Below are 57,671 nucleotides of genomic sequence, written 5' to 3' on the forward strand. Positions count from 1 at the left end.
CCCGGTGCAGGCCGGGCGCGGCTACAGCTTCAGCGTGCCGGTGGAGCGGATGCCCCGCGGTCCGCTGTACCTGCCCGCCCAGCGGGTGGCGCTCACACCGCTCGGCCCGCGGCTGCGGGTGGCCGGGATGATGGAGTTCCGCCGGCCCGGCGACCCGCTCGACCCGCGGCGCATCGCGGCGATCGTCGACGCCGTCCGCCCCTTCCTGTCCGGCGTCGACCTCGACGACCGGTGCAACGAGTGGGTGGGCTCCCGGCCCTGCACGCCCGACGGGCTGCCGCTGCTGGGCAGGACCGCCTCCCCGCGGGTGTTCGTCGCCGGCGGCCACGGCATGTGGGGCATCGCGCTCGGTCCGGTCAGCGGGCAGCTGGTGGCCCAGGCCGTGCTCAAGGGCGAGGCGCCGCCCGAGCTGGCCGCCTTCGACCCGTTGCGCTGATCAGCCCGGAGGTCCTCGTGCTGCGCACCCCCGCCCCCCGGACCGGGCCCGAGCCCGGTCAGCTCCTGTCGGTGAGCACCCTTCCCGTCCGCCGGCCCGGCCGCGCGGCCGTCGAGGTCGTCGGCGAGGTCGACGCGTACACGGCTCCGTTGCTGGAGGCCTGCCTGCGGTCCCGGGCGGGCGCCCCCGGGCTGCGGGAACTGGTCGTGCACCTGGACCGGGTGACGTTCCTCGGCGCCGCCGGCGTGCACGTGCTGGCCCGGGCCGACCGGCGCTGCCGCGTGCGCGGTGCCCGGCTGGTGCTCCGCACGGGCGGCCGGCGGGCGGTTGTCCGCCCGCTCCGGCTGACCGGGCTGGCCGACCTCGTCCCGGTCGACCCGGCCGACGCGGGCCCCGCCACCAGAGGCCGCCGCCGCGCTCGACCGCTCGGCCCGCCCCGCCCCGGAGGCGGCGCACGCGCCGCCGCCAGGAGGCCGACCGAGGGTGCCACCACATCCGGCTGAGGCCGGCCGCGGCGCTCCGGATGCGGCTCCGGCCGGCCGGGTGCGGCACCCTGTGCTTGCCGGTCGTCGGCAACGGACGCGAGGGGAAGCCGTGGCCCGCAGCGAGCAGCGCGCACCGGAGGACTGGGTGTCCACCGTCGGCGCCGCCGCGGCCTCGGCGTCGGGGGCCCCCGCGGAGCTGCTCGGCGAGTTCCTGCCCCTGCTGGCCGACGCCGCCGTCCACGGCCGCCGGGCCGAGTCGTGGGAGCTGGCCGCCGTCCGGGAACTGGGCAGGCGGGCGGCCGCTCAGGGCGTGGACGCCCGGCACGCGGTGGACCTCTACCTGTCGGCGGCGTGGCGGCTCTGGCGGCGGCTGCCGCTCGTCGAGCGCTCCAGCGACCCGGAGAAGGTCCGCCGCGCCGCCGAGGCGGTGCTGCGCGTCCTCGACGACGCCGTCGGCCTGCTCGTCGACGGCCACCAGGCCGAGCGGCGCGACCTGATCCGCCGCGAGGAGGCGTTGCGCGCCGAGTTCGTCGACGACCTGCTGCGCGGCGACGCCGACGTGGCGCGCATGGTGGAACGCGCCGAGCCGTTCGGCCTGGACCTGGGCAGGGCCCACTACGTCGCGCTGGTGGCCCCGCGCGACGCCGACGGCGACCTCGCCCGCACCGCGGCGGCGCTCGAGCGGGCCGTCGTCGACCGGTTCGGCGACCGCGAGGTGCTGGTCGCCACCAAGGACGCCCGCGTCGTCGTCCTGGTCCCCGGCGGCGGACGACGGGGTCCGGACGTCGGCGCGCAGCTGCACGAGGACCTGGGCCGGCTGGCCGTGGCCGGCCGCTGGCGGGTGGCCACCGGCCGCGCGTTCCCCGGTGCCCTCGGGGTGGCCCGCAGCTACGAGGAGGCCCGCGAGGCGCTCGCTGCGGGCGAGCGGCTGGGGCTCGACGCCGACGTCCTCAACGCCCGCGACCTGCTCGTGTACCGGGTGCTCGGGCGGGACCAGGCGATCGTCGACCTGGTCGGTGACGTGCTCGGGCCGCTGGAGCGCGTCCGCGGCGGGCCCGAGGTGTTCCTCGCGACCCTGCAGGCGTACTTCGACGCCGGCGAGGTGGCCACCGAGGCGGCGCGGCGGTTGCACGTCGCCGTCCGCACGGTGACCTACCGCCTGAGCCGGGTCGCCGAGCTCACCGGGTACCGCGTCGCCGACCCGCACGAGCGCTTCTCGCTGCACGCGGCCGTGCTGGGCGCCCGGCTGCTCGGCTGGCCCGAGGCCCCGCTGCCGGCGGAGCGCTGAACCGGTGGCGTCGTGGGCGCCCGGCCGCGGGCGCTAGCCTCGGGAGCCTCAGGAGGGCTCGCCTAGCGGCCGATGGCGGCGGTCTTGAAACCCCCCGTTGCCGGATGTGGACGCCCAGCTCAGGCGTCTGACCGGGCTTCGGAGAGGCTGTCCGTACGGAGGACGTACGGACTCGGACGATCCAGCGACTGCCGCGCGCTGGCGACCGCGGACATGTCGATCCGTGACCCAGGACGAGTTCGACCCGCTGGCGCCACCGCCGCTGCCGCCGATGCCCAGCGCCGCCCCCACCCAGCGCCGTCCCCGGCGAGTCCCGTTCGCCGCGACGCCGCAGCGGGCGCAGGCCGTCCCGGCCGCGCCGGTGCAGGACGCGTGGGCGGTGCTGACCGGGCTGCGCCCGCTGGCGGAGGTGGTCGCCGCGCTGGGGGCGTCCGCCGCGGCGCAGCAGTCGCTCGCCGAGTCGGTGACCACCTACCGCCTGGCGGACGGACCGGTCCTGGTCGATCCGGCCGAGGTGCTCGCCGCCCTGGCCACGCCGCCGGCGTCGCGGGCCGCCTGACCGGCACTCCTCGACGCCGGAGCACCGGCGTCGACGTGGCATCGACAAGCCGCCGGGGAGCGCACCGGTCGGGCAGCGAACCGGCCGCCGCCGGATGGCCATGTAGGGCGATCGGGGGACAGGAGAACCGGGTCTACGGGCGACGCGCCGACCGGCCGTGCCGACGGAGGCTGGTTGCCGACAGCGTCCCCACCCGCGAGAGGACCCCCTCGGTGCACTCCCACACTCCGGTCGGCGGACGCCGGCCTCACGGCTCCGGCCGCAACACCGGGCCGGGCGCCGGAGCCTCCGCGCGGGCGGGGGCGTGGGCGTGACCGCCGGGACGGTCCGGATCTCCATCGGCGAGGTGCGGGAAGTCGGGAAGCGCTGGCGCTTCGAGTGGACGCTGCTCAACCCGGACGGATCCAAGCGTGGCAAGACCGCCACCCACGCGGACAAGGACGTCGTGGACGTCTTCCGGGCGGCGCTGATCAAGGCCCGCGCCGCCGGGGTGACCTTCGACCAGACGACGGGTCTGCCGCCCGGCGTGGAACGGCCTGGGAACGGCCGTGCTAGCCGCAGCGAGCGCCCTGGCGGCTACGACCCCACGCGCCCCCTCCTGGTAGACATCGAGGCGCGGATCCACGCCCGGTGGGACAAGCCCAGCCGCCGCGGCACCGTCTCGGGGTCCACCACGAAGGACCGCCTGGACGGCGCCGTGGACAACGCGATGGCCCTGCTCCGCTGGAACGCGCTGGAGAAGGACCGCATCGTCCTCGACGCCGGGCAGCGTAAGGCGGCGCGGGCCTACCTACGCGAGCGGTTCACCCCGCCAGAGGTGCGCCGCCGGAAGGCCGAGCGGGAAGAGCAGGAGCGTGCGGCGCGCCGGGCCGCGGTCGCCGCGCCCACGGCGCAACAGCGCTACCAGTGGCGCCGGGCGGACGCGACACGCGCCGAGGGTCAGCGGAAGCTCGAGGCCCGCAACCGCCGGTGGGAGGAGTTCTTCGAGCGCTATGGCCTGCGCTGGTGGGAGATCGACGTCGCCGCGGTCGAGGGGGCACTGGAGGCGATCTCGCTGACCGTCGACGGCGACGACGCCGAGGAGATCACCGTCACCGGCCGGTTCGTCCTGCTCAACGAGCTGTTCGAGTGGGGCGTGAGAAACCGGCGGCTGAGCGCCAACCCGGTGCACGCGATGGACCGTGACGACCGCCCCAGCACGACCGTGGCCGTCACGCCGCTCGACCTGCGGAAGGTGCTGCCGATGGCGCTGCTGCTGCGGCTGCTCGCCACCGTGCAGGCCCTGGGCGAGCAGGGCAACGAGCTGGCCCTGCGGCTGGTCGCCTACTTCGGCCTGCTGGGCCTCGCCGGGCTCCGCCCGGCGGAGGCCCGGGCGGTGCGGGTCTCCTGGCTGTTCCTGCCCGACCACGGCTGGGGCCACCTGATCCTCGCCGGCCGGCTGGCCGCACCCGGCCAGCGCTTCACGTTCGACGGCGAGCGGGACGAGGAAGGGGCGCTGAAGTGGCAGCCGGCCGGCGTCACTCGCGCGGTCCCGCTGCCACCCCGGCTGGTGCTGCTGCTGCGCCGGCACATCTTCCTGTTCGGCCTCACCGGCGACGACCGGCTGTTCGTCGGCCCCAACGGCAAGGTCATCAACGCCGACAAGATCAGCGAGGTGTGGAGGGCGGCGAAGGCAGTCGCGCTCGCCGGCGATGACCGGTTCGCGGCCCTGAAGCCCTACGGCCTCCGGCACACCCGCGCCACCTACCTGCTCGCGGCCGGCCTGGACGAGGGCCAGGTCGCCGCCTGGCTCGGGCACTCGACCTGGGTGCTGAACAACGTCTACCGAGGCGTCCGGGATCTGCGCGGCATTGGCTACGCGGAGGAGCTGCGCGCCCACGTAGACGACATCGTGCCGCCGGAGTGGCGCAGCGGGACCGGCCGGCAGCCGGGCGGTGTCGATCCCGCCGCGCTGGCCGCGCACCTGGTCACGCTGATGGCCGGGTCGGGCGTCGGGGCTGGACTGCCGCAGTTGTCGGCCCCGCACGACCAGGCCACGCTGCTCCAGCGCCTGCTCGGACAGCTCGTCGGCGGCAGCCCCCACGTCATGCTGGAGACCTCCGACATCGGCCCGGTGCTCGGACCAGGCCCGCAGGAGGCGGAGACGCTGCAGCTTTCCGGGGCCGGTTCCACGAGAAGCTGACTGCTTCAGGACGGCTGCACCAGGCATGTGTCGTGGCCGCGTTCCTGTGCAGCGGCGACCTCGCCGGCTGAGCGGGCCGACGGGCTTGGCAGCCCGCTGTCGGACGCCTGCTTGGCGACCTCAGCGGTGGCTGCCCACGCGAAGCCGATGTAGCCGGTGACCGCCCGCACCGACCGGCGTCGCGCTGTCTTCGGTGGTCGACGGGTCGTGGACCGGCACGACTGGATGCAGCAGGCACGCGTCGGGGAGCCGCAGCGGCGGCGTCAGCTGCGCCGACGCTAGTCCCACCACAGACCAACGACGGCCGCGCCGGGCGGCAGGTCCCGTGTGAGGAGATCGGTGCCTTCCCCGGTCCACAGCGGCGGCTCGTCGGGCGACCAGCTCGGCCACGCCTCAGCGACGGCTGCAGACAGAGCTGCCGGGATGTCGGACGCGGCGGGCCACGCCTCAGCGACCCGCTTCGCCAGCTGCCGGGCGACGGCGCGGTCTACCTGTATCCCGTCGAAGCGGATCGCGGCGCGGCCGGGTGCCATCGCCCCCACGAGTCGGCCGCCGAGGACGGCCGCGCACTCAACGAGCCAGCGCATCGGCGGCTGGGTCAGGTTGAGGCGTGCCTCGGCCAAATGGGCCGGCAGGAGGGTGAGCGCGTTCGCAGCCACAGCCGGCGGCACGTCGATCAGTCGCCCGACCTGCTGCGGATCGGGGTCGGCGTAAGAGCGCAGCAGGACGTCGAGGGCGCCGGCCGGGTCACGCAACGCCAGCCGTCCCGGCCGGCCGCGGCCAGCCGGGACAGCGGCGGCACACGCCGGGGTCGTCGAGCCGGCGGGTGACGGTGGGGACGGACTTGCGCAGCCCGCGGGCGATCGCCACCGGGCCCCAGGCCCGGGAGACGTACCGGTCACGCATGAGTCGGGTCATGGCGTAGGGCGCGGGCGCATGCCAGGCCACCAGCCACCGGGCTGCGTCGGCGGCCACTCACCTGGCAGCAGCCACCACGGCTGCTCCCGGCGCAGCACCGCCTCCACACCGTTGTCGCCCCGCAGGCATCGCAGTGCGGCTCCCAGGGTGGACGCGACCTGCCGGGCCTCGGCGACTTCCTGGCGCAGCTCGAGAATCACCTGGGCCAGGGGCTCCGGGGCGGGGCCGGGTGCGCGGTGCGGACAGTCGTGTCCCTCGATGATGGGCAGCAGGCAGGGCTCCCCGGAGCCCAGCAGTACCGGGCACAGGGGCAGCATCGGTGGCGAATCCTGGGCCGCAGCAGTCTCCGCCGCCTGCTCATGCCGCTCGCGGCGGGTAGCCCGAAGGGCGGCGAAGATGCGCTCGCCCTCAGCCCGCTGGGCGGCGGTGAGCCCCGGGGTGAACTCAATGTCGTGCTCGTCGTGGTCGTTTTCGGTGTCTGACATGCGCTTACGCCTACCGCCAGGCGCCGACAGTTCGTCCCAGACGGCTGCTGGGCGGTAGACCGCCTGGACCTCGCGCTGTCCAGGATCACGGCGCCGAGCTGGGACCGACGCACCGGGGGCTGCTCGGCAGTCGCCGACAGGCGTCATCGTTGCGAGCGCTCCGTCGAGCCCACGACGAACCCATGCGGAGGACGGCGCTCGGGTTGAACCGGGGCGGCCACCTCGGTCGAACCGTGATCGAGTACGACAAGCGGGGCCCGGCCGCAGCAAGTCCGCCTCGTTGAACGGCAACCAGCACAACAAGCCGCCGCCGCGCTGTACACCCGGCCCGGAAGTCCTTCCGCCGTCCGGCGCCGGACGTGCCGACCCGGCGCTGAAACCGCAGGTCGGCACGGGAAGGCGACCGACGTCGAGTGACCGCCGGCCCCCGGCTCAGGCCCTCACGCCACCGCACCGGCACGACGTCCGGAGCGCCACCGACGCGCCCGCGGCCCCTCGGATCGGCCGGACGTGTCCGGGGCGTCACCTACCGTTCCCCGCGCCGGGACGCATCCGGGCATCAGTCGCCACGAAGCGGGGGAGCAGCGTGCTCGAGCAGGAGACCGATCCGCGCGTGACCACAGGCCTGGAGATGTTGCCGGCCGGGCTCCGTCAGCTGCACGGGCTGGGGAACGCCCTCGTCCGCAGCGCCGAGGACCTGGCGCCGAACCTGCGGATCGTCGTCACCGTCCCCATGCTGCGGCCCGCCGGCGTCGTGGCGGCACTCGGCGCGGTGAGCGCGGCCCTTCCGTGCACCAGCTGCCCGCACCGCGAGCTCGCCGTCGGCTCCCGGGTCGCCGGCTGGAGGTCCGGGTTCTTCACCGACGACCGGCTCGACGCGCTCTCCGACCACGAGTTCGCCTTCGGCGGCCTGCGGGTCCGCGGCAACCACGACACCGTCCACCGGCTCCCCGACGGCTTCCCCGAGCGGGCCACCACCCGGCTCGCCGACGGCATGCGCGCGCAGATCGCCGACGCGCACGGCTGGCCCGAGCCCCTCGTCGGTCAGCGCCTGTCCAGCAGCTGCGCGCACCCGGTGGTGCTCGCCGGGCAACCCACCGCCGTCCACGAGGACGTAGAGGCGCTGGCCGCCGCCGCTCCGGCACTGCGAACCCCCGGCAGGCTCCTCCCCGGCCACCGCCTGCAGGACTGGTTCCGCCACCCGGTTCTCGCCGTCGGGTCCCTGCCGTCGCCCGACCAGCAGCCCTGGGCGACCGCCGTGCACCCGCGCCTGACCGTCATCAACGGCACGGCCGGCTGGGCCACCAGCCACCGGCACCTGTGGCCGGCCACGCCCATGCTGATCCTGCTGTCCCGCCGCTCGCCGGCGGCGTGCGAAGCGGCCGCGTCGATCGCCACCTCCGCATGGCCGGAGCCCCCGGCGTTCCCGGACACCCTCGCGCCGTGGCTGGTCCCCGGCCACGGCCTAGAGATCACCTGCCGCGTCGAGCCGGCCGCCGACCCGGACGGGGAGGACCTGTGGTGAGCACCCCGGACATCTTCGCCGCGTGGCGCGCAGCCGACGCGCCCGCACCCACCGTGAGCCGGCTGCCGTGGCCCGCTCTGCAGCAGGTCACCACGGCCGCCGCCGCGCTCCGGCCGTTCGCGGACACGGCAACCATCGCCGCCGACGCCCTGGCCGGCGTCGCCGCAGCCCGGCGGGTGCTCACCACCACCCCGCTGCCATCGGAGCATGCGCTGGCCGGCCTGACCGAACTGAACGCCCGCATCGGCGCGTTCCGCGCCGCTCATCCCCAGCACGGCGTGGACCAGGCGCTGGCGCGGCTGCAGACCGCGCTCGAGGTCCTCACCGCCGACGCGTCACCGGTGGCCCAGTGGTGCACCGACGTGCTCAGCCAGTACGGGGCCCGGCCGGACGGGACCCCCGAGGCGGTGCTCGTCGTGCCGCGCCGGTCGTGGGTGCTGGCCGTCTACGGGTGGCTCCACGAGGAAGAGCTCACCTGCGTCGACGTCGCCGCCCCAGGTCAGCTGCGCGCCGTGCCCGCCACGTACCGCGCTGCCGTCCTCGCCGGGCACCCGGCGTACGCGCACAGCTCCGCGTTCCGCGCCCCCGAAATCGCCGCCCGCGACACCGGCTGGCTGCTCACCGCACCCCCGGCCGCGCAGGTCCACCTCGCGCTGCCCGCCGACGCCCCGCCAGTCGACCCGGCGTCGATGTGGCTGCTCCCGGCGCCAGCGCACCCGGAGCTACCGCTGCCCGACCCCGGACGGCAACGGGACCTGCCGGCCGTCCAGGACTGGGAGCAGACCGCGGCGCGCGCTGCCACCCGCCGGCCCGTGCCCCGCCCGGCAGTCGCCCCCGAAGAGGCCACCGGTGCACGCGAGGTGCACCTGGCCAGCGGACACGCCATCTTCTTCGCCGGTGACGCCGGCCCACGGCCCCAGCAGGTCGTCGTTGACGACACCGGAGCGGTGGCCCTGGCGGCGACGACCTCAGCCGCGCTGACCGCGGGCACCCTGCTCGCCGTCCGGGCCGTCGGGGCACTGCACGTGCTGGTCGTCGTCCGCGCAGACGAGTGGCTCCGCACCCGCCGCGGATGGAGCAGCGACCGCATCACCGAGGTCCGCGACTGCTCGCTGCGCCTGAAGCTGGAGCTGCTGCATGTCCTCGCGCTACGCGGGCACGAGGCGCTGCGCCGCGACCTGGCACGGTACGTGCCCGACCGGTACGCCCGGGTGCTCCTGCACAACCCGCTCACGGCGCAGTACATCGCGCCACAGCGCCGGGCTGGGTTCGACGCGCTGGTCAAGGTGACCGGGTGCACCGAGCTGGCCGGCCGGTTCGACGATCTGGCGACCGTCCGGGCAGCGCACCAGCAGGCAGGGGAGACGATCCGACAGGACCTGCGGGCAACGCTGCTCGCCGACCGCAGCTGGCTCGCCGACATCGACGAGGTCGGCTGGGCCGAGCTGAACGCCGGTGACCTGGGCACGCTGCTGCTGGCCATCGTCACCGCCTGCCTGGACGAGCCCGTGCCGGTTCCCAAGACCTGGCTGGGTGCGCTGATCGAGATGAATGGCCGGCGGGTCAACGCACCCCCGGCCCAGCAGGTGACGACATGACCGGGGACAGGACCGGACCGGGGACAGGACCGGGCCGGGGACAGGCCCGGCGGCACGAGCGGTGACACCAGCGGACAGAGCAACGACAAGCCGAGCGACGGGGATGAGTGCAGACGTGAGCGGAACCTCGATGCACGAACACAGCAGCCCCAGCCCTGACTGGACGGCCGAGCAGACCCGGGACGCGATGGTGCAGGCGCTGGCCCGCGACCTGCGCGGCCCACTGGCCGACCCGACCGGGGCCTACCCCGGTGCGCCTCCGGTCCTGCTGACCCCCGGCCAGCGGATCGACCGCCGCCGGGACATCGCCCAGCTGTTCGTCGCCGCCGACGGGGAGGAGGTGCTGACCGACACCCCGACGTCCCGCTACATCGTCGGAGCGCTCTACCCGACCCTCGACGCAGCCGAGGAGGCCGAACTCGACAGCGACCAGGCGCCCGACCGGCCGTCAGACCGCACTCCCGACGACACCGGGGGCATCGCCGGGGACGTCGCCGGGGAACCCGCCGGCGACCTGACCGGCAGCGACGCCTCCGAGCTGTCCGACACCGCTGCGCCGGAAACCGACACCGGCCGGGACACCGGCGGGGACGACGACGACCCGGACCTCACACCACCGGTCGACCGAGCCGGCCGCCCCTCGTCGTTCACCGTCTCCTTCGTCGTCACCGACGACACCGACGCCCTGCAGCTGCAGGTCACCGGAGGCCGGTACGAGCCGTTCGAGTTCACCTACCTCGGCGCTCCCCGCACCGGCTGGCACCGGGTTCCCATCCACGAGCAGCTGACCGTGCCGCTGCCCACCTCCGGCCACGCACGCCAGACCGTCACCACCGGCGGCCTCACGCTCGAGGTGGGCGTGCTCGCCCGCCCGGCCACCGACGGGCACCGGACCGTCAGCTGCTACCTGGTCAACCGCACCGCACCCGGCGCGGTGCTCACCCAGCGCGTCCTGTTCACCGCACAGCTGTCCGCCGCCATCCCGGCCGGCCACCTCGCCGACTACCCCGACAACGACGCCGACGGGCACCCGGAGGCCGCCAGCCTGCGGCTGCTGTACCGGGCGGCTCCCGTGCAGGCCGTCGGCCGCGGAGTCGACGCCGTCGCCCACCGCAGCGACCCCGCCACCGGCGGGATGGACGTCGTCCGCACCGAGACCCTCCCGGTCGCCGCCGTCACCGGCACCACCCCCGAGGTGACCGACCAGCAGGGCCGCTCGCTGCGCGTGGACATGGACGCCCTGGGCCGCTGGGAACCCGAGGCCGTCGACACCGTCGAGGCGATGATCAGCAGCTACCGGACCTGGATCGCGGACAAGGAGACCGAGGCGGGCACGCTGCCCCCGCAGCTGAAGGCCACCGCCGACCGCCATCTGGCCGTCTGCCGCGCCTTCGCCGCGGACGTGGAAGCCGGCTGGGCGCTCGCCGCCAGCGGACCGGTGCACCGCTGCCTGCGGTGGACCTCGCAGGCGATGGCCGCACAGCGCCGCAGCTACGCGGCGAAGCGGCGGAAGGTGACCGTCACCGCCGGCCAGGTCACCGTCGCCGGACACGAACCCCGCGGCGACGCGTGGTGGCGGCCGTTCCAGCTCGCGTTCCTGCTGGCCAACCTCGCCCCCATCGCCTCACCCCGGCACCGCCGGCGCGGGGTCGTCGACGTCATCTGGATGCCCACCGGCGGCGGCAAGACCGAGGCCTACCTCGCGCTGGCAGCGTTCACGATGCTCCACCGCCGCCTGTCCAACCCCGGCCCGGCCGGCGGCGGCACCGCCGTCCTCATGCGGTACACGCTGCGGCTGCTCACCGCCCAGCAACTGCAGCGCGCCGCGTCCCTGCTGTGCGCCCTGGACGTCCTCCGGCAGGACCACGCCGCCGACCTCGGCGCCGAGCCGTTCACCATCGGTGCGTGGCTGGGCCGGGCCGCCACCCCGAACCGCCGCAAGGACGCGCTGGCGCTGCTGTCGAAGATGGTCCGCGACACGAAAGGCCGCCGGCGCATCGAGCGACCCTTCCTGCTGTCCCGCTGCCCGGCCTGCGCGGCCGCGATGGGTGACGTGGACACCGAGGGCGCCCGAGTCCTGGGGTACGACAACCAGCCGCTGCAGCGGGGCCGCGCCCGGATGCGGGCCTCCTGCCCAAACCCCGCGTGCCGGTTCCACCTGTCGAACAACGCGCGCGGCCTGCCGGTCTACGAGATCGACGAGGACATCTACGAGAAGCCCCCCACGTTCCTCGTCGCGACCGTGGACAAGTTCGCCCAGCTGGCGTGGAACGAGCACGCTCGAGTCCTGTTCGGCCTGGACAAGCAGACCGGGCGCCGCGCCCGCCGCGCACCCGGGCTCATCATCCAAGACGAGCTGCACCTGATCAGCGGCCCGCTGGGCAGCCTAGTCGGGCTGTACGAGTCGGCCCTGGACCAGCTGTTCCGGCACGACGACGGTCAGAGCCCGCACGTGGTCGCCGCGACCGCGACCACCCGCGCGTACGCCCGGCAGGCCGAGACGCTGTACGCCTGCGCCGCCGACGACGTCCGCCTCGTGCCCCCACCAGGGCTGGCCGTCGACGACAGCTTCTTCGCCACCGCCGACACCGCCCCGCCCCGGGTGTTCGTCGGCGTGTGCGCCACCGGCGTCAGCCGCTTCCCGCACGCCCAGATGCGGGTGCTGGCCGCGCTGTCGCACGCCGCGGCCGCCCTCGAGCAGCACGGCGCCCCGATCGACCCGTACTGGACCAACGTCGCGTTCTTCGGCGCGCTGCGCGACCTCGGCCAGGCGAAGGCCCTCATCGCCACCGACCTGCGCGGATTCGCGATGCGCCTGGTCCGCGCCACCGGCATCCGGGCCGGGGCACCGCGCCCCGACGCCGAGCGGCGCGCCGTCCGCAGACTGACCGACATCGAGCTCACCAGCTCCTCGTCCAGTTCGGCCACCGAAGCGCTGGACCGGCTGGCGATCAGCTACGGCGAGGACGGCTGCGTCGACCTCGGCCTGGCCACCAGCGTCATCGAGGTCGGCGTCGACGTCGACCGGCTCGGCCTGCTCACCATCATCCGGCAGCCCAAGACGGCCGCGCAGTACATCCAGGTCGCCGGCCGGGTCGGACGCAACGCGCGCACCGGACCCGGCCTGGTCGTGACCGTGCTCAACCCGCTGACCGTCCGGGACATGAGCCACTACGAGAAGTTCACCTCCTCCCACGCCCGGCTCTACGCCGCGGTCGAGCCGGCCAGCGTCACCCCGTTCACCGACGCCGCCCTGGACCGGGGCCTGCGGGGCACCCTGGCCGCCGTGGTCCGCCAGGTCCGGGCCGCCGGCGTCGACCGAGTCGTCCACGGCGACCTCGACCTCGTCCGGGCCGCCGCGGCCGGCCTCGCCGCCCGCGCCCGCCGGCTGGCCGGGGACCGCGTCGGGGGCAACGTCGACGCGCTCGCGCGGACCGCCGTGCACGAGGCGCAGACCGCCGCCGACCAGCAGCTCGCCTGGGGCGTGGCCGGCCCGCAGCAGCCCGTGCAGTTCCTCCGGCCACCGGAGGACCCCGCCCCGCAGCGGACCGCCAGCTGGCCGGTCCCGACCAGCCTGCGCAGCGTCGACGCCGACGCCGTCCTGCGCATCGACACCGACTGGCTGCCGGCCAGCACCGGCGGCGCCACCGGCCCGTCGGACCCAAACGGACCGGAGGACACCTGGTGAGCCGCTTCCAGTACACCCCGCTGCGCCGGGCGCACGCGATCGCCCCGTTCGGCCCCGGCGCGCTGACCCTGACCCGCGACCGGGTGTCGGCCGTCGTCTGCGGGCCGGCCACCTGGCTGCGGTCGCTGCCCTCCCGGCCGGGGGCCACCTCGATCCTGGACGAGCTCACCATCACCGACCGGCACCTGCAGAAGGCCACCGGCGTCGACCGGTTCGTCATGCCGTGGGCCGCCGCCGACGAGCCGTCCAAGACCGCCGACTGGGTGATCCCCGCCGTGCGCTTCCCGCTCACCGAGGCGTGCTCGAACATCGACTGCCAGACGATGGTCCGCCGGATCCCCGGCGACGCCGGGGAAGGCCGCTGCGACGCCTGCGCCTCCGGCCGGCGCCGGCGCTGGCCGACGTTCCAGACCGCCGTCGTCCAGGCCTGCCCGGCCGGGCACCTCGACGACGTCGACTGGGGCGGCTGGCTGCACGCCCAGCCCGGCGACCCGTGCCCGGGGGAGGACCTGCAGTACCGGCCCGGGTCGACCGCCGACCGCCCCCAGCTGCACTGCCGTGGATGCGGGCGGCGGGAGACCTTCGAACCGGACACGGACTTCCCCTGCACCGGGGCGCGCCCGTGGCTGCCGCACGCCGGCCCCGAGGGCTGCCGGCTGCGGGCACGCCCGCTGGAGCGGACCAGCACCTCGGCGTACTACGCCTGGCAGCTGTCCAGCCTGACCATCCCGGTCGCCGGTGCGGACAACCCCGCCCTGCTGCACGCCCTCACCGACAACCCGACGCTGCGCACGCTGCGCGGCCTGCCCCGCAGCGTCGAGGTCACCAACAGCATGGTCGAGGTGATTCGGGCCGTCGGCATCGCCACCGACACCGCCGAGGTCCTCCGGCACCTCGACGCGCTCGACGCCGACCACGTCACCGACCCTTCCCGCGCTGAAGAGCTCACGGCGCTGCAGTCCGAGGACCATCCGCGGCGCCCGACCGGCGCCCTCCCCGACCTCGTCGTCGCGCCGCAGGACGTCGCGCAGTACCGCGGCAGCCGCCTGGGCCGCCAGCTGTCCGGCGTCAGCCTGGTCCCGCGGCTGCGGGAGACCCGCGTGCTGACCGGCTTCAGCCGGCTGGAACCGGCGGCCGCCGACGTCGACGCCGGCTACCTGCAGCTGTGGGGCAAGCAGCGACCGGAGACGTTCGCCCAGCCGGCCGAGGACGACTGGCTGCCCGGCTACCAGGTCTTCGGCGAGGGCATCCTGTGCGTCCTGGACAACAACGCCGTCGACCACTGGATCAGCCGGGTCGACCACGACCCGCGCCTCCTGGCCGCTGCGCGCGCCGCCGCCGGCCAGACCGAACGCCCGCAGCGGCCCCTGGCCTGGCTGCTGGCCCACACCCTCGCCCACCTGCTCATGCGGGCGGCCGCTCCGCACGCCGGGTACGCGCTCCCGTCCCTGCGTGAACGGATCTTCGCCACGGACCAGCGGACCGCGTTCCTCGTCTACACCGCCGCCGGCGACGTCCACGGCACTCTGGGCGGGCTCGTGGAGCTCGGCACACCCGACCGGCTCGGTGAGCTCCTCGAGACCGCCGCCGACGCGGCGCTGTGGTGCGCCACTGATCCGGTCTGCGGCGAGGACGACGGCGCGCCCCGCGGCCGAGGGTCGGAGCCGGGAGCCTGCCACCACTGCCTGCTGGTGCCGGAGACCTCCTGCGAGGCGTTCAACCACGGCCTCGACCGGGCCGCCGTCGTGGGGCACGGCGAGGTGCCTGGCTTCCTTGCTGGGACGATCCGGTTGACAGTGCCAGGGGAAGGGGAGCGGATCTGACGCTGCCGATGAGACATCCTTCTCGACCGAGTGCGCGCACGGCTGATGACCCGGCTGTGCTCGTCGACCGATGGGGACCACGTCGCCACTGGCAGAGTCCGCCCGACCCGTCCCGCCCTACTGACCGGAGGCGTCGTCCGGATCCAACTCGTCACCATCGTCATCCGGCGGCGCATCTCCGCCGAGCGCCGCGCGCAGCCGCTGGCCTGCGTCGATCAGCCAGGCGGTGAGGAGCTCCAGCGTCTCGTCCTCCAGCTTGCCCACCGGTAGCGGCACCGGCAGCACGGCCCAGTCGTCGGCCTCGATCAGGTCTCCGGGAAACGCGCGGCGGGCGACCGGTGCGCCGGCGTCGCTGAAGGACAGCCACAGCGGCGACCGGCCGTGCCGAGCCCACAGCTGAAGGCTGACCCGCAGAGTCACGACCACTCCTCCCAGGCGCATCCGCTTGCCGAACGCCAGGTGGCCGCCGCCGGTGATGGTCTGCCGGCGGCCGGTCGGTGTGGCGACACCGGAGCTCTGTAGACGCCGGTGGATGGCTTCGACCATCGTGGCCAGGCGGAGGATGCGGCGTGGCACGTCCTGATCGGTGCGTTGCTCGTCCGACCACGGGATGAAGCTGTGGTGGTCTACCTGCTGGACGAGATCGAGCAGCTGGCGGGCATCCTCAGCGACGGACTGATCGGCGGCGCCGGTGATGCGGCTGAGCAGCTCCTCCCAGCTGGTCACCGCGATCGTCATCCCGTCAGCTGTCTGCGCCCACCACCACGCAGCGGCGGTGCGGCGGTCAGTCAGCGAGTACAGCGCGGTGAGCTCGTCCATGAGGGTGGCCACTCGGCGTGGTGGAACCACGAACAGCAGAGCGCCGACATGCGGATCGTCGGGTGCATGCGAGGCGTGCTGGCGCCGCATCCGGTCGAGGTAGGCGCCACGGGCCTGGGCGGGGGTGAGCCCGGCCCAGAACTTGCCCTCGATGTGCAGCACCTCTCGGCGGTCGGCGCTCCCGACGATGTCGGGCCGCCCCTCCTCGCCGGCTTCCTGGGTGGTGTACCGCAGCGCGTCTGGCAGGTGGGGGGCGACGGTCCGAACCACGGCGCTCACGACGTCGGCAGCCTCTGCGTCAGTGAGGATCAGCCCAAGCGCCTCCGTGGCAGCCAGCTCGGTGTTGAGCTTGTCGATCTTCGCGGCGAGCCTGGAGAGCAGGGACATAGTCGCAGTCTGGGTGACGTGCTCGTCCGTCGCGTGCCGGACCCGGCGTGCCGTCGGGACGGGCGGGATCGCTCATCGTTCGTGGTATGCGCGGCAGCTCATTGACGGTGCGGACCCGATGTTCGCCGGGCTCCGAGCCCAGGTGTGCCGGTCAGGTCGATCCTTGCCGTGCCCGGCCGCCCGTGACGACTGGAGGCAGTTCGGCAGCGACGTCGACCGCTGCGGTAGGCCCCTCGCGCCGCGCTCGACGCCGCCGGTGCGGCACTTGACCGACGTCGAGCGTGCCCACTGCCGCCGTTGGCCGCAGCGTCCAGTCGTCGCGGTGTCCACGGCACACACTTCGACACCCTGGCGATGGACGAGCGGTGTCGGTGGCGCGTGCACGCACCTTCGGACGCGGAACTGGCCGGGGCACGTGGCGTGTGCCCCGGCCGCACCGCATGAGCCCTGGCTGAGCCCCAGGACGCTGACCGCTACCGAATCTGCGGTCGGCGAGGGGCGAACCGACTCGGCACGAACACCTCGCAGAGCGTGGTTCCGACGATGACGCGGCCGCGCTCGGTCCACCAGGCGCGCTTGCTGGCGGCCCCGACCTCGTCCCGCCGCCGCGGCAGGGACTGCGGACCGTCCCAGGGCAGGAAGAACTCCTCGGGATACGGCTGCGCCGAGCGCAGCGCGCGCCGGCAGGACGGGTTGGTGCACAGCAGGTAGCCGGCGACCTCGGGCACCCGCAGCGGCTGCGTGAGGGTCCGGTGGCCGCAGTGCTGGCAGCGTCGGATCCGCAGACGGGTCTCCAGCAGGCCACGCCCGTCGCGGATCCGGAACGACTCCAGGCGGGCGTACCAGGGCGCGGCAGACGGTGCCTTCCGCCCGTAGGGCCGGGGACCGGTATGGAGCAGCCGGCCGATCGTCGCGTCGTCCATCCCGAGGACCTGCTTGACCTCGTTCAGCGGAAGCCCGTCCTCGGCGCTGTCGCCGTAGCGGTGCACGAACTCCAGGATCTGGCGCTCCCGGGCCATGCCACCGGGGCACCAGGACTTGGTCCAGCTGAACTGGTCACGCCGGTACACCGCCTGGATCTCCCGCTCGAGCGCCGGTGGGAATCCGTCCGACAGCGGCAGGTCGTGCTGGAAGTACGGCTGCAGCGCGGCCCGGCGGACGTCGAGGATGGGGCAGTCGATCAGGGCGGAGGCCACGGCCGGTCCGGTGAGCGGCGTGAGCACATCGAGCATGCGCCGCTGGAAGCTGCGGCCGTCGAAGTCCTCGGCCTCCCACAGCGCCCGGCGCTCGTTCTCCGGCGCGGACTCCAGGAGCAGCATCCGCATGATCTCGGTATTGCGCTGCTGGAAGGCATCCTTGCGCCTGTCGGTCCCGGCGTTGCCGCCGGTGCCGCGGTTGGGGACGTAGGAACGCAGCGGCTGGGTCGCCACGACGCCGGCGTCGGTGACCACCGTGAGCACCATCTCCAGGACGGCGAGCGGCATCCCGGGCCGGGCGTCGAGGATGCGCGCCCGGCGCACGCATCCGCGGAGCATGCGCTGCACGGCCACGTCGGCGGTGCCGGGCAGGTCGTCGAACAGCTTGATGAGGGCGGCCAGCCGGGTGCCGTCCAGCGCGGTCGTCGGCCGGGGGCGGCGGGCGAGCGTGGCCAACGTCAGGTCCCGCTGCAGCTCCCGGGCCTCGTTGGCGGCCTGCTCTCCGAGGCGCCGGTAGGCCGCGGCGGTGTCTTCATCCGGAGCCGCGACGGCCTCGCGCCGCGCTCCCGCCACCCGGGTGAGGGCCGCGTCCAGCGCCGCGCTCAGCTCCCGGGCCCGCGTGCCGTCGTCGTCCGACGCTGCCGGACAGGGGAGGTCCACCGCGACTCCGTCCTCGAGCTGACGCAGGATGCTGGCGACGGCCTTGTGCAGCTTCGCCGCGGAGAAGCGACCGACCAGCTCGCCGTCGGTGCCGTGGAAGGTCCGTCGCCGGCCACCGGTGACGGCCGGGGGGATGCGGCGGCGCAGCTCGTAGCTGTCTTGGTCCTTCGCGACCAGCAGGTGCTCGAAGCCGTCCTGGGTGAACCGGACCATCCCGGCGAGCGGCTTGACCCCCTCGCGCCTCCCCGGCGGCGGTAGCTCCTCGTCGTCGCACAGCAGACGACTCGCGATCGCGGCCTCGATGAGCTTCCGGTCGTGCCAGCCGCCGGGTGGCAGCCCGAAGTCCAGCTCCTGCCGGATGAAGCCGTTGTCCGCCGCGTCGACGCGGTGAATCACGTAGCCGTGGAAGGCGTCCACGTTCGCCAACGGCATCTCGTGCTGGAACGTGTGACGACCATCGAGGTAGGTGGGCAGCACCTGGAACAGCGTCCGGATCAGCCGGACCGGGTCGCCGACCTCGTGCGCGCGCAGCGGGCCCAGCTGCTTGCGCAGGCCGGGGTGCCGGGTCGTCAGACCGAGCGCGCCCAGCTCCTGGGCGATCTCCAGCTCGGGGTAGTCGCCCGCGGCCATCTCGATGAACCGGCGGACCACCTGCCGGACCGCCGGATCGGGATCGGGGAACACCACGTTCCTGTCCGGGCTATCCCCGCCGCGCTTGGTGTAGCCGGGGGGCAGGGCGAGGGCCGACCGGGGATACCGGTTGTTCTTCAGCTCGAACACCACCCCGGTCATCAGTCGCGTGACCGTGGCCTTGTAGTCGTACTCCGCGGCGTTCGCCAGGGCCTGCCACTGGGCCCGCCCTCCGGGATCGTTGAGGTCCATCCCGTACGGCACCTCGGCGGTGTGCACCTTCGTGCGGGCCGCCTGCACCCGCGTCTCGACCTTGTTGAACAGCGGGACCAGCCGCGCGATCCGGCTCGCCGGCCCGGTGACCAACGCCGCGGGCCGGTGCAGTTCGATCCCCTCGCACAGGGACTCCACCCAGTTGTTGTCCCCGTCGAGGGCGAGCTGGGCGCCGGTGGTGAGCCCGTAGTGGAACACGTTGCCGTGCAGCACGAAGCGGACTCCGAAGAACCTGCGCGCGCTGTCCCCGGAGTAGAGCACCTGGGCGCCCAGACGCTGTCGGATCGCCTCGCCCTCGCCGTCCTCGTCACGCAGCAGCACCCTCGCGCCGATCTCCAGCGCCTCCTTCACACCGGGGACGTGGCCGTACGGATCGAGGGTCTGCTCGATCATCTTCTCCAGCAGCATGTGCCCGTACTCGGGCGACTCTCGCGCGGCGAAGTAGTACTCGTGCAGGTGGGACAGCGCGCCGGCGACGGGCTCGGCGTCGCCCCCGCCGCGGATGCGGGCCCGACGGCGGCCCTTCGTCTCCGCCAGGCGCCGCGCCCTCAACGCCTGGACGTCGAGACCGCTGCCCTCCGTCCTGTCGTCCTGGTGGTCGTTCTGCGGGGTCATGTTCGATCGCTCCTTCGAACTCGGTGGGTGCGGTGACGGTCCGGAGTCCGGGAGCGATGTCATGGAGGCTTGTCCGGGCTGGGTGCGGAGTTGGGGTCGACGTGCCTCCACTCCCCCCGGCGGGTACCGCGGAGGTGCGGCCAAACGGCATCCACGCGGCACCGAGTGGGGACCGGACGACGCCCGTGGTGGCGGGCGCTGGACGCCTTGCGCCGCCGGACCGTCGCCGCGATCAGCCCCGCGCGCCGGACGGATGCAGCCCAGGCCGAGATCTACGTGAGCTGCTGGCGCATCAGGGGAGACGCCGGACCGTCGGCCGCATGGCCGAGATCAGCGACCCGAGCCCCATCCGAGCCGAGGGCCATGCGGCCCCGCTTCTGCGCATCCGGGGACTGCTGCAACAGGCAACTGGGATGTCCCAGGAGCAGGCTGTGGCGTGCCTCGTTGACGGCGAACGCTGCCGGCTGCCCGTAGAACTCGACTACCGCTGCAACCACACCGACTGACTTCATCCCCCACCGCGGGGCGGACGGCGGTCGTGATCGTCGCGCGTTGGGGGCAACCGGCGCCCAGCTGATGCTGGCGGTCGCCGCCGATGGGCAGCCGCTGGGCCCGCGCCCGCTGACCGGCCCGACAGGGACGAGGAGCCCCGCGCAGGGTGCGCTGCGCGGGGCTCTCCTGCATCTGTGGTGGGGCCACTCCTACAGCTAGACCGACGCCGAGCGCCGGCTCGTAGTCCGCCGCTGGCCATGGCGTGGCCGTGCACGTACGCAACTACGCGGCCACGGTGTACCTCTCGAGGTGGTCGAGAAGTGCCAGGTGGGCGGACCAGCCGTCGACCACGGGCAGCCGCTCGCCGAGCCAGACCGGGTCGGTCGACGGGTGCGCCTCCAGCTGCTCACGCAGGCCGCCTCGGGTCACTACAACGCAGGCCTGGCGGTGGCGGCTGAGCAGGACGCAGAGCCGGCCGGCCTCGAGGTGGAAGGCGCTGGCGTCCCGCCGTCCGGACAGCGGGTGCCAGACGATCACGAGCTCGAACTGGCGGCCCTGGAGCTTGTTCGCCGTGTCGACCGTCACGCTGCCGGGCGGCAGACCGCGCTCCGCGCACATGCGGTCGACCACCGCGGCGACTTGGCCCTGCTGGCTGCGATGGGTGACGCCCACGGCGATGTCGCCGGGATCGAGGCGTCGTTCGCCGTGTTCGTCCCGGGCGATCGGGGGATGGTCGAGGACCTCGGCAACGAGGGCGGCGAGGCTGGCGACGACACCCGGATCGTCGACGGGCATGAGCAGGTCCGGCAGGGTCAGCAAGGCCCAACCTTCAGCGGCCGCCGTGCGCAGGGCAACCTGCTCGACGGTGTCGACGGAGCCGAGCGGAAACCGGAGGGCCCGGACGCCCGAGGCCACGCCGGCCTCGAAAGGCATGTCGTAGAACGAGCCGGAGATCACCGTCGCCGCCGAGGGCGGCAGCCGCCAGGACACCGGCAGGGCGATCACGGGAGCATCGGGCCGCGACATCAGCACGGTGCCGGCCGCGGTGTCGATCGGGGACATCGGCATCCCGCGGAGCACCGTGTCGTCGGCGTCGGTGAACGGCGACAGCTGCCCCGGATCGCCGACGAGCAGGAGGCGGTCGGTGCGCGCTCCCGTCGGCATGAGCAGGTCGGAGCGCATCTGGTAGGCCTCGTCGACGATGGCGAACGGCCGTCGGTCGCCGCTGTAGGCCCACTTGTGGGCGGTCGACACGATGACCGAGCAGCCCCGCAGCTGCTGCAGGTCGGTCGAGGCCCGGGTGCGGGCGTCGGCGCCGATGTCGGGCGGAACCGGGTACCCCTTCTTGTGCAGGCGACCGACGAGCATTCCCTCCCCGAGCCCGCGGTCCTGGTCCGCGAGGAAGCCGCGGACCATGTCGTCGGCCTGCTCGTTGGTCTGCACCAGTACGGGCACCTGGGTCTTCGCGGCCGTTCGTCGGCCGATCTCGCGCACCAGCGTCGACTTGCCCGCCCCGGGAGGACTGTTGACCACGGTCGCCTTTTCCCCGGCGTCGACGGCAGCCCAGATGGCCTCGGTGGCGGCGGCCGCGCGCTCGGCGGCGGTCACGCGTCGGCCCCGGCGGGCTCGGGAAGGACGTGGGTCCACGGCACCTCATCGGGGAGGGGGGACGGCAGGAAGGTCGAGCCGCCGTAGGGCGACAGCACGGCCCGACTCCCGACGGCCGGGAGCCGTCCTCGGGTGCTGGCCACGTTGGCGCCGGCAACCACGTTGAAGATCAGGTCCTGCTCCGTGGGTGACCTCGTCTCGATACCGACGAGCTCGGCCGTCACGGCGGGGTTGGCCGCCAGGCGCAGCTGCGTGCCGATGGGGGCGGTGAACGGGATGGCTGCCTGCAGGATGATGCGTGGCCGGCTCGCACGACGGCCGTTCACGATCTCCCAGTGGCTGGGGTCGACGGCGCGGACCTCGCCCGCGACTGCGTCGCCGCGGGCGACCGCACGGGCCATGTACGCGGGGTCGTCCAGTGCCAGCTGTGCCTCGAGCTCCTGCGTCGCCCTCTCGGCGCGCGCGAGGTTGCGGGCGGCCTGCAGCGGGTTCGGGCGGATGGCGAACCAGGCCTCGCCTCGGTCCATGCGCGCGGAGTGGTGCGCCCACTGCCGGCGATCCTCCGTCCAGCGGTCGGGCACCCGCCCGGCCTCGGGCAGGGCACGCACCACCTGAAGGGCCCGCCAGGTGTCCCGCCAGGCGGGCTCGAGCTGCTCGCGGGCCGCGCTGGCGATCTCACGGTGGACCTGCTGCCGGCGGCGCTCGTCCGGTGCGGCGTGGTACCGCGCGACGAGGTCCTCGAGCACGTCGGCGTCCCAGTTGGGGTCGGGCAGTGGTCCGGCGGGCGGATGGGCCTCGGCGGCGCGTGCCGCCTCCGCACCGTCCAGGCCGGCCGGCGGGACGATCCACCCGAGGACGGTCGCGAGGTTCTGCTTCTCCCCGTCGAGCTGGCCGGTCATGAAGTGCATGTTGAGGATGTCGGTCGCGGCCAGGGCGACACAGCTGCCCGGGGTAGCGCTCGCCTGCCCCAGGAAGGTCAGGTTCTGGCCGAGGCGCCGCACCGGGACGGGGACGGGGTCGTCACCGTCGATGGGGAGGTATCGGGTGAACCGTCCCACGACGCCGAACAGCCACGCCGCGGTGGCGGCGTTCGGGACCACCAGCTGCGGCGCGTCCTCGGACATCTCGGTGACGATGAGCTCGCCACGGACGACGCGGCGGGACTCGTAGCGGGGCCACAGCGGCTGCAGGTACGTGTCCAGGGCGGTGCCGAACCGGTCGAGCGCTTCGAACCGCTCCTGCCGGTTCCGTGGTTCGGCGACAGCCAGGAAGCTGGCCTCCGCGGGGTCGGGGTTGGTTCCCCACATGATGGCCAGGGGGGCGCCGATCTCGCCGGCCAGGTGGTAGACCGCCACGACGAAGGGGCGGTCGGAGAGGTGCACGTGCCGACGGGTGGCCGTCGGCACGGCGCGACGCTCCTGCTGGGCCCGTAGCCGGACGTAGGTGTCGAAGGGGTCCATCGGGGTCCTCCGGGTCAGGCGCCGGCGGCGTGGGGGATGAGGAGGGCTGCAGCGGCCGCGCCCCTGGCCAGGACGGCGGCCAGGGCGGCTTCGGACTCGCTGGCGGGACTCGCGCTGCCGTCGGCCAGCGCCAGAGCGCGGTCGACGGTGCGGACGTCGCCGCAGGCGCTCGCCGTGGTGTTGCCCAGGCGGGCGGTCAGCCCCTGTGCCTCGGCCTCGTTCCGGCAGATCTGGAACATCGGGCACTGCAGGCACGGGTCCCCGAAGCGCGCGGGCAGCGCCGAGATCGTCTCGGTCGCTGCCGTGGCCGCCGCGGCGAGCTCGTCCTGGGTCGCCTTCCGGCCGGGGAGCCTGGGCAGGGTCAGCCCGTCGGGCAGGCCGGCGAGGAGGTCCCCGACCTCCGGCGCGGCCGCGATCTCCCGCCGCAGTCGCAGCACCGGGAGCCGTACGTCGATCTTGTGACCGACCGGGGTCATCCCCATGTTCTCCGGCATCACCAGGAGGACCTCGGTGGACACCCGGGACCGGTCGTAGCCGAGCTGTTCCGCGAGCTCCATGAGGCTCAGGACGTAGACGGCGCTCTGCCGTGCGCTGGCCGACACCTTGTCCTGATCCGCCCGGTTGTCGATGCACGGGTAGGACTTGATCTCGACGACGTACAACCGCCCGGCCACCGCGAAGGCGAGCACGTCCTGTTCCAGCCAGGCGGGGACTCCGCCGATGTAGAGGCTGGTCATGGGGTGGCGCAGCAGGTTGTAGGCGCCCGGGTGCCCGGCCAGCATGTGCGCGACGTACTGCCTGGTCAGCGTCTCCCGCAGCTCGTTCGTCACGTTGGAGAACTCCTCGGCGACGGCGGCGTGGGACAGGTCCTTCTGGCGGACCTCGGGGATCTCGAGGCCGAGGTGACGGCGGGTGAGGGCGACGATGTCCGGCATCCCGGTCGGGTCGGTGAGCGAGCGCTCGAACCGGTTGCCGCGCGTGATGGCGAAGGGGGACTGCCGGTCGGGGGGAGCGCCCAGGACACGTGCGAGCTGGTCGACGTCCACCCGCGCCGCGTCGAGCAGGGTCCGGCGGGCACACCCGGGGGCCTCCAGGGTCGCCGCGAGCCGGCGGGCGGTCATCTTGGCCGGGTCGTTGGGCCCGCGGAGCCCGTTCAGCGCGGTGAGCGTCCACTGGTTCATCAGGCCCCCCGGGCGGTCGGACGGACGTGCAGGGTCGTCGTCGTGCCGAACATGTTGGTGAACTCGTCCAGCGCGTCGCCCCGGGCGGCCGCGAGGTCGCGTTCCTGGGCGTCGGGTCCCTCCAGGACCTGGAGCTCGGCCTGCACCGCCTTCTGCACAGCGACGGGGTCGTCGGCGCCCGCCACCTTGAGACCAGGAACGGTGCGGGCCAGGCGCCACAGCAGCCGACGGAGCTGGGGCAGCCACGGAGCCCCGTCGGGCGCCTCGGTGCACTCCCGGGCGATCGAGCCGGTGATCTTCAGCATGTCCACCCGGGGGCTCGCCGGCGCGATCAGCCGATCGGCCAGGGGCCAGGCGGACAGCGCGAGGGTGCCGCGGACGGGGGCGAACCGGTCGTAGGTGAGGGCCGGGACGACGTACACGTCACGCCAGGCCGTGCGTCCGCGGCCCGAGTGCGCCTGGGACCAGCTGTTGGCCTCGTCCCGGCGCAGCGACGAGAGCTTGGGGGTCGCGATCGTGTAGTCGAACCGGGCTCGGGCCAGATCGGCGAGCAGGCGCGTCGACATGGGCCGGCCGCCGAGGCGCAGGGTTTGCACCACCTGGTCCCGGAGGGGGACCGCGGTCTCGTACGGCGCGGCGGGAGTGGCCCCGGCAGCGCGGATCATCTTGTTCCGCTGCTTCTCGAGCGCGGCGACGTGGCGCATCAGCTCCGACATGCGCTCCGTGTCGCCCGCCGTGGCCGCGGCCACGAGCTCCTCGTTCGCCTCCGCGAGCGCGCCGACGACATCCCCCAGGGTCGCACCGGGACTCGCCATGAGCTCAAGCTACCACACACTCCACGCTTTCCACGTTTCCGGAGTGATGTGGATCCCCGTCCGGAGTGGTGGCGGCTCAGCGGAGGGTGAGGACGCTCTCGACGGCGGAGCTGGAGGACCGGTAGGCCCGGGCTCGTGGGTTCATGGCGGCCTTGGTCCGCGGGATCGAGAAGTCGTGCCGCTGGCCCTCTGCGAACCCGGCGCGCGTCGCCATCTCGAGGAGGATGCCCGGGGTGTCGTTGAGCACCTCCTTGTAGTGGGAGTCCTGGACGACGAGCACCGCTGGCGCGCCCGGCCGGCACACCCGCCGGAGCTCGCGAAGGGAATCCCACATGGCCGCGTAGTACTGCTGGAAGTAGCGGAGGTAGTACGTCGCCGACGCCCGCGACGGGTGCTCCCGCACGCGGCTGAGGAACTCGGCGGCGGCCGGTCCCCACTCGTCCTCGGTCCCGCGCATGCCGGTCATCGTCGGGGTCCCGACCATGCTGTCGCGGAGCACCCGGACGGAGGCCTCGTCCGCTCGCAGCACTGCAAGCTCTGGTCGCGTGGCGATCGCGTAGTCGATCCGCGTGCAGTACGGCGGGGACGTCACGACGGCGCCCACCGCATCGTCTGCCAGGGGGAGGACGCGGCTGTCTCCGGTGCGCACCGTCGCTCGCACCCGGCTGTCGAGTCGGCCGTGCAGTCCGCGACGTAGGTCCTCGGCCACGGCCTTGAACGTCTCCAGAACCCTGTTCGGCCCCGGCGACAGGACCTGGCCCTCGGCCGGCTTCTTCCACCAGGTCGGGTTCGTGCCCGCGGCCGAGTCGGCGAGCTGGCGGACGGTCCGGAACAGGGCCACGTAGAAGAAGGCTGCCAGGCTGCTCATCCCGTTCACCGACGCCACCGGCGGCGCCTCGGTGTCATCCGGGGAGACCAGCAGCCGGTGCGTACTGGTCTGCAGCGCCCGCAGCTGCTCGGCAGACGCCGCGTCGAACCAGAACGTCAGCGGATCGCTGTCGAGCGGCGACGGGGTGGCGTGTCGGACGATGTCCGTCGCCAGCGCGTTGATGCTGGCCGTGACGCTGTCGCCGAGCAAGCGCGCCTTCGCCACCACGACCAGTGCCGGATTCACGTCGAACCCGCGGGTCGGCAGCCCCGCCCGGGCGGCCATGACGGTCGTCGTCCCGGTCCCGTTCCATGGGTCCAGCACGACGTCGCCGGACGGGACGTCCCGCAAAACGCGCTCGACGAAGTCCGCCGAATAGCCCGCGTAGTAGCGGTACCAGGCATCCAGCGGGCCGCCGACGGCTCCCACCTTCGGATTCGGCAGTTCGGCTCTCAGGACCGGGGATTCACCGGCGGTGCTCACGCCGCCGCCTCCCGAGGCCAATGAGGCCCGCCGTCGACGGATGTCGTGTCACGTCGGGACGGTACCGCTGCCGACCGACCATCAGGTGCAGACCGAGATTGAGTCGTATCGCTGGGTGACCGCTAGGGGCTTGTCGGAATCGGCCGGTGGCGACGAATCGGGACTGCGGAGGGTGTGGGATTCGAACCCACGGACGGTTGCCCGTCGTGCGCTTTCAAGGCGCATGCACTCGGCCACTATGCGAACCCTCCCAGCCCGGTGCGCCGGGCGTCACCACATCATCCCAGGTCCGGTTCGTCCTGTCCGTCGCCCAGGGGCCCACGGCCGGCTCGCCCTGGTGGTCGATGGGGATGGAGCCACGTGTGCAGTTCGGCCGGACGTCGGCCCGGTGGGGGTGGATCGTCGCCGACGTGCACGAGGAGTGGCTCGAGCCCGCGGACTGATCCGGCAACCGGACGATGACGCGCACCTCAGCCGACCCGGGCCTCCAACAGCTGGCGGATCTTCCGGAGCGTGCCGTCGTCCGCTCGGGTCAGGAGGAACACGATCGTGCCGACCTCGGCCGCACGACCGGCGCTGTCATTGTGCCGATCCTCCTCGTCCGGGGGGCCGCCGAGCGCGCGGCGGCGTGCTTCGCGGATCCGGCTCGTGAACTCGACGGTGGTGGGCTCGCCGTCCTCGCCGTGAAGCGGGTCGAAGACGATCAAGTCCTGCCGGTATCCCTGCGGCGAGATCTGCTCGACCGCCCCGTTCGCGCCGTACACGCTCAGGAAGCGGCGCATCTGCCCGAGGGCGGGAACGCGCTTGCCGACCTCGAGGAGGCGGAGGTACTCGGAACTGAGCCCGAGCTTGTCGGCCGCATCGGCCCGCGATAGGCCTGCCTTCCAGCGCAGGCGCTCCAGCAACTCCCCGAACTGGGCGTTGCCGGGCTCACCCGGCCCGACGCGCAGATCTACGAAGGGAGACGACTCCCCGATCTCGTCGCGCGCTCCGCCGTCGTCCACGCGGCGAGGGTACCCACCAGGCGCCGAGTAGTCACGACTGGTCAGGGCTTGTTGTGTCGCCAGCTTACGTGCCCTATGTTGCGGATGGTCAGGACGAATCCATTACTTGTTGGAGTGAACGAACATGACAATCGACAACATCGCGGCCAGTGGCCAGGTCGACCCGCTTCCGGTCCTCAAGACCGCGCTCACGACGGTGCGGCAGGTCTGCTCCGCGATGGCTCCGAGGGCGAACGACCCGACCCTGGCGCGGATCGCGAAGCAGACCTTCCTCTGGTCCTCGGCGGGCGCGGGCGCGGCCGCCGCGGTCGCGGGCGCGGCTGTCGCGGTGGTGGTCGTCCTGGAGGCCAGCTCCAGCGCGGCCTACGAGGGGATGTAGTTGAAGGTGTCCGGGTCGGGGCCGGTGCGCTCGTTGCGGTCTAGGTCGGTGAGCGTGGCCATGTCACCCCCGCCGAGCTCGAAGTCGAACAGGGCGAAGTTCTCCTCCGTGCGCTGCCGGTTCACCGTCTCCGGGACCACGACGTCGCCGCGCTGAATGTGCCAGTGCAGCACCACCTGGGCGGGCGCGCGGCCCAGCCGGTCGGCGATCGCGACGATGGCCGGGGCGTCCAGCACCTTGCCCTGGGCGGTCGGCGACCACGCCTGGGTGACGATTTCGTGCTCGGCGTCGAAGGCGCGCAGGTCGTCCTGCGCGAGGCAGGGGTGCACCGCGACCTGGGTGACGGCGGGCCGGATCTCGGTCTCGCCGAACAGCCGCCGCAGGTAGTGCTCCTTGAAGTCGGAGACGCCGATGGCCCGGCAGCGACCGCCGGCGTGGTTCTCCTCCATCGCCTTCCACGTCACGACGTAGTCGACGTCGATGCCGGGCAGCGGCCGGTGGACGACGAAGCGGGTCGGGCGAAGCAGGCGACAGCCAGGGCGACACCAGTAGCCTCAGTACCCGAAGAGGAGCAGCCCCTCGAACGGCAGGCGCAGCTGTCCGCTGGCGTAGATCGCGTCCACCTGGTCCCGCGCCTCCTGGAAGCTCCTGACGGACATCCTCCGGGCGCCGGAGAGATGGCGGTACTCCAACATGACGCCCAGGGCCAAGTACTTCACGTCCACGATCAACGAGGTCCTGATGAGGTCCCGGTAGATTGCGTTCCCACGCGCGCCCCGGCCGGCCTCGACCTCGACCACGACGCCGAGCTTGTCGTGGACCGCGTCCACCTCGTAGGTGACGCGCGGTCTCCCCTGTTCACCGAACAGCACCGGCCGCCTGACCTTCTCGCCCCGCTTCTTGCCCGTCTCGATGACGTAGCCCGCGGCGGCCAACCCCGGCGCCAGGTGGCTCAGCACCGCGTCACTGGTCAGGTGGTCGACCTTCGCGGATTCGATGGCCGGTCGCTGATCGCGGACCACCTCGATGAACGTCTCGACCCAGGCCGGCGGCTGTGCACGGTTCGGGTAGTACAGCCACGTCGGGTAGTCCTCGGCCACGCCCGCCATCCAAACGGGCGCAGCCGCCGCTGCCGATGCCGGGGCAATGATCATGCGTTGTCCGAGCGCCTTCGTACGCTTCGTCCGTACGGACGGGTCTACGGACGGACCCATGTCGAGGCACCGGTGGTCCGGACGGCGCCGCCTCGCCCCTACCGGTGACTGCGCAGCTCAGAAGTCTGTGACACCGTCATCGGACCGGCTCGCGACGCGCCGTGAATCAGTGGAGATGCGAATGACAGCGGTCTTGAAAACCGCTATGGGGTCACACCCATCGTGGGTTCGAATCCCACGCCCTCCGCTCCCGTGCCGACCGTGTGCGCGAACTGTCGGCCGCAGGGGCGGGAACTGCCACTCCGCGCACACGATCGAGGGCGCCGGGCGGTCAGACGGCGCCGTCCACCAGCCGCGGGCGCGCGGCGGCCACCCCGACCAGCGCCTGCGCGGCGAGCACGACGAGCAGCACCCCCAGCCCGGCGGTCCAGCCGCCGGTCAGCTCGTGCAGCAGGCCGAGCAGGAAGGGGCCGACGGCGGCGAGCAGGTACCCGAGGCTCTGCGCCCCGGCCGACAACCGCCCGGTCTGCCCGGCGTCGCGCGTGCGTTGCAGCACCAGCGTCATCGCCAGCGGGAACGCCGTGCCGGTGCCGAGGCCGTAGAGCACCGCCCACAGCAGCGGCGCGGCGCCGGGGGCGAGCAGCAGCCCGACGACGGCGACCGTGGTCGGCGTGGTGACGGCGAGCACCCAGCCGACCTGCCCGGGCCGGCGGGCGGCCAGCTGCGGGACGACGAGGGAGGCCGGGATGCCCATCGCCGCGGCGACCGCGGTGAGCACCCCGCCGGTGGCGGCGGACACGGACGTCTCGTCCAGCAGGACCTCCGGCAGCCAGGTGAGCATCGCGTAGAAGGTCAGCGACTGGAGCCCGAAGAAGACCGTGACCGCGATGGCGACCCGGTCGCGCAGGATCGCGGTGCGCGAGCCGCCGGGCGGGGCGGCGGGCGGCGGCACGGAGCGCCGCGCCCGGGCGAGGGCGGCGAGGGCGGCCACGGCCGCGAGCACGGGCACCAGCCACAGGAGCAGGCTGCTGCGGGCGCTGCCGGTGAGGTCGGCCAGCGGTGCGGCCAGGCCCGCGCCGGCCGTGGCCGAGGCGGCCATCGACGCGACGACCGCGCCCACCACCGCCGGGCTGCGGGGGCCGTACTCCTCGCGGGCCGCGGCCGGCAGCAGCACGTTGACCACGGCGATGCCGCCGGTGAGCAGCACGGTGCCGGCGAACAGCTCGGCCGCGCCCGCCGACCGGGCGAGCACGCCGACCGCGAGGGCGCCCATGCCGACCAGCAGCGCCCGGTGCAGGCCGAGGCGGGCGGCCAGTGCCGGCGCGAACGGCGAGACGACGCCGAAGCAGACCAGGGGGAGGGCGGTCACCACGGCCAGGGCCGAGGTCGACAGCCCGTACTCCTCCCCGAGCGGCCCGAGCAGCGGCCCCACCGCGGCGAACGGACCCCGCAGGCACAGCGCCGCCGCGACCATCGCGGCCGCGGGGAGGAGCAGCCGCAGCGCGGACGGACGTCGCGTCGTGCTCCCCGGTGCCTGCACCGGTCCAGCATCGCAAACGCCGGTCAGGGCACCTCGAGCACGCGCGGCCGGCCCGCGACGACGCCCGCGACCGACTGCGCGGAGAGGACGCCGGCCAGCAGCAGGAAGCAGGGCAGCCACGACCCGGTGGCCTCGACGAGCAGACCGACCCCCAGCGGCCCCCCGGCGGCCAGCAGGTAGCCGAGGAACTGCGACGCCGCGGCCAGCCGGGCCGCCTGCAGCCCGTCGCGGCTGCGCAGCAGCACCAGCGACATGGCCACCGGGAACGAGGCCCCGTTGGCCAGCCCCCACAGCAGCGTCCACGCCTCCGGCAGGCCGGCCGGCGCGAGGGCCAGGCCCAGGACGGCGACGCACATGGCCACCGTCACGCCCACCACCCACGGCACCTGGCTGCGGCGCCGGCCGATCAGCCGGGGCAGCAGCAGCGCCGGGGGCACGCCCAGCGCCGTCGCGATCGCCACCAGGGCGCCGGCCCGCTCCGGGGTCTGCCCGCCCAGTTCGACCAGCAGTGAGGGGAGCCAGGTGAGCAGGGTGTAGAAGACCAGCGTCTGCAGGCCGAAGAAGAGGGCCACCGCCAGCCCGATCCGGTCGCGGAGCACCGGGCCGATCGCCGTCGGCACGTCGACGCGGGCGGTCGGCCGGGCCGACCGGGCGACCGGCAGCCAGCACACCCCGGCCAGCACGACGGGCACCAGCCAGAGCAGCAAGCTGCCCCGCGCGCTGCCGGTCAGCTCCTGCAACGGCTGCGCCAGTCCCGCGCCCAGGCTCGCCGACAGCGTCATCGAGGTCGTGATCAGCGCTGTCAGCAGCGTCCAGCGGTGCGCGAAGTCGGCCTTGGTGATCGCCGGGAGCAGCACGTTGAGCACCGCGACGCCGCAGCCGACCAGCACCGTCCCCACGAACAGACCGGGCACGCCGGCTACGCGCACCAGCACACCGCACCCCAGGACGACGATCCCGAGGGACAGGGCGCGGTGCAGGCCGGTGCGGGCCGACAACCGCGGGACGACGAGGGCGAGCAGGCCGAAGCACACGAGGGGGAGCGCCACCAGGGCCGACCCGGCGGCCGGCGCGACCCCGAGCTCCTCCTCCAGCGGGACGAGCAACGGCCCGACCGAGGTGAAGCTGCCGCGGGAGCCGAAGGCGACGAGCGTGACCGCCGCGATGGCGAGCGCCGCACCGACCGGGCGGCGGCGCGGTGGAGCGGCGACCACCGGCGCGGCGGTGTCGGGCGAAGCGTCCACGGTTCGTCCCTCCCGGCGGGGTCCGCGGGCGCGCGGCCTGCCTTCACTCGTACCGTACAGTGTCCCGCACTGTTCTGCGGGGCCCCGAGGAGCGCGCATGGAGTGGACGAGTCCGGAGGGCGGGCGCTTCGACACCGACGTCCTCGTCGTGGGCACGGGCCCGGCCGGGGCCACCTGCGCACTGGCGCTGGCGACCCAGGGCGTCGGCGTCCGGGTGGTCACCAAGCGGCCCTGGCTGGCCGACAGCCCGCGCGCCCACATCACCAACCAGCGGGCGCTGGAGGTGCTGCGCGACCTCGGCGTCGAGGAGCAGGCGGCCCGCGTCGCCACCCCCTGGGAGCTGATGGGGGAGATGGTCCTGGCCGAGAGCCTCGCCGGACCGGAGGTGGCTCGCCTGCGCACCTGGGGCTGGGGCGAGGACCGGCGCAGCGAGTACCTCCGCGGCAGCCCGTGCCCCCTGCTGGACATCCCGCAGCCGCTGCTCGAGCCGGTGCTGGTGGAGAATGCCGCGGCGCGTGGCGCGGAGGTGCGCTTCTCCACCGAGTACCTGTCGCACGTGCAGGACGCCGACGGCGTCACCACGACCCTGCGCGACCGGCTGACCGGCACCGAGCACACCGTCCGCAGCCGCTACCTGGTCGGCGCGGACGGTGCCCGCTCCCGCGTGGTCGAGGACCTCGGCCTGCCGCTCGAGGGGACGATGGGGCGGGCCGGCACCGTCTACGTCCGCTTCACCGCCGACCTGACCCGTCACGTCGCCCACCGGCCGGGCATCCTGCACCGGATCCTGCTGCCGGCGTTCGGCGAGATCGGGATGACGACGCTGCGGGCGGTGCGGCCGTGGTCGGAGTGGATCGCCGGCTGGGGTTACGACCTCGCCGGCCCCGCGCCGGACACGCGCCCCGAGGCGGTGCTGCCGCGCGTCCGTGCGGTGATCGGCGACCCCGACGTGGCGGTCGACGTCGTCGACGTCGCCACCTGGCAGGTCAACCAGGTCTGGGCGACGCGGTACTCGGCCGGGCGCGTGTTCTGCGCCGGCGACGCCGTCCACCGCCACCCGCCCTCGAGCGGACTGGGGTCGAACACCTCGATCCAGGACGCCTTCAACCTCGCCTGGAAGCTGACCGCCGTCTGCCGGGGCTGGGCCGGGCCCGGCCTGCTGGACAGCTACACCGAGGAGCGGGCGCCGGTGGGTGAGCAGGTGGTCGCCCGGGCCAACCGGTCACGTGCCGACTACGCCCCGCTCAACGACGTCCTCGCCGCCGTGCACCGCGCGGCGGCGGAGGGGCGGCGCCTGCTCGACGAGCCGTCCGACGAGGGGGTCCGCGCGCGGGAGGCCCTCGTGCACGCGCTCGACCGCAAGAACGAGGAGTTCAACGGCCAGGGCACCGAGCTGAACCAGCGCTACGTCTCGCGGGCCGTGGTGCCCGACCCGGCCGCGCCCGAGGAGGAGCTTCCGGCCGACGGGCTGCACCTGGTCCCCAGCACCCGACCCGGCGCCAAGCTCCCCCACGCCTGGCTGGTCGATCGCGCCGGGCACCGGATCTCGACGCTCGACGTCGTCGGCCGGGGCCGCTTCAGCCTGGTCACCGGCATCGCCGGCACCGCCTGGGTCGCGGCCGTGCGGGAGCTGGGGTTGCCCTTCCTCCGCGCCGTCGTCATCGGCGCACCCGGGCTGCAGGACGTCTACGCCGACTGGTCCCGCCTGCGGGACACCGCGGAGGCCGGCGCGCTGCTGGTCCGCCCGGACGGCTACGTCGCCTGGCGGCACGCGGCGGCCGAGCACGACCGGGGCGCAGCCCGCGCCGCCCTGGAGTCCGTGCTCGGCGCCGTCCTCGGAAAGCCGGTCCCCGAGGCTTCCCCATCGCCGGCTTCTTCTGTACCGTACTAAGTACGAACAGCGGAGGGGGTGGCGTGGAGACCGAGTCCGGAGTCCTCGACCTCGAGGTCGTGGCGATGCGCGTGGAGTCGCGGGGCGTGCTGTCCCTGGAGCTCGCCGACCCGCAGCGGCGGCTGCTCCCGGCCTGGACCCCGGGTGCGCACATCGACGTCGGCCTGCCCGACCACGTGCGCCAGTACTCGCTGTGCGGTGATCCGGCCGACCGCCGCCGCTACCGCGTCGCGGTGCTGCGCGAGCCCGAGTCGGGCGGCGGCTCGGCGTACGTGCACGAGGTCCTGCGCCCCGGCGACGTGGTGGAGGTCGGCGGCCCGCGCAACCACTTCCACCTCGACGACGCCACCGAGTACGCCTTCGTGGCCGGCGGCATCGGCATCACGCCGCTGCTGCCGATGATCCGGGCCGTCGACGCGAGCGGTCTGCCGTGGACCCTCTCGTACGGCGGCCGCTCCCTCGCGTCCATGGCGTTCCTCGACGAACTCGCCGCCCACGGCGACCGGGTGCGCCTCTACCCCGCCGACGACACGCCGGTCATCGACCTCGAGGCCGCGCTGGGCCCGCCGCGCCCCGGTGTCGGCGTCTACGCCTGCGGCCCCGAGGGCCTGCTCCGCGCGCTCGAGGAGCGGTGCGCCGAGTGGCCCGCGGGGACGCTGCACCTCGAACGGTTCAAGGCGCGGCCGCGGGACGTCGAGGGCGACGACCAGCCCTTCGACGTCGTCGTCGCCTCGACCGGTCAGAAGCTGACCGTGCCGGCCGACCGCACCTGCTTCGACGTCCTGGACGACGCGGGCTTCGCCGTCCCGAACGCCTGCCGCGACGGCGTCTGCGGGAGCTGCGAGACCAAGGTGCTGGCCGGCGAGCCCGACCACCGCGACTCGCTGCTGCCGGCCGACCACACGGCCTCGCTCATGGTCTGCGTCTCCCGCGCCCGTGGCGGCGAGCTGGTGCTCGACCTCTGACCCTTGACCTGTGCGCCAGCACGGTACATCGTACGAACCACTTCCCCCGGCACTGGAGGACACCGTGACCGCAGTTCGCCCGCAGGACGGTCCGGCCGTGCCCGAGGTCGAGCCCGACGTCGCCCCGCGCCGTCCGGCGCGGCCCCGGCGCGGCAACGGCACCCGGGTGGCCCCGGCCGCACCCGCGGTCCCCGGCCCGCCGGTGCAGGAGGGCGCCGACTGGACCGCCTGGTCGACCTACAACGCCGCCACCCTCGGCTTCCGCAACTACTGGTACCCCACCGTGTGGGCCAGCCAGGTCGGCGACAAGCCGGTGCCGATCACGGTCTGCGGCGAGCGCATCGCGCTGGTGCGCAAGGGCGACGAGGTGCGCGCGCTGCACGACCGCTGCCCGCACCGCGGCGTGCCGCTCTCCCTCGGCCGGCGCGAGTTCCCTGGCACGCTCAGCTGCCCGTACCACGGCTGGACCTACGACCTCGACGACGGCAAGCTCGTCGCCGTCCCGACCGACGGACCGGACTCGCCGATCTGCGGCCGCGTCTCGGTGGCCACCTACCCGGTCGAGGAGCGCTTCGGGCTGCTGTTCGTCTACATCGGCGACGTCGCGCCGGGCGAGGCGCCGCCCCCCGTCGAGCGGGACATCCCGGCGGAGCTCAACGACAACGCGTTCGTGCTCGGCGGCCGCAACGAGATCCGCGACGGCAACTGGCGCTTCGCCGCCGAGAACGGCTTCGACGAGGGGCACGCGAAGTACCTGCACAACACCGCCCTGTGGCGGCTGTTCAAGGTCATGCCGGCGTGGAACAAGACCCGCATCGTCGAGAAGGACGGCTGGCTGATCCGGGTGCAGGACGAGGTGCACTGGGAGGCGCACTTCCCCGGCCTGGGCACCTTCACGAACAAGCGCTGGTGGAAGCGCATGCCGCTGCCCGACGCCCCCGGCAAGGCCGCCGACGTCAACCCCGTCATCGCGGGCCTCGAGCTGCCGGGGTTCGTGTCGATCCGGCTGCCCGGGCTGCTGCGGGTCGCCTACCCGCACTTCATCCACTTCGAGTGGTACGTGCCGGTCGACGCCGACCACGTCCGCTACGTGCAGCTGATGGTCCGCTTCGAGTCGGGGCTCAAGGCGCGGATCTTCCAGCTGAAGTACCTGGCGGCTATCCGCTGGCTCTTCCACGGCCAGTTCACCGCGCAGGACGCCTGGATGGTCGACGTCATGGACGCCCCGCCGGAGAAGCTGTACCGCCCCGACCTCTCCCTCACCGCCTGGCGCCGGCACATCGAGCAGGCCGACCTGGTCGTGCAGCCCACCGAGCGCCGTGCCGGGCACTGAGCCCCGGCTGGCCGTCGAGGAGCGCGGTCCGGCCGCCGGCCCGGTCACCGTCGTGCTGCACGGCGGTGGTCCGGGCTGCCACGCCGCGACCGACTTCGCCGCCGTCCTGCCGCTCCTGCCGGGCCGGCGCCTCCTCCTCGTCGACCTGCCGGGCTACGGCGGCTCGGCGCCGCTGCCCGACCCGGGCCCGGTGTTCTCGACCCACGCCGCGGTGCTGCGCGACCTGCTCGACCGCAGGGGGCTCGACCGGGTCGACGTCCTGGCCCAGTCGCTCGGCGGGTCGGTCGCGCTCAAGCTGGCGGCCGACAGCCCGGAGCGGGTCGGGCGGATCGTGCTCATCGGGTCCCAGCCGGTACCCGCGCCCGAGGGGACGACGGACGACCCGGGGCTCGGGCCCCGCGTCCGGCAGCGGTACTACTCGGACGGCGTGCCCGGGCCCGAGGCGATGCGGCGGCTGATCGCCGACCTCGAGTGGGTCGACGGCGCCGCCGTGCCCGAGGAGCTCGTGCGGGCCCGGCACGCGGCCAGCACCACGCCCACCGCCCTGGCGCTGGCCACCGACGCCGCGCGGCGCGGCGCCGCGGAGGACCTCACCGCCGACCTGCCGCGGGTCGCCGCGCCCACGCTCGTCGTCTGGGGCCGGCACGACCCGTTCGCCGGACCCGACTACGCCCTCGCCCTCAGCGGCGCCCTGCCGGCGGCCGACCTCGTCGTCCTCGCCGGTTGCGCCCACCACCCGCAGGCCGAGCGCCCGCGCACCGTGGCAGCCCTCGTCGAGGGCCACCTGGGTGCCGGGTCGCCGTCCCGATCCCCCGAAGGAGCCCTGCCGGCATGACCCGCCTGATCGCCGTCGCCGCCGTGGTCGGCACCGCGCTCGCCGTCCCCTCGGTCCGGGCCCGGGCGCTGCGCCTGCTCGCCCGTGCCGGGCGCGGGACCACCGTCCGCGTGGTCCCGGCACCCGACCGCCGGTGACCGGGCGGGCGGCCGCCCGGCTCTCGTCCCAGCAGCGCGAGTGGGTCGAGGCGGCGTGGCGCTGCATCTCGCCCGAGCGGCTCACGGCGCTCGTCGTCGGCATGGTCGACCGGCCCAGCCCCACCGGCGAGGAGGCCGAGCTCGCCCGGTGGCTCACCGGGGAGCTGGCCGCCGCCGGGCTGTCGGCGACCTACCAGGAGATCGACGACCGCCAGGGCAACGCCGTCGGGCGGCTGCGCGGCGCCGGCACCGGCGAGGACCTGCTGCTCTACGCGCCGATCGACACCTTCACCGTCGGTGACCCCGACGAGGACGTGCCGTGGATCGGCCCGGAGCTGCGACCGGACATGCAGCCACGGGCGCAGGTGCACGGGCACCACGTGCTGGGCCTCGGCGCGAGCAACCCCAAGGGCCACGCCGCCGCCGTGGTCATGGCCGCGGAGGCGATCGCCCGCGCCGGCGTGCCGCTCGCCGGCGACCTGCTCGTCGGACTCGGCGCCGGCGGCATGCCGACCAACGGCCGGCTCACGCGGGGGCTCACCCGGCGCAACGCCGGCCAGGGCTCGGGCTGCTCCTTCATGCTCGAGCAGGGCGTGTGGGCCGACCACGCGGTGATCGCCAAGCCCGGCTGGGCGGTCGCGTGGGAGGAGGTCGGCCTCTGCTGGTTCGAGGTGCGCGTGCGCGGCACCTTCAGCTACGTCGGCAGCCGGCACCGCATGCCCTACCGCAACCCGATCGCGCACGCCGCCACCGTGGTCGGCGAGCTCGAGGCGTGGTTCCCCGAGTACGCCGCCCGGCACACCGACGGCCTGGTCGCCCCGCAGGGCATCGTCGCCTCGATCGAGAGCGGCTGGCCGCGCCTGGCGTCGGCCACCCCGGCGCTGTGCCGCTTCGTCGTCGACCTGCGCACCAGCCCGCGCAGCACCCCGGCCGACGTGCAGCGGGAATTCGCCGCCGCCGTCCGGGCGATCTGCGACCGCCACCCCGAGCTCGACGTCGACTGGTCGATGGTGCTGTCCATCCCCGGGACGGCCACGCCCGAGGAGTCGTGGGTGGTCCAGGCGGCGGAGGCCGCCTGGGAGGAGCTGACCGGCCGGCCGCACGAGCCGATCGTCGCCAACTCCGGCGCCACCGACGCGAACATCCTGCGCAACCGCGGGCTGCCGACGGCGCGCATCGGCATGGACCGGATCGGCCCGGACGCGCCGATCCCGCTGGACTTCCCCGCCGGCATGAACGTCGTCGACGTCCGGGAGGCCGTGCGGCTGACCCGGCACCTCGTGCACACCGCCGTCAACGTCTGCACCCGAACCGGGAGGAACCCGAGATGAGCACCGTCGTGCTGGGGCTGGGTGCCTCGCACAGCACCCTCATGAACACGCACTGGGCCGAGGTCGACCACCTGCCCGACGCGCACGCGTTCCGCGACGGTCTCGGGGTGGCCCGCGACCTGCTCGCCGCCGCCCGGCCGGACGCCGTCGTCGTCATCGGGTCCAACCACTTCCGCGGCATGTTCCTCGACCTGATGCCGGCCGTCACCGTCGGCGTGGCCGAGGTGAACGGTGCCGGCGAGGCGGGGACGCCGAAGGGCCCGCTGCCGGTCGACACCGACCTGGCCCGCACCGTGGTCGACACGATGGTCGGCCGGGGCTTCGACCCGGCGTTCTCGCTGCGCCTGACCGTCGACCACGGCATCACGCACTCGCTGCAGCACCTGGTGCCCGACCTCGACCTGCCGATCGTGCCGGTGGTCGTCAACATGTTCGCCCCGCCGCTGATCCCGCTGCGCCGCGCGCACGCGCTCGGCGAGGTCATCGGCGCGGCGATCCGCGGCGACGGGCAGGACAAGCGGGTCGCCGTCATCGCCTCGGGCGGGCTGTCGCACCGGCTTCCCTGGCCGGCCTGGTTCGCCGCCCAGTCCGACGACGACCGGTTCCTGGTGGAGGCGTGGCTCAACGGCCGCGAGGACTGGGGCCGCTACGAGGTCCGCCGCCGGCAGATCATCCGCGCCGCCGCACCCGACGTGAACCCCGGCTTCGACCGGTGGTTCCTCTCCCTGGTCGAGGCCGGCGACCTGTCCCCGGTCCTCGACCGCAGCAACGCCGAGATCGACGACGAGGCCGGCAACGGCGCCCAGGAGATCCGCTCGTGGATCGCCATGGCCGCCGCCGTCGGCTCCGGCACCGGCCGCACCCTGGCGTACGCCGACGTCCCGCAGTGGCTGACCGGCATGGGCGCCGCCGCCCTGCTGCCCGACGGCTCCGACCTCGCGCTGCCCGCCGCCGCCTCCGCCACCACCGAGATGGAGCTGACGAAGTGACCTTCTGGACCGACCTGACCGGCACCGCGTTCGAGGTCTCCCACGACCCGGTCGCCGGCGTCCCCACCCGCGTGCTGCGCGCCGGCACGCAGCACGACTCCCACGTCGTCTGCCTGCACGGCACCTCCGGGCACCTCGAGGCGTTCATCCGCAACGTCCCCGCCCTGGCCGAGCACCACCAGGTGCACTGCCTGGACATGCTCGGGCACGGCTACACCGAGAACCCGGGCGGCGACCTGCGGATCCCGCGCTACGTGCGGCACGTGCTCGACTACCTCGACAGCCGCGGCATCGAGCGCGCGCACTTCATCGGGGAGTCGCTGGGCGGCTGGGTGGCCGGCCGGCTCGCGGCCGACCACCCCGAGCGGGCCGGCCGGCTCGTGCTCGTCGCGCCGGGCGGCACGGTGGCCAACCCCGAGGTGATGGAGCGGATCAAGACCAGCACCCGCCGGGCGGTGACCACCGATGACCGGTCGCTGACCGAGGCGCGGCTGCACCTGCTCATGCACGATCCGGCGAACGTCAGCGACGAGCTCGTCGACGTGCGGCACGCCATCTACCACCGGCCCGAGTTCGTCGCCGGCATCGACAAGCTGCTCGCGCTCCAGGAGATGGAGAACCGCACGCAGGACCTGCTCACCGCCGAGCAGATGGGCCGGATCGCCAGCCCGACGCTCATCGTCTGGGGCGCCGAGAACCCGTTCGGCGACGTGCCGGAGGCCCGCCGGATGAACGACTCGATCCCCGGCTCGCGGCTGGAGATCTTCCCGGAGTGCGGGCACTGGCCCCAGCACGAGCACGCGGGCCGGTTCAACGAGCTGGCCCTGAAGTTCCTGGCGTCGTGACCTCGCCGGTCCGGGTCGGCCTGCGCATCCCGCCGTGCCGGCCGGTCCCCGAGCTCGTCGCGGCCGCGCGGCGGGCCGAGGAGCTGGGGTTCGACGAGATCTGGCTGCCCGACTCCCAGCTGCTGTGGCGCGACGTCTTCCCCGTCGCCGCGGCCGCGCTGGCGGGCACCGGGCGGGTCGTCGTCGGCACCGCGGTCACCAACGTGGTGACCCGGCACCCGGCGGTGGTGGCCTCGGCCGCGCGCACGATCGCCGAGATCGACCCGGACCGGTTCGTCCTGGGCCTCGGCGTCGGCAACAGCTCGGTGCTCCCGGTGGGCCTGCGGCCCTCGACCGGGGCGGAGATGCGCGAGCGGATCGGCGAGATCCGCACGCTGCTCGCGGGCGGGGACGTCGACTTCGGCGGCGTGACCGGGCGGTTGCGCGACCCGGTGCCCGTGCCGCTGCACATGGCGGCGTCGGGGCCCAAGAACCTCCGGCTCGCCGGCGAGGTCGCCGACGGCGTCATCCTGCTCTCCGGGGTGGCGCCGGCGCTGCTCGCCGACGCGGCGGCCCGGGTGGCCGAGGGCGCGGCGGCGGTCGGCCGGACCGGCGGGACGCCGATGACCGTCTCGGCGTTCTGCTGCGTCACCGACGACGTCGAGCGCGACGCCCGGCAGCTCAAGCCCATCTGCGCGCAGATCGCCCAGGGCGGCGGGGCGCGGGCGCTGGCGATCGCCGGCATCGAGGTGCAGACCCCCGAGCGGCTGCCCGACGTCTACCCCGACCTGGTGCACGCCGAGGACTGGGACGAGGCCGTGCGCGCCTGCGACCCGGTCGTCTCCGACGAGGCCGTGGTCGCCTTCGCGCGCGAGTTCTGCCTGTTCGGCACGGCGGAGGAGATCGTCAAGCGGCTGGACGCGGTGGCGGCGGTCGGTGCCACGTCGGTGTTCCTTCAGCACGTCGGCTCCTACACGCTCCCCGAGGAGCTGATGGAGCGCTGGGGTGCCGAGGTGGCGCCGCTGCTGGCGAAGTCGCGGCCGTGACCGTCCTCGCCGAGCTGGCCGCCCGTGGCCGGGCGGCGCCGGACCCCGCGCTCGACGCACTCGTGGGCGACCACGTGCTCGACGCGCTGGCCTGCCTGGCCTCCGGGGCCGGCGCCCCGCTCGCGGCCCGGCTGGCCGGCCTCGCCGCGCCGGGGTCGGTGCTGCTGCGCGGCGCGCTCGTGCACGTCGACGAGTTCGACGCGCTGCACGGGCCGGCCGCGGTGGCGCCGTCGGCGGTCGTCGTCCCGGTCGCGTGGGAGCTGGCCCCGGACGGCCGGACCCTCGCCGACGCCGTCGTCGCCGGCACCGAGGTCGTGGTGGAGGCCGCGCTGCGCTTCGGCGGCGCCGAGCTCTACCGCGCCGGCTGGTGGCCGACCGCGCTGTTCGGCGGGCTGGGCGCGGCGGCCGCCGCAGCGGTCTGCCTCGGCCTCGACGAGGCGACCACGGTGCAGGCCCTGGGCCTGGCCGCGGCCCCGCTGGGCGGGCTGTTCAGCGCCGACGAGTTCGCCGACAGCCACTACCTCCTCCCCGGGCAGGCGGCCGAGCGCGGGCTGTGGGCCGTGCGGGCCGCGGCCGCCGGGTGCACCACGAGCACGACGCTGCTCGACGAACCGGCCGGGGCCGCCCTCCGCCCCGCCGGCCCGCCCACGCCGGCCGGGCCGCACCTGCCCGACGTCGCGCTCAAGGCCTGGCCGTGCGCCCGGCCGTTGCACGCGGCGCTGGCGGCGCTGGACGAGCTGGCCGCCGCCGGCGTGGTCCCGGCCGACGGTGACGTCGTGGAGGTCGGGCTGCCCGCCGCCGCGCTGCGGTTCGTGTCCGCCGACCCGGCGCCGGCGACACCGGCCGCGGCCGCGGCCTCGGCCGCCGCGGCCATCGCCGGCTTCGTGCGCGGCCGGGCCACCGACCCCGCCTGGTACCGCGCGCCCGCACCCGGACCGGAGGTCCGGCTGCACGCCCTCCCCGCGCTCGACGCGCTCTTCCCCCGGTACTGGGCCGCCGAGGTCGCCGTGCGCGGTGAGCGCCGGCGGGTGCTGACCGCCCTCGCCCCCTCGGCCGGCGACCGGCGGGTCAAGGCCTCACGGCTGCTCGGCCTGGATCCCGGCGACGCGCTGCTCGACCGCCTGTGCTCGGTGGCCGGCGAGGGCGACCTCACCGGCCTGCGGGTGGCGGTGGACCGGCTGCTGCCCTGAGGGGGCGAGATCCCGGTACCGTCCCCCGGACCGCACGGTGTACGGGAACCGCTCGGTCCGGGACACTGGGAAGCGCCGTCCGCAGACGACACAGAGGAGTGCCTCGATGCCTCGGACCCGGACCAACGGGGGCAAGCTGGACCCCGAGGTCATCGTCGACGCCGCGCTGCGGATCTCCGACGAGGAGAACGACCTCGACGGGCTGACCGTCCGCCGGCTCGCCGGTGAGCTCGGCGTGGGCACCATGACGCTCTACAGCTACTTCCGCGGCAAGGACGAGATCCTCGACGCCATGGCCGACCACGTGCTCGGCCGCATGGAGATGCCGCCCGCGGCGCCCGACGAGGACCCCGCGACGGCGATGCGGGTGGTGGCCCACACCTTCCTGGCCATGATGCGGTCGCACCCGTCGGTGATCCGCATGCTCGCCACCCGGGTGACCACCAGCCGCACCTCGCTGAAGGGCGCGATGGAGGCGGTGCTCGACCGCCTGCAGGCGTCGGGCATCCCCGGGCCGCTGGCCGTCGAGGTCTACGGCTTCCTGATCACCTACGCGATCGGCTTCGCGAGCTACCAGAGCCCGCGGCCCTGGGGTCGTGGCGACGACGAGGACAGCGCCGAGCAGCGGCGGCAGCGGCAGCACTTCTACGCGGCGATGCCGGCCGGTGACTTCCCGCGGGTCGTCGAGCTCGCCGAGTTCCTCGTCGAACTGCCCAGCGACAAGCAGTTCGACTTCGGTCTCGAGGCCTTCATCGACGCGGTGGTGGCCCGGATCCCGGCATGACCGAGGCCTCCCCCCCTTGACCGTCGTGCATTGCCCGGTACAAAGTACGGAGGACGGGCGGTGGGGAGGAGAGCGGTGCGCCAGCAGCTGACGGTGAACGGCGAGCTCGTCGACGTCGAGGTGACCGGGCTGGAGCCGCTGAGCACGGTGCTGCGCGACCAGCTCGGCCTGACCGCCACGAAGGTGGCGTGCGGGCGCGGCGAGTGCGGCGCCTGCACGGTGCTGGTCGACGGCCGGGTGCGGATGGCGTGCACCACGCCGGCCGCGCTGGTCCGGGGCGAGGTGCGGACCAGCGAGGGGCTGGCCGCCGAGACCCGCGACCTGCGGGCGGAGTTCGCCGACCGCGGCGCCTTCCAGTGCGGCTTCTGCACCCCCGGCCAGGTCGTCTCGGCGCACGCGCTGCTGCGCGACGGGCTGCCCGCGGACGACGCCGAGCGCCGTCGGCACGTCCGCCACCGGCTCTCGGGCAACATCTGCCGCTGCACCGGCTACCAGGCCATCGTCGACGCCGTCTGCGCGGTCTCCGACCGGCGGAGCGGGGAGCCGGCATGAGCGTGGGGGAGCGGGTCCGCCCGCTGGACTGGGACGCCCGCAGCCTCGGCACCCTGCGGTACACCGCCGACCTGGCCGGCGGGCACCTGCACGCCGCGGTGCTGCGCTCGCCGCACCCCTACGCCGAGATCCGCTCGATCGACGTGCGCCCGGCGCTGCGGCTGCCCGGCGTGCACGCCGTGCTCACCGCCGAGGACTTCCCGGCCGGCATCACCTACCTGCACCGCGGCGCGCCGCTGTCGGACCGCCCGCCCCTGGCCGCCGGCGTCGTCCGGCACGTGGGGCAGGAGGTCGCCGCGGTCGCGGCCGACACCCCCGAGCTGGCGCGCGCCGCCTGCGCCGCGATCCGGGTGCGCTACCGGGTGCGCCGGGCACCGCTGACGGTGACCGAGGCCCGTGCCGCCGGCGCGCTGCGCCTGCACGAGCGCACCACCGACGAGGCCAACGTCTCGATGCTGCTCGACGTCGAGTGGGGCGACGTGGCGACCGGCCTGGCCGCCGCCACGGTGTCGGCCACCGGCAGCTTCGTCTACCCGAGCCTGTCGCACGCGGTGATGGAGCCCAACACCACGCTGGCGTCCTGGCACGACGGCCGCGTCGAGCTGTGGACGTCGACCCAGGCCCCCTGGTTCATCCAGAAGGAGGTCAGCCACCTCCTCGGCATCCCGCACGACGACGTCGTCATCCGCGAGGTCGCCGTCGGCGGCGGGTTCGGCTCCAAGTCGAAGGTCTCCGAGCACGAGGTGCTGGCCGCGGCGCTGTCCCGCAAGGCCGGGCGGCCGGTGCTGCTCCAGCAGTCGCGCGAGGAGGAGTTCGCCAGCAACAAGCCGCGGCACCGCTTCGAGACGACCCTGACCACGCACGCCGACGGGAACGGCGTGATCCGCGCGCTCGAGGCCGACGTCGCGGTCGACAACGGGTCGTACAACCACATGGGGACGTCGGTGATGCGCGTCGGCGTCATCACGCTCGGCTCGATGTACCGGCCCGACGGCGTCCGCTTCCAGGCGCGCCTGGTCGACACCGCCACCCAGCCCGGCGGCCAGTTCCGTGGCTACGGGACGCCGCAGGTGTCGCTGGCGATGGAGAGCCAGCTCGACGAGATCGCCGAGCGGCTGGGGATCGACCCGCTGGAGCTGCGGCTGCGCAACCTCCCCGACGAGCACACCACCAGCCTCTGCGGCTACGAGGTGGGCACCAACCGGCTGGGCGACTGCCTGCTCGCCGTCCGCGACGAGATCGGCTGGACCGCGCTCAAGGCCGAGCGCCGGCCCGGCCGCGGGGTGGGCGTCGCCGCCGGCTCGCACGGGTCCGGCGCCTACGCCTACGAGTTCGCCAACCGCGCCGACGCCGCGATCGACCTGTTCGACGACGGCCGCGTGCGGGTGCGCTACGGCGGGGCCGACGCCGGCACCGGGCAGAGCACGATCCTCGCCCAGGTCGCCGCCGAGGAGCTGGGTGTCCCGCTCGACCGGGTCGAGGTGCTGTCGATGGACAGCGACCGCACGCCGTTCGAGCTCGGCGCGTGGTCCTCGCGCGGCACGCACATGACCGGGTCCTCCGTCGGGCAGGCCGCGCGGGAGCTCGCCGAGCAGGTGCTCGCCCTCGGCGCCACCAAGCTGGGGACCACCGAGGTGGCGCTGCGGGACGGCGCCGTCGTCTCCGACCAGGGATCGGTCGACCTCGCCGACCTGGTGCGGCTCTCGCCGGACACCCGCGACGGCGTCTGGTCGCACGAGTCCAGCTACGTGCTGGAGGGGACCGAGCCGCTGTCGCCGACGAAGAGCACGGCCAACCTCTCGCCGTCCTACGCCTTCGCCGCGCACGGTGCGGTGGTCGACGTCGACCGGCGCACCGGCGAGGTGTCGCTGGTCGACTACGTGGCCGCGCACGACGTCGGCCGCGCGATCAACCCGACGATGGTCGAGGGCCAGATCGTCGGTGGCGCGGTGATGGGCCTCGGCGGCGCGCTGGGGGAGGAGACCATCCGGCAGGACGGCCGCGTCGTCAACAGCAGCTACCTGCACTACGCGATGCCCCGCTCGGCCGACGTGCCCTCGGTGCGACCGGTGATCGTCGGCAACCTCGAGCCGGCCGGCCCGTACGGCGCCAAGGCGGTCGGTGAGATGTCGATCATCCCGCCCGGCGCGGCGGTGGCCAACGCCGTGCACGACGCCGTCGGGGTGCGCATCCGCTCGCTGCCGATCACGCCGGACAAGGTGCTCACCGCGCTCGCCGAGAAGGAGGGCCGCCGCCGACGGCTGCACCTCTGGCGGCGGCCGTCGACCTGGTGGGTCACCGCCATCCGCGCCCTCTACCCGCTCGGCCTGCACGCGATGATGCACCGCTGGGGCACCAAGCTCGGTCGCGGCGTCGGCCCGGTCGGTGTCCCGGTCCCGCCGGAGGTCCTCGTGCCGACGCGGCTCGACGAGGCGGTCGCGGCGGTCGCCGGTGGCGGGGTGCCCGTGGGTGGCGCCTCCGACGTCGTCGTCGAGCGCCGCCGCCAGCCCCGCCCGGCGCCGGTCCTCGTGGCGCTCGGCGAGGTGGCCTCGCTGCGCGGGCTGCGCGTCGACGAGGACGGCGACCTGCACGTCGGCGCCGCCGTGACCCTCGCCGAGCTGGCCGCCACCGCCCGCGAGCACGGCGTCCCGGCGCTGGCCGACGCGGTGGAGACCATCGCCTCGCCGCAAATCCGCAACGCCGCGACCGTCGCCGGCAACCTGGTGCAGGAGAAGCGCTGCTGGTTCTTCCGCAACGGCTTCTCCTGCTACAAGCGCAACGGCGTCACCTCGCCCTGCTACGCCGTCGAGGGCGACCACCGCTTCCAGCACGCGGCGATCGGCGCGCACCGCTGCCAAGCCGTGACGCCGTCCGACCTGGGCACCGTGCTGCTCGGCCTCGACGCCACGGTCGTGCTCGCGCACGGGTCGCTGCGCCGGCTGGTGCCGGTGGCCGACTTCTACACGGGCCCGGGCGAGACCTGCCTGCGCGAGGGCGAGCTGGTCACCGAGGTCGTCGTGCCCGCGGCCGCGCTGGCCCGCACCTCCCGGTTCGAGAAGCTGGCGCTCTACACCGGCGACTTCGCCACCGCCTCGGCGCTGCTGTCGGTGGCCCGGGACGACGCCGGCACCTGGACCGACGTCCGCGTCGTGCTGGGGGCCATGGCGCCCACCCCGATCCGCCTGCCCCGCACCGAGCGGGCGCTGACCGGGCGGGTGCCGTCGGTCGCCGAGGTGCGCGCCGCGGTCGACCGCGAGCTCGACCGGATCGCCCACCCGCTGCCCCGCAACGGGTGGAAGCTCGACGCGGCCGCCGGGCTGGTGGAGCGGGCGGCCGACGAGCTGCTCGCCGGGTGAGGGTCCTCAGGACGGCGCGCGCGAGGCGGTCAGGGCCCGCGCCAGCCCGAGGGCCGCGGTGAGCACGGCCGGCCCCAGCCGCTCGGGGGCGAAGTGGGCCACCGGCACGGCCACCGACAGCGCCGCGACCGGCCGTCCGTCGACCAGCACCGGGGCGGCGACGCAGGCGCCGCCCGGCGCGGCCTCCTCGCGCTCGAGCGCCAGCCCGGTGCGGCGGATCTCGTCCAACTGCCGCGTCAGCACCCGGGGGTCGGTCACCGACCCGGCGGTCCAGCGCCGCAGCGGCCGGCTCAGGAGGTCGCCGACGACGCCGGGGCTCTCGTGCGCGAGCAGCGCCTTGCCGACCGCCGTGCAGGTCAGCGGCGCCCGGCCGCCGACCCGGGAGGGCAGTGGCAGGGGCCGGTGGCCGTGCAGCTTCTCCGCGTACACCGCGTCGCCGCCGTCCCGGACCGCGAGGTGCACGGTCTCGCCGGTCACGGACAGCAGGTCCTGCATGTACGGCAGCGCGACGGTGCGCAGCCGGTGCTTGACCGGCACCAGCTCGCCGAGCTCGAACAGCGCCATGCCGAGCTCGTAGCGGTTGTCCACCCGCCGCACCCAGCCGACCTCGGCGAGGTCGGTGACCAGCCGGTGCACCGTCGAACGGGCCAGCCCGGTGCGCCGGCCGAGCTCGGCCAGGGCGAGGGGCTCACCGCCGGTGAAGGCGCCGAGGAGCACGGTGATCTTGCCCAGCATCGACGATTCGTCCCGTGTCACGGGACACATCCTTGTACGCAGTACGGTACATGTCATTAGCTGTGCTCGTGCCCACAGATCTGCGAACCGAGCACGCTGCCGTCGAGCGGCTGGCCGCCGCCGCGGCCGACGGCCGGCCCTGCCCGCCCGTCCGGGACCTCCTCGGCGAGGACGACGTGGCGCTGGCCTACCGCGTGCAGGAGGCGCTGCTCGAGCCGCGGATCGCCGCGGGGGACCGCCGGATCGGCCGCAAGATCGGGCTGACGTCGGAGGCCGTGCAGCGCCAGCTCGGCGTCGACCAGCCCGACTTCGGCACGCTGCTGGCCTCGATGCGGGTGGAGCAGGACGTCGCCGTCCCGGCCGGCCGGCTGCTGCAGCCGCGGATCGAGGCCGAGGTCGCCGTCGTCCTCGGTGCCGACCTCCCGTCGCCGGACACCACGCTGGACGAGGTCGCCGCCGCGGTGTCCGGTGTGCGCGCGGCGCTGGAGATCGTCGACAGCCGGATCGCCGGCTGGGACATCCGGATCACCGACACGGTGGCCGACAACGCCTCGAGCGGGTTGTTCGTGCTCGGTGACGTCGAGCGGACGCTGGAGGAGATCACGCCGGTCGAGGTGGGCATGGAGCTCCTCCGCGACGGCGAGGTCGTCTCCACGGGCACGGGCGCCGCCTGCCTGGGCGACCCGCTCGTCGCCGTCCAGTGGCTGGCCCGCACGGCCGCCGCGCTCGGGCAGCCGCTGCGCGCCGGCGAGGTGGTGCTGTCCGGCGCACTGGGCCCGATGGTCCCGGTCACGCCGGGTGAGGTGTACGTCGCCCGGATCAGCGGGCTGGGCGAGGTCCGCGCGGTCTTCGCCGCGCAGGAGGGGGAGGACGCGCGATGAGCAGCACGACCAAGGTGGCGATCATCGGTTCGGGCAACATCGGCACCGACCTGATGATCAAGATCCGCCGGCTGTCCGAGGTGCTCTCGGTGGGCGCCATGGTGGGCATCGACCCCGACAGCGACGGGCTGGCCCGCGCCCGGCGGATGGGGGTGGCCACCACGGCGCGCGGCATCGACGGGCTGCTGGAGATGGACGAGTTCGCCGAGATCGGCGTGGTCTTCGACGCCACCTCGGCCGCCGCGCACAAGGTGACCGACGCCAGGTTGGCGGCCACCGGCGTCCGCGTCGTCGACCTGACCCCGGCCGCGATCGGCCCGTTCGTCGTCCCGGCGGTGAACCTCGACGAGCTGTCCGACGCCCGCAACCTCAACATGGTCACCTGCGGCGGCCAGGCCACGATCCCGGTCGTGGCGGCGATCTCGCGGGTCACGCCGGTGCGCTACGCCGAGATCGTCGCCTCCATCGCGTCCCGCTCGGCCGGCCCCGGCACGCGGGCCAACATCGACGAGTTCACCGAGACGACGGCGCAGGCGATCGAGCAGGTCGGTGGCGCCGAGCGCGGCAAGGCCATCATCGTCCTCAACCCCGCCGAGCCCCCGATGATCATGCGGGACACCGTCGTCGTGCTCGCCGACGCCGTCGACCGCGCCGCGGTCGAGGAGTCGGTGCACCGGATGGTCGACGACGTCGCGGCCTACGTCCCCGGCTACCGGCTCAAGCAGGCCGTGCAGTTCGCCCCCGTGCCGGCCGGCGACCGCCGCCGGCGGCTGGTCGGCGGCCCGGGTGCGGACGGCGACCTGGAGCAGGTCAGCGTCTTCCTCGAGGTCGAGGGGGCCGCCCACTACCTGCCCTCCTACGCCGGCAACCTCGACATCATGACCTCCGCGGCGCGCCGCGTGGGCGAGACGCTGGCCGTGCGCGCCCGGCAGACCCTCGAGGTGGCGTCGTGACCGCCGTGTACGTGCAGGACGTCACCCTGCGGGACGGCATGCACGCCGTCTCCCACGGGTTGTCGACCGGCCAGGCGCGCGACATCGCCGCGGCGCTCGACGCCGCCGGGGTGGCCGCGATCGAGGTGGCGCACGGCGACGGCCTGGCCGGCGGCAGCCTCACCTACGGCGCCGGCGCGCACAGCGACGCCGAGTGGATCGCCGCCGTCGCCGAGGTGGTCACCACCGCGAAGCTGACCACCCTGCTGCTGCCCGGCATCGGCACCGTGCACGACCTGCGCGCCGCGGCCGACCTCGGCGTCACCTCGGTGCGCATCGCCACCCACTGCACCGAGGCCGACATCGCCGTGCAGCACATCGGGGTCGCCCGCGACCTCGGCATGGACGTCGCCGGCTTCCTGATGATGAGCCACATGGCCGAGCCCGACGTGCTGGCCGGCCAGGCGCGGATCATGGAGCAGTCCGGCGCGCAGTGCGTCTACGTCACCGACTCCGGCGGCCGGCTGACCATGACCGGCGTCCGCGACCGGCTGCGCGCCTACCGCGACCTGCTCGACCCGGCCACCACCCTCGGCATCCACGCCCACCACAACCTGGGCCTCGGCGTCGCCAACTCCGTGGTCGCCGTCGAGGAGGGCGTGCACCGCGTCGACGCCTCGCTGGCCGGGCTCGGTGCCGGGGCGGGCAACTGCCCGCTGGAGGCGTTCGTCGCCGTCGCCGACCTCACCGGCTGGGACCACGGCTGCGACCTGTTCGCGCTCATGGACGCCGCCGACGACCTGGTGCGACCGCTGATGACCCGGCCGGTGCGGGTCGACCGCGAGACGCTGACGCTCGGCTACGCCGGGGTCTACTCCAGCTTCCTGCTCCACTCCGAGCGGATCGCCGCCGAGCAGGGGCTGTCGGCCCGCGAGCTGCTGGTCGAGGCGGGGCGCCGCAAGATGGTCGGCGGCCAGGAGGACCTGCTCCTCGACGTCGCGCTCGACCTCGCGGGCAACACGGCCGGGAACCGCGGCGCGGCATGAGCCTCGGGTTCGGCGCGCGGGCGCGGATCGGCCACCTGTACCCGTCGGGCGGGCTGGTCGACTACGAGGTGCAGCTGATGGCGCCCGAGGGCGTCCAGCTGGTGACCACGCGGATGCCCTACCGCGGCTCGACGCTGGCCGACGACCTCGCCCTGCTCGACGACCTGGAGGAGCACAGCCGGCTGCTCGCCGACGCCGAGGTCGGGCTGATCGCGATGAACTGCACCGCGGCCACCATGCTGGCCGGTGCCGAGGCGGTGAACGCGCGGATCGCGGCCAGCACCGGCATCCCCTCGACGACGACCATCGAGGCGGTGCTCGCCGCGCTGGCCGCCGTCGGCGCCCGCCGGATCGCCCTGCTCACGCCGTACCTCCCCGAGGTGACCGAGGCCGAGACCGCCTTCCTCGCCGAGCGGGCGATCGAGGTGGTGGCGCACGCGACGCTGCCCCTGGCGACGCCGGTCGAGCAGGGCGGCCAGGACCCCGCGACCTGGCTGGAGCTGGCGCGCGGCCTGGGCGGCGCCGACGCCGACGCGCTGCTGGTCAGCTGCGCCGGCATCCGGCTGGCGCCGGTGCTGGCCGACATGGAGGCGGCGTTCGGCCGTCCGGTGGTGGCCAGCAACCAGGCGCTGCTGTGGCAGTGCCTGCGGCTGACCGACGTCCCCGACCGTCCCGCCGGTTTCGGCACGCTCCTGGCGGGAGCGTTCGGGTGAGCGTCCGCCTGCGCTACGTCGACACCCGGCTGGGCCAGCTGCACCTGGCCGAGTGCGGCACGGGCGAGCCGGTGCTGTTCCTGCACCAGACGCCGCGCTCCTGGCGGGAGTACGCCGAGGTGCTGCCGCTGGCCGGCCGGTCGGTGCGCGCCCTGGCGATGGACACGGTCGGCTTCGGCCGCTCGGCGCGGGTCGAGGGCCCGTGGTCGATCGAGGGCTTCGCCGACGCCGTGCTCGCCCTGCTCGACGCGCTGGAGCTGCCCCGGGTGGCGCTCGTCGGCCACCACACCGGCGGCGTCGTCGCCGTGGAGGTGGCCGCCCGCGCCCCCGAGCGGGTCTCGGCGCTGGTGCTGTCGGCCGTGCCCCACGTCGACGCGGCCCGCCGGGAGGTCGTGCGCGGCCGGCCGCCGATCGACCACGTCGTCCCGGCCCCGGACGGCAGCCACCTCGGCGCCCTGTGGAGCCGCCGCCGGCCGTTCTACGCGGCCGGCGAGGAGCACCTGCTCGCGCGGTACGTGGCCGACGCCCTGGAGGTGCTCGACCGGGTCGAGGAGGGGCACGTGCGGGTCAACGAGTACCGGATGGAGGACCGCCTGCCGCTGGTCCGCGCGCGGTCGCTCGTGGTCTGCGGGGCCGACGACGAGTACTCGCTGCCCGACGTCCCGGCGCTCACCGCGGCGCTCGGCTGCCGGGCGAGGGTGATCGAGGGCGCCGGCGTCCCGCTGCCCGAGCAGCAGCCGGCGGTCTTCGCCCGCGAGGTGGTCGGCTTCGTGACGGGGTGCGCGCGGTGAGCGCGTCGGCGCCGCCCGGGCTGCCGGACCTGCCGCCGGGCGCGCAGGTGCTCGAGGACGTCGTCGTCCCCGCCCGCGGCTACCTGCGGGCGCGCACCGTCGCGGCCGGGGACGTCGTGCGGATCACCGACGTCGAGGGCCAGCAGGTCGCCGACGTCGTCCTGACGCGGGCCGCCGAGCCGCGGGACTGGCTGTCCTGCCTGAACACCAAGCTGCTCAACGGCACCGAGCGGATCACCACGGGCCACGTGCTGCGCAGCAAGCAGTGCGTCCCCCTCGCGACGATCGTCGCCGACACCGTCGGCGTGCACTGGTTCGGCGGGGGCTACTGCAGCGAGGAGACCAACCGCGCCCGCTACGGGGTGGAGGGCACGGTCAGCTGCAAGACCAACCTGGCGGCGAGCCTCGACCCCCACCTGACGTCGGTGCAGGACCTCGAGCTCGACTCCTGCGCGTCGTTCTTCATGAACCTGGGCTCCGACGCCGAGGGCCGGTTCGCCATCGACCTGCCGCCGACGGCGGCCGGCGACCACCTCGACCTCCGGGCCGAGACCGACCTGGTGCTGGCCCTCTCGGCCTGCCCGGCCGACCGCAACCCCTGCAACGCCTTCGCGCCGACGCCCGTCCGCGTGACCGTCTACCGGCTCGCGCCGGCCCCCCGGGCCGCCCGCGTTTCCGCCAGGTAACAGTTCCCGGGAGGTGCCCGATGGCTCTTGACTGGCCGGTCGTACATCGTACGATACAGCAACACTCCAGTGCCGGAGGCCCTGTGCCTGCACCCTCCGACGACCCGAACCGACCCGCTCCCCCCGGGTCGCCGACGTCCCTCCCCCAGGCGAAGGAAGCCACCATGACGACCGACATCGGCCAGTTCACCGCGGGACCCGTGGGCACCGGCGCGGCGCCGGAGATCCTCCGCGTCGACGACCTGCGCAAGCGCTACCGCGAGGACGGCCCGCTGGTCTGCGACGGGCTGAGCTTCTCGGTGCACGAGGGCGAGTTCGTCTCGATCATCGGCCCCTCCGGCTGCGGCAAGTCCACACTCCTGCGGATGATCTCGGGCCTGCTGCGGCCCACCACCGGCGAGGTGCGGCTGCGCGACACCGCGATCACCGCGCCGCCGCCGGAGATGGCCCTGGTCTTCCAGGACTACACCCGCTCGCTGTTCCCGTGGCTGAGCGTCGAGCGCAACGTCCGCTTCCCGCTGGCCAAGCGGCGCGACCTGTCCAAGGCCGAGAAGGAGCAGCGGGTCGCCGAGGCGATCGCGACCGTCGGCCTGGCCGGCTTCGAGTCCTACCACCCCGGCCAGCTCTCCGGGGGCATGCAGCAGCGGGTGGCCATCGCCCGCGCGCTCGCGTTCCGGCCGCGGATCCTGCTGCTCGACGAGCCGTTCGCCTCGGTGGACGCGCTCACCAAGGAGGGGCTCGAGGACACCCTGCTCGACGTCCAGGCCCGCTACGCCGCCTCGGGGATGACCATGCTGCTGGTCACCCACGACATCGACGAGGCCATCTACCTCGCCAACCGCATCCTCGTGCTCAGCAAGCCACCGTGCGTGGTGGCCGAGCAGCTCGAGGTCGGCCTCCCGGGCTCCCGCAACCAGGTCGAGACCCGCAGCCTCCCCGAGTTCCTGCGCATCCGGGCGCACGTCCACGACGTCATGGGGCTCTCCGCCCAGCGTCACGGCAGCCGGTCGCAGAGCACGTCCGCCTGACCCCCTGGCCGTCTGGCCACCCGACGAAGGGATCTGCACGATGGCGTCACCTAGAAGACTGGCCGCGGTCGCCGCGGCAGCGGCGCTGCTGCTCACCGCCTGCGGCGGCGGGGACGACGGCGGCGGCAGCGGCGGGGGCGGCGGCGAGGGGGGCGGCGGCACCTCGAGCATCACCATCGCGACCATCGCCGGTGACTCCGGGGCGCAGGGCTTCCTCGCCGACGAGAAGGGCTTCTTCGAGGACAACGGCCTCGACGTCGAGGTCACCATCGTCGCCGGCGTGCCCGAGCTCGCGGCCGCCGTCCAGTCCGGCGACGCGGCCTTCGCGCTGACGTCGCCGGCCTCGGTCGCCTCGGCCTCGGCGAGCGGCATCCCGTTCCAGATCGTCGCCGGCGGTGTGCTCTACACCAAGGAGAGCCCCGGCGTGTACCTGATGGTCGCCGAGCAGGCCACCGACATCCAGTCCATCGAGGACCTCGAGGGCCAGTCGGTCGCGGTGAACGCGCTCAACACCATGCCCCACCTGTCGACCCTGGCGGCGCTGGACGACGCCGGCGTCGACACCGGCAGCGTCAACTTCGTGACGCTGAACTTCCCGGCCATCGGCCAGGCGCTGGAGAGCGGCCAGGTGCCCGCGGGTGCGGTCATCTCGCCGTTCACCGACCAGCAGGAGGCCGCCGGCATCGCCCGCCGGATGGGCAGCCCGTACGACGCCGTCAACGGCGGCGAGGACTGGCTGAACACGGTCTGGTTCGGCCGCGAGGACTTCATCGAGGCCAACCCCGAGACGGTCCAGAAGTTCCGGGACGCGCTGCGCGACACCAACGCGTGGGCCAACGACGAGGCCAACGTCGAGGAGCGCAAGCAGATCCTGCAGCAGTACACCGATCTGCCGGACGACGCGCTGGCCATCCTCGAGCTCTCGCCCTACGGCGACGACGTCACGCCCGAGCTGATCCAGCCCGTGCTGGACGTGATGCTGCGGTTCGACGCCCTCCAGGAGGAGATGTCGGCCGAGGACATCATCGCCCCGAACCTGAACTGACCGCCGCCGGGAGCCGCCCCGCCGCAGGGCGGGGTGGCTCCCCCGGCTCCCCGCGGACCGGTCCTGGAAGGAAGTCGCATGACCCTCGCCCCCGCGCCGACGGTGGCGCCCCCGGACGCCCCGGGCGCCGCCGCGACCGTGCGCCGGAAGCCGCCCCGCCGGCCGTTCCGGTTCAACCTCCGCGGGCTGGTCTTCGCCGTGGGCCTGCTGCTCGTCCTCGAACTCGTCACCGCGCTGTTCGTCGAGTCGGCGTACGTGCCGCGGCCGAGCGAGGTCTTCGCCGCGCTCGGCAGCGAGATCGTCCGCGGCGACCTGCCCTCGAGCATCCTGGCGACGCTGTCCACCTTCGCCGTCGGTCTGCTGATCGCGGCCGTGCTCGGCGTCGCGCTCGGCGTCGTCCTCGGCTCCTCGGCGCGGGCGTTCGACTCGGTCAAGCTGGTCATCGAGTTCCTCCGGCCGCTGCCGTCGGTCGCGCTCATCCCGTTCGCCATCCTCATCCTCGGCGTCGGAGACGGGACGGCGATCACGGTCACGGCCTACGCCGCCTTCTGGCCGATCCTGTTCAACACCTACTACGGGGTGCGCGACGCCGACCCGGTCGCCGTCGACACCGCCCGCAACTTCGGCCTGAGCCGGCCGGCGATCCTGCGCCGCGTGCTGCTGCCCAGCGCCGCCACCAACATCGCCGCCGGCATCCGGATCAGCGCAGCGATCGCGCTCATCCTCGCCATCACCGTCGAGATCATCACCAGCAGCGGCGGGCTGGGCTACTACATCGTCCGGATGCAGACCGCGATCCGGACCGAGGACATGTACGCCGGCGTCTTCACCGTCGGCGTCATCGGCTACGTCATCAACCTGGTCGTCGCCGCGCTCGAGCGCCGGCTCGTGTTCTGGAAGACCGACGCCCGCGACGGAGGTGCCTCGTGAGCAGCCGCACCAGCTCGATCGGCCGGAAGCTCCTGCCCCTGGCCGTGCCCGCCGCCATCCTCGTCGCCTGGGAGGTGGCCGGGCAGACCGCGGGCAACGTCTACCTGCCGCCGCTGACGACCGTCCTCGAGCGGCTGTGGGAGGACTGGTTCCCCGACCACACGATCTCCGACCTGCTGCCCAGCCTGCAGCGGTTCGTCACCGGCTACCTCGTCGGGGCGGTCCTGGGCATCGTGCTCGGCATCGCCATCGGCTCCTCCCGCCCGGTCGCCCAGTACCTCGAGCCGACGCTGGAGTTCCTCCGGGCGCTGCCCGCGGTCGCGATCATCCCGGTCGCCGTCCTGCTCTTCGGCCTGGGCTCCGGCATGCGGGTCTTCGTGATCTCCTTCGGCGTGCTGTTCCCGGTGCTGGTCAACACCACCGTCGGCGCGCGCAACTGCCGGCAGGAGCGCATCGACGTCGCCCGGATGTACGGGCTGAACCGCTTCCAGGTGATCCGGCGAGTCGTCCTGCCCTCGGCGCTGCCGATGATCTCCGCCGGCCTGCGGGTCGCCCTGCCGATCGCGTTGATCATGGTCGTGGTGTCCGAGCTGGTCGGCGGCCAGAACGGCATCGGCTTCTACCTGCTCACCGGCCAGTCGATGTTCAACATCCCTGCGATGTTCGCCGCCGTGGTGATCCTCGGCATCCTCGGCAACCTGATCAACGCCGGCTACGCCGCGCTCGAGAAGAAGTGGCTCTCCTGGGCGGACAGCGTGTGACGGCGCTGCCGAGGATCGCCCTCGTCGGCACCGGGGGGACCATCAGCGGGTGGTCCCCCGACCCGCTGGACCTCACCGGGTACACCGAGCCCGGCGCCCGCCGGCTGACGCTCGCCGAGGTCCTCGCGGCCGTGCCGGAGGCCGGCGCGGTCGCCGACGTCGTCGCGGTACCCGGCCCGGCAGGCCCCAGCCACGGCTTCGGCCTGCCCGACCTGCTCGGCATCGCCGACCTGGTCCGCTCGGTGCGCGACGGCGCCGACGGCGTCGTGGTCACCTGCGGCACCAACGCGCTCGAGGAGCTCGCCTTCCTGCTGTCGCTGGTGCTCGAGCCCGGGCCACCGGTCGTGGTCACCGGCGCGATGCGGCCGCTGTCGGCGCTCAGCGGCGACGGGCCGCTGCACCTCGTCGACGCGCTGCGCGTCGCCGGCAGCCCGGCCGCCGCGGGGCGCGGGGTGCTCGTGGCGGTCGACGGCCGGATCTGGCCGGGCCGCTGGGTCACCAAGGCCCGCACGAACGGGCTCGGCGCCTTCGCCGCGGGGGAGCGCGGGCCGTGCGGGGCGGTCGAGCCGGACGGCGCGATCGTCTTCTTCTCGCGCGAGGACGCCGCCGGAGCGCTCCTGCCGGTGACCGCGGCCGACGCCGTCCCCCGGGTGGACGTCGTGCTGTCCTACGCCGGCGCCGACGGCGTGCCGATCGAGGCGGCGGTCGCCGCCGGTGCTGCCGGGCTGGTCAGCGCGGGCACCGGCGCCGGGTTCGCCACGCCCGCCGAGCACGCCGCCCTGGTGCGCGCCGTAGGGGCCGGCGTGGTCGTGGTGCAGTCGGCCCGGGGGAGCGGCCGCGTCCACCCGCGCCCGGAGTTGGTGCGCGACGGCATCGTCGCCGCGCAGTACCTCGGTCCGGTCGCCGCCCGCGTCCTGCTCGCCCTCGCACTGGCCTGCGGCGCAGACGCGCGCCGCGTGCAGTCGCTGGTCGATGCCGTCGCCGGCGGGTAGGCCGGCGCGCGGCACGATCGTCGTCCTCGGCGGGCTCGCCGCGATCGGTCCGCTGTCCGGCGACACCTACCTGCCCGCGCTGCCGCAGATCGGCGAGGCGTTC

51 protein-coding genes and 1 tRNA gene (2 of these 52 only partly in view) are annotated in these 57,671 nt (G+C 74.3%); 36 read left to right on the forward strand and 16 right to left on the reverse strand.

What is annotated here, in order from left to right:
* From ACI8AF_RS00250 to ACI8AF_RS00270, 5 genes are all read left to right on the forward strand, one after another.
* Nucleotides 1-436, forward strand: partial view of an NAD(P)/FAD-dependent oxidoreductase gene (locus ACI8AF_RS00250; RefSeq protein WP_456537644.1) — the end only. 851 nt of this gene lie to the left of the window's left edge; only the last 436 of its 1,287 coding nucleotides appear in the window; its start codon lies beyond the left edge, outside the window; it ends in the stop codon at nucleotides 434-436.
* A 71-nt stretch (nucleotides 437-507) separates the two neighbouring features.
* Nucleotides 508-939 carry an anti-sigma factor antagonist gene (locus tag ACI8AF_RS00255; protein WP_456537645.1) on the forward strand — a complete coding sequence of 144 codons (432 nt, stop codon included), beginning with the start codon at nucleotides 508-510 and terminating at the stop codon, nucleotides 937-939.
* Nucleotides 940-1,030: 91 nt separating this feature from the next.
* Nucleotides 1,031-2,209 carry a PucR family transcriptional regulator gene (locus ACI8AF_RS00260; protein WP_456537646.1) on the forward strand — a complete coding sequence of 393 codons (1,179 nt, stop codon included), beginning with the start codon at nucleotides 1,031-1,033 and terminating at the stop codon, nucleotides 2,207-2,209.
* 223 nt (nucleotides 2,210-2,432) lie between these two features.
* Nucleotides 2,433-2,768, forward strand: coding sequence for a hypothetical protein (locus ACI8AF_RS00265; RefSeq protein ID WP_456537647.1), 336 nt, complete (start codon nucleotides 2,433-2,435; stop codon nucleotides 2,766-2,768).
* A 310-nt stretch (nucleotides 2,769-3,078) separates the two neighbouring features.
* The gene (locus ACI8AF_RS00270; protein WP_456537648.1) at nucleotides 3,079-4,950 is read left to right on the forward strand and encodes a hypothetical protein; all 1,872 of its coding nucleotides are present in this window, start codon (nucleotides 3,079-3,081) and stop codon (nucleotides 4,948-4,950) included.
* A 278-nt stretch (nucleotides 4,951-5,228) separates the two neighbouring features.
* Here the strand turns inward: ACI8AF_RS00270 and ACI8AF_RS00275 are convergent, their stop codons facing one another.
* Complete coding sequence (locus ACI8AF_RS00275) at nucleotides 5,229-5,705, reverse strand: hypothetical protein (RefSeq protein WP_456537649.1); 477 nt, start codon at nucleotides 5,703-5,705, stop codon at nucleotides 5,229-5,231.
* A gap of 159 nt (nucleotides 5,706-5,864) precedes the next feature.
* Nucleotides 5,865-6,353 carry a hypothetical protein gene (locus ACI8AF_RS00280; RefSeq protein WP_456537650.1) on the reverse strand — a complete coding sequence of 163 codons (489 nt, stop codon included), beginning with the start codon at nucleotides 6,351-6,353 and terminating at the stop codon, nucleotides 5,865-5,867.
* 586 nt (nucleotides 6,354-6,939) lie between these two features.
* Between ACI8AF_RS00280 and ACI8AF_RS00285 the strand changes: the two genes are divergently transcribed.
* The 4 genes from ACI8AF_RS00285 to drmB all read left to right on the forward strand — a co-directional run bounded on the left by ACI8AF_RS00285 (nucleotide 6,940) and on the right by drmB (nucleotide 14,987).
* Nucleotides 6,940-7,878, forward strand: coding sequence for a hypothetical protein (locus ACI8AF_RS00285; protein ID WP_456537651.1), 939 nt, complete (start codon nucleotides 6,940-6,942; stop codon nucleotides 7,876-7,878).
* Nucleotides 7,875-9,476, forward strand: coding sequence for a hypothetical protein (locus tag ACI8AF_RS00290; protein WP_456537652.1), 1,602 nt, complete (start codon nucleotides 7,875-7,877; stop codon nucleotides 9,474-9,476). The genes ACI8AF_RS00285 and ACI8AF_RS00290 overlap by 4 nt, the downstream gene beginning before the upstream one ends.
* A 115-nt stretch (nucleotides 9,477-9,591) precedes the next feature.
* The gene (locus ACI8AF_RS00295) at nucleotides 9,592-13,164 is read left to right on the forward strand and encodes a helicase-related protein (RefSeq protein ID WP_456537653.1); all 3,573 of its coding nucleotides are present in this window, start codon (nucleotides 9,592-9,594) and stop codon (nucleotides 13,162-13,164) included.
* Complete coding sequence (gene drmB / locus ACI8AF_RS00300; RefSeq protein ID WP_456537654.1) at nucleotides 13,161-14,987, forward strand: DrmB family protein; 1,827 nt, start codon at nucleotides 13,161-13,163, stop codon at nucleotides 14,985-14,987. The genes ACI8AF_RS00295 and drmB overlap by 4 nt, the downstream gene beginning before the upstream one ends.
* A 117-nt stretch (nucleotides 14,988-15,104) precedes the next feature.
* Here the strand turns inward: drmB and ACI8AF_RS00305 are convergent, their stop codons facing one another.
* Nucleotides 15,105-16,193 carry a hypothetical protein gene (locus tag ACI8AF_RS00305; protein ID WP_456537655.1) on the reverse strand — a complete coding sequence of 363 codons (1,089 nt, stop codon included), beginning with the start codon at nucleotides 16,191-16,193 and terminating at the stop codon, nucleotides 15,105-15,107.
* Between the two features lie 473 nt (nucleotides 16,194-16,666).
* The gene (locus tag ACI8AF_RS00310) at nucleotides 16,667-19,567 is read right to left on the reverse strand and encodes a hypothetical protein (RefSeq protein WP_456537656.1); all 2,901 of its coding nucleotides are present in this window, start codon (nucleotides 19,565-19,567) and stop codon (nucleotides 16,667-16,669) included.
* Nucleotides 19,568-19,887: 320 nt separating this feature from the next.
* Here ACI8AF_RS00310 and ACI8AF_RS00315 point away from each other — a divergent pair, with 320 nt between their 5' ends.
* Entirely contained in the window at nucleotides 19,888-20,073 is a 186-nt protein-coding gene (locus ACI8AF_RS00315) for a hypothetical protein (protein WP_456537657.1), read from the forward strand.
* Nucleotides 20,074-20,341: 268 nt separating this feature from the next.
* On the opposite strand, the gene ACI8AF_RS00320 is transcribed toward ACI8AF_RS00315, so the two are convergent.
* From ACI8AF_RS00320 to ACI8AF_RS00350, 7 genes are all read right to left on the reverse strand, one after another.
* Nucleotides 20,342-21,667 carry a hypothetical protein gene (locus tag ACI8AF_RS00320; RefSeq protein ID WP_456537658.1) on the reverse strand — a complete coding sequence of 442 codons (1,326 nt, stop codon included), beginning with the start codon at nucleotides 21,665-21,667 and terminating at the stop codon, nucleotides 20,342-20,344.
* Nucleotides 21,664-23,127 (reverse strand): hypothetical protein, encoded by a 1,464-nt coding sequence (locus ACI8AF_RS00325; protein ID WP_456537659.1) that lies wholly within the window; start codon nucleotides 23,125-23,127, stop codon nucleotides 21,664-21,666. The genes ACI8AF_RS00320 and ACI8AF_RS00325 overlap by 4 nt, the downstream gene beginning before the upstream one ends.
* A 14-nt stretch (nucleotides 23,128-23,141) precedes the next feature.
* Entirely contained in the window at nucleotides 23,142-24,308 is a 1,167-nt protein-coding gene (locus ACI8AF_RS00330; protein WP_456537660.1) for a hypothetical protein, read from the reverse strand.
* Nucleotides 24,308-25,123, reverse strand: coding sequence for a hypothetical protein (locus ACI8AF_RS00335; protein WP_456537661.1), 816 nt, complete (start codon nucleotides 25,121-25,123; stop codon nucleotides 24,308-24,310). The genes ACI8AF_RS00330 and ACI8AF_RS00335 overlap by 1 nt, the downstream gene beginning before the upstream one ends.
* A 76-nt stretch (nucleotides 25,124-25,199) precedes the next feature.
* On the reverse strand, nucleotides 25,200-26,420 hold the full coding sequence (locus tag ACI8AF_RS00340) for a hypothetical protein (protein WP_456537662.1): 1,221 nt from the start codon (nucleotides 26,418-26,420) through the stop codon (nucleotides 25,200-25,202).
* Between the two features lie 220 nt (nucleotides 26,421-26,640).
* Nucleotides 26,641-26,725: transfer RNA gene (locus tag ACI8AF_RS00345), tRNA-Ser, on the reverse strand.
* Between the two features lie 219 nt (nucleotides 26,726-26,944).
* Nucleotides 26,945-27,478 (reverse strand): helix-turn-helix domain-containing protein, encoded by a 534-nt coding sequence (locus ACI8AF_RS00350; protein WP_456537663.1) that lies wholly within the window; start codon nucleotides 27,476-27,478, stop codon nucleotides 26,945-26,947.
* A 124-nt stretch (nucleotides 27,479-27,602) separates the two neighbouring features.
* Here ACI8AF_RS00350 and ACI8AF_RS00355 point away from each other — a divergent pair, with 124 nt between their 5' ends.
* On the forward strand, nucleotides 27,603-27,857 hold the full coding sequence (locus ACI8AF_RS00355; RefSeq protein WP_456537664.1) for a hypothetical protein: 255 nt from the start codon (nucleotides 27,603-27,605) through the stop codon (nucleotides 27,855-27,857).
* Here the strand turns inward: ACI8AF_RS00355 and ACI8AF_RS00360 are convergent.
* From ACI8AF_RS00360 to ACI8AF_RS00375, 4 genes are all read right to left on the reverse strand, one after another.
* Nucleotides 27,842-28,384: an aldo/keto reductase gene (locus tag ACI8AF_RS00360; RefSeq protein WP_456538032.1), complete on the reverse strand. Its 543-nt coding sequence runs from the start codon at nucleotides 28,382-28,384 to the stop codon at nucleotides 27,842-27,844. The genes ACI8AF_RS00355 and ACI8AF_RS00360 overlap by 16 nt on opposite strands.
* 27 nt (nucleotides 28,385-28,411) lie before the next feature.
* A complete protein-coding gene (locus tag ACI8AF_RS00365; RefSeq protein ID WP_456537665.1) occupies nucleotides 28,412-28,957 on the reverse strand; it encodes a hypothetical protein in 546 nt (181 codons plus the stop codon).
* Between the two features lie 385 nt (nucleotides 28,958-29,342).
* Nucleotides 29,343-30,551 (reverse strand): MFS transporter, encoded by a 1,209-nt coding sequence (locus tag ACI8AF_RS00370; protein ID WP_456537666.1) that lies wholly within the window; start codon nucleotides 30,549-30,551, stop codon nucleotides 29,343-29,345.
* A 23-nt stretch (nucleotides 30,552-30,574) separates the two neighbouring features.
* Nucleotides 30,575-31,795 carry an MFS transporter gene (locus ACI8AF_RS00375; RefSeq protein WP_456537667.1) on the reverse strand — a complete coding sequence of 407 codons (1,221 nt, stop codon included), beginning with the start codon at nucleotides 31,793-31,795 and terminating at the stop codon, nucleotides 30,575-30,577.
* A gap of 97 nt (nucleotides 31,796-31,892) precedes the next feature.
* Between ACI8AF_RS00375 and ACI8AF_RS00380 the strand changes: the two genes are divergently transcribed.
* From ACI8AF_RS00380 to ACI8AF_RS00440, 13 genes are all read left to right on the forward strand, one after another.
* Complete coding sequence (locus tag ACI8AF_RS00380) at nucleotides 31,893-33,686, forward strand: FAD-dependent oxidoreductase (RefSeq protein ID WP_456537668.1); 1,794 nt, start codon at nucleotides 31,893-31,895, stop codon at nucleotides 33,684-33,686.
* A 23-nt stretch (nucleotides 33,687-33,709) separates the two neighbouring features.
* On the forward strand, nucleotides 33,710-34,651 hold the full coding sequence (locus ACI8AF_RS00385; RefSeq protein WP_456537669.1) for a PDR/VanB family oxidoreductase: 942 nt from the start codon (nucleotides 33,710-33,712) through the stop codon (nucleotides 34,649-34,651).
* Between the two features lie 64 nt (nucleotides 34,652-34,715).
* The gene (locus ACI8AF_RS00390) at nucleotides 34,716-35,984 is read left to right on the forward strand and encodes a Rieske 2Fe-2S domain-containing protein (protein ID WP_456537670.1); all 1,269 of its coding nucleotides are present in this window, start codon (nucleotides 34,716-34,718) and stop codon (nucleotides 35,982-35,984) included.
* Entirely contained in the window at nucleotides 35,971-36,819 is an 849-nt protein-coding gene (locus ACI8AF_RS00395) for an alpha/beta fold hydrolase (RefSeq protein ID WP_456537671.1), read from the forward strand. Before ACI8AF_RS00390 ends, ACI8AF_RS00395 begins: the two co-directional genes overlap by 14 nt.
* A complete protein-coding gene (locus ACI8AF_RS00400; protein ID WP_456537672.1) occupies nucleotides 36,816-36,956 on the forward strand; it encodes a hypothetical protein in 141 nt (46 codons plus the stop codon). Before ACI8AF_RS00395 ends, ACI8AF_RS00400 begins: the two co-directional genes overlap by 4 nt.
* On the forward strand, nucleotides 36,953-38,287 hold the full coding sequence (locus ACI8AF_RS00405; protein WP_456537673.1) for a M20 family metallopeptidase: 1,335 nt from the start codon (nucleotides 36,953-36,955) through the stop codon (nucleotides 38,285-38,287). Before ACI8AF_RS00400 ends, ACI8AF_RS00405 begins: the two co-directional genes overlap by 4 nt.
* Entirely contained in the window at nucleotides 38,284-39,276 is a 993-nt protein-coding gene (locus tag ACI8AF_RS00410; protein WP_456537674.1) for a DODA-type extradiol aromatic ring-opening family dioxygenase, read from the forward strand. The genes ACI8AF_RS00405 and ACI8AF_RS00410 overlap by 4 nt, the downstream gene beginning before the upstream one ends.
* Nucleotides 39,273-40,121: an alpha/beta fold hydrolase gene (locus ACI8AF_RS00415; RefSeq protein ID WP_456537675.1), complete on the forward strand. Its 849-nt coding sequence runs from the start codon at nucleotides 39,273-39,275 to the stop codon at nucleotides 40,119-40,121. Before ACI8AF_RS00410 ends, ACI8AF_RS00415 begins: the two co-directional genes overlap by 4 nt.
* Nucleotides 40,118-41,146 carry an LLM class flavin-dependent oxidoreductase gene (locus tag ACI8AF_RS00420; RefSeq protein WP_456537676.1) on the forward strand — a complete coding sequence of 343 codons (1,029 nt, stop codon included), beginning with the start codon at nucleotides 40,118-40,120 and terminating at the stop codon, nucleotides 41,144-41,146. Before ACI8AF_RS00415 ends, ACI8AF_RS00420 begins: the two co-directional genes overlap by 4 nt.
* On the forward strand, nucleotides 41,143-42,336 hold the full coding sequence (locus tag ACI8AF_RS00425; protein WP_456537677.1) for an MmgE/PrpD family protein: 1,194 nt from the start codon (nucleotides 41,143-41,145) through the stop codon (nucleotides 42,334-42,336). The genes ACI8AF_RS00420 and ACI8AF_RS00425 overlap by 4 nt, the downstream gene beginning before the upstream one ends.
* 106 nt (nucleotides 42,337-42,442) lie before the next feature.
* Nucleotides 42,443-43,120: a TetR/AcrR family transcriptional regulator gene (locus ACI8AF_RS00430; protein WP_456537678.1), complete on the forward strand. Its 678-nt coding sequence runs from the start codon at nucleotides 42,443-42,445 to the stop codon at nucleotides 43,118-43,120.
* 75 nt (nucleotides 43,121-43,195) lie between these two features.
* Nucleotides 43,196-43,672: a (2Fe-2S)-binding protein gene (locus ACI8AF_RS00435; RefSeq protein WP_456537679.1), complete on the forward strand. Its 477-nt coding sequence runs from the start codon at nucleotides 43,196-43,198 to the stop codon at nucleotides 43,670-43,672.
* Nucleotides 43,669-47,028, forward strand: a complete 3,360-nt coding sequence (locus ACI8AF_RS00440) for a molybdopterin cofactor-binding domain-containing protein (RefSeq protein ID WP_456537680.1) — start codon at nucleotides 43,669-43,671, stop codon at nucleotides 47,026-47,028. The genes ACI8AF_RS00435 and ACI8AF_RS00440 overlap by 4 nt, the downstream gene beginning before the upstream one ends.
* Before the next feature lie 6 nt (nucleotides 47,029-47,034).
* Here ACI8AF_RS00440 and ACI8AF_RS00445 read toward each other — a convergent pair whose 3' ends face one another.
* Nucleotides 47,035-47,784: an IclR family transcriptional regulator gene (locus tag ACI8AF_RS00445; protein WP_456537681.1), complete on the reverse strand. Its 750-nt coding sequence runs from the start codon at nucleotides 47,782-47,784 to the stop codon at nucleotides 47,035-47,037.
* Between the two features lie 47 nt (nucleotides 47,785-47,831).
* Between ACI8AF_RS00445 and ACI8AF_RS00450 the strand changes: the two genes are divergently transcribed.
* From ACI8AF_RS00450 to ACI8AF_RS00505, 12 genes are all read left to right on the forward strand, one after another.
* A complete protein-coding gene (locus ACI8AF_RS00450) occupies nucleotides 47,832-48,644 on the forward strand; it encodes a 2-keto-4-pentenoate hydratase (protein ID WP_456537682.1) in 813 nt (270 codons plus the stop codon).
* Entirely contained in the window at nucleotides 48,641-49,597 is a 957-nt protein-coding gene (locus tag ACI8AF_RS00455) for an acetaldehyde dehydrogenase (acetylating) (RefSeq protein ID WP_456537683.1), read from the forward strand. The genes ACI8AF_RS00450 and ACI8AF_RS00455 overlap by 4 nt, the downstream gene beginning before the upstream one ends.
* Nucleotides 49,594-50,622 (forward strand): 4-hydroxy-2-oxovalerate aldolase, encoded by a 1,029-nt coding sequence (dmpG, locus tag ACI8AF_RS00460; RefSeq protein WP_456537684.1) that lies wholly within the window; start codon nucleotides 49,594-49,596, stop codon nucleotides 50,620-50,622. The genes ACI8AF_RS00455 and dmpG overlap by 4 nt, the downstream gene beginning before the upstream one ends.
* Nucleotides 50,619-51,335, forward strand: a complete 717-nt coding sequence (locus ACI8AF_RS00465; protein WP_456537685.1) for a maleate cis-trans isomerase family protein — start codon at nucleotides 50,619-50,621, stop codon at nucleotides 51,333-51,335. Before dmpG ends, ACI8AF_RS00465 begins: the two co-directional genes overlap by 4 nt.
* Nucleotides 51,332-52,126: an alpha/beta fold hydrolase gene (locus ACI8AF_RS00470; protein WP_456537686.1), complete on the forward strand. Its 795-nt coding sequence runs from the start codon at nucleotides 51,332-51,334 to the stop codon at nucleotides 52,124-52,126. The genes ACI8AF_RS00465 and ACI8AF_RS00470 overlap by 4 nt, the downstream gene beginning before the upstream one ends.
* Nucleotides 52,123-52,812 carry a DUF1989 domain-containing protein gene (locus ACI8AF_RS00475; protein ID WP_456537687.1) on the forward strand — a complete coding sequence of 230 codons (690 nt, stop codon included), beginning with the start codon at nucleotides 52,123-52,125 and terminating at the stop codon, nucleotides 52,810-52,812. Before ACI8AF_RS00470 ends, ACI8AF_RS00475 begins: the two co-directional genes overlap by 4 nt.
* A gap of 164 nt (nucleotides 52,813-52,976) precedes the next feature.
* The gene (locus ACI8AF_RS00480; RefSeq protein ID WP_456537688.1) at nucleotides 52,977-53,840 is read left to right on the forward strand and encodes an ABC transporter ATP-binding protein; all 864 of its coding nucleotides are present in this window, start codon (nucleotides 52,977-52,979) and stop codon (nucleotides 53,838-53,840) included.
* A gap of 40 nt (nucleotides 53,841-53,880) precedes the next feature.
* Nucleotides 53,881-54,885, forward strand: a complete 1,005-nt coding sequence (locus ACI8AF_RS00485; RefSeq protein WP_456537689.1) for an ABC transporter substrate-binding protein — start codon at nucleotides 53,881-53,883, stop codon at nucleotides 54,883-54,885.
* A gap of 78 nt (nucleotides 54,886-54,963) precedes the next feature.
* The gene (locus ACI8AF_RS00490) at nucleotides 54,964-55,815 is read left to right on the forward strand and encodes an ABC transporter permease (RefSeq protein WP_456537690.1); all 852 of its coding nucleotides are present in this window, start codon (nucleotides 54,964-54,966) and stop codon (nucleotides 55,813-55,815) included.
* Complete coding sequence (locus ACI8AF_RS00495) at nucleotides 55,812-56,576, forward strand: ABC transporter permease (RefSeq protein ID WP_456537691.1); 765 nt, start codon at nucleotides 55,812-55,814, stop codon at nucleotides 56,574-56,576. The genes ACI8AF_RS00490 and ACI8AF_RS00495 overlap by 4 nt, the downstream gene beginning before the upstream one ends.
* Nucleotides 56,573-57,568, forward strand: coding sequence for an asparaginase domain-containing protein (locus tag ACI8AF_RS00500; protein ID WP_456537692.1), 996 nt, complete (start codon nucleotides 56,573-56,575; stop codon nucleotides 57,566-57,568). Before ACI8AF_RS00495 ends, ACI8AF_RS00500 begins: the two co-directional genes overlap by 4 nt.
* Nucleotides 57,549-57,671, forward strand: partial view of a multidrug effflux MFS transporter gene (locus tag ACI8AF_RS00505; RefSeq protein WP_456537693.1) — the 5' end (the start) only. The gene runs 1,095 nt beyond the window's last position; the window shows 123 of its 1,218 coding nt (coding positions 1-123); its start codon is at nucleotides 57,549-57,551; its stop codon lies beyond the right edge, outside the window. The genes ACI8AF_RS00500 and ACI8AF_RS00505 overlap by 20 nt, the downstream gene beginning before the upstream one ends.

This window comes from Blastococcus sp. SYSU D00669 (assembly GCF_054050715.1).

Coding starts and splice junctions, on each gene's coding strand:
- ACI8AF_RS00280 (WP_456537650.1), bottom strand. CDS start 6,353: ATGTCAGACACCGAAAACGACCACGACGAGCACGACATTGAGTTCACC.
- ACI8AF_RS00305 (WP_456537655.1), bottom strand. CDS start 16,193: ATGTCCCTGCTCTCCAGGCTCGCCGCGAAGATCGACAAGCTCAACACC.
- ACI8AF_RS00310 (WP_456537656.1), bottom strand. CDS start 19,567: ATGACCCCGCAGAACGACCACCAGGACGACAGGACGGAGGGCAGCGGT.
- ACI8AF_RS00315 (WP_456537657.1), top strand. CDS start 19,888: ATGGCCGAGATCAGCGACCCGAGCCCCATCCGAGCCGAGGGCCATGCG.
- ACI8AF_RS00325 (WP_456537659.1), bottom strand. CDS start 23,127: ATGGACCCCTTCGACACCTACGTCCGGCTACGGGCCCAGCAGGAGCGT.
- ACI8AF_RS00330 (WP_456537660.1), bottom strand. CDS start 24,308: ATGAACCAGTGGACGCTCACCGCGCTGAACGGGCTCCGCGGGCCCAAC.
- ACI8AF_RS00335 (WP_456537661.1), bottom strand. CDS start 25,123: ATGGCGAGTCCCGGTGCGACCCTGGGGGATGTCGTCGGCGCGCTCGCG.
- ACI8AF_RS00355 (WP_456537664.1), top strand. CDS start 27,603: ATGACAATCGACAACATCGCGGCCAGTGGCCAGGTCGACCCGCTTCCG.
- ACI8AF_RS00380 (WP_456537668.1), top strand. CDS start 31,893: ATGGAGTGGACGAGTCCGGAGGGCGGGCGCTTCGACACCGACGTCCTC.
- ACI8AF_RS00400 (WP_456537672.1), top strand. CDS start 36,816: ATGACCCGCCTGATCGCCGTCGCCGCCGTGGTCGGCACCGCGCTCGCC.
- ACI8AF_RS00410 (WP_456537674.1), top strand. CDS start 38,284: ATGAGCACCGTCGTGCTGGGGCTGGGTGCCTCGCACAGCACCCTCATG.
- ACI8AF_RS00430 (WP_456537678.1), top strand. CDS start 42,443: ATGCCTCGGACCCGGACCAACGGGGGCAAGCTGGACCCCGAGGTCATC.
- ACI8AF_RS00440 (WP_456537680.1), top strand. CDS start 43,669: ATGAGCGTGGGGGAGCGGGTCCGCCCGCTGGACTGGGACGCCCGCAGC.
- ACI8AF_RS00455 (WP_456537683.1), top strand. CDS start 48,641: ATGAGCAGCACGACCAAGGTGGCGATCATCGGTTCGGGCAACATCGGC.
- ACI8AF_RS00465 (WP_456537685.1), top strand. CDS start 50,619: ATGAGCCTCGGGTTCGGCGCGCGGGCGCGGATCGGCCACCTGTACCCG.
- ACI8AF_RS00480 (WP_456537688.1), top strand. CDS start 52,977: ATGACGACCGACATCGGCCAGTTCACCGCGGGACCCGTGGGCACCGGC.
- ACI8AF_RS00485 (WP_456537689.1), top strand. CDS start 53,881: ATGGCGTCACCTAGAAGACTGGCCGCGGTCGCCGCGGCAGCGGCGCTG.
- ACI8AF_RS00490 (WP_456537690.1), top strand. CDS start 54,964: ATGACCCTCGCCCCCGCGCCGACGGTGGCGCCCCCGGACGCCCCGGGC.